This window comes from Streptomyces phaeoluteigriseus (assembly GCF_001896135.2).
In the GTDB taxonomy this organism is placed as follows: Bacteria; Actinomycetota; Actinomycetes; order Streptomycetales; family Streptomycetaceae; genus Streptomyces; species Streptomyces phaeoluteigriseus.
Map to the genome: position 1 here is coordinate 1,085,491 of NZ_MPOH02000015.1, position 57,324 is coordinate 1,142,814.

The window sequence follows — 57,324 nt, forward strand, 5'->3', positions numbered from 1 at the left end:
CCCGTCCGGTCGTCCCCCGTCCGGTCGTTCCCCCGAGGTGCCCCCGTGCCTCGCTTCCGCCGACCGGGCCGGCGGAAGGAGCGGTCCAGGACCGGCACCGATCCGCCGCCCCGTGTCGGCGGTGCGGTGCCGGGCCCCTTTCCGTGAGCCCCACTCTTCCGTTCACGCGGGCCCGCCCCCATCCGCGCGCGTACTCATCTCGGCGGCTAGGTACGTCTACTCAGACCTGGGTGTCCGACTCCAGGCAGCGGCGCGGCCCTCTGGCCACGATCGCCCCCGTGTCCGTACTCCCTCCGGTCCCACGAGCGGCTGGGCCGGCGGTGTCCACGCCCGCGCGGGGAAGCTGCTCCTCGGTGTGTTCGGCACGACCGGGGTGAGCGACGGGATCCCCGAGACCCTTCGGCGCCCCGGGTCCCGGCCGTCGCAGGCGCGCTGTTCCGGAGCGCCGACAGAGGCCTCGACCGCGTGGGTCGTCGGCGTCCGTGGAACCGCCCGTACTTCCCGGTCCCGCCGACCCGGCGGTTCCACGGACGCCGGGCCCAGCGGCGCGGGAAGCGGCGGCCGGCCCACCGGACGGCGGCCCGCCGGGCTGACGGGGTCGCTGTCGGTGGGGGCCGATAAAGTCGCGGGCATGGCACGGATTGCGGTGATCGGCGCCGGGATGGGCGCGCTGGCGGCGGCCGCCCGGCTGGCCGTCGCGGGCCACCGGGTGACGGTGTACGAGCGTACGGAGACGTACGGCGGTGCGGTGCGCCGCTTCGAGCGGGACGGGTTCTCCTTCGACACGGGGCCCGGTCTGCTGACCCTGCCCGCGGTCTGGCGCGATCTGTTCGTCAAGACCGGCAAGGAGCCGCTGGAGGCCTGTGTCGAGCTGGTCCAGGTGGACCCGTCGGCACGGCATGTGTTCGCGGACGGCACCGAGGCCGTACTGCCGAACGCCTCGCGCGCGGGTGTCGTCTCCGCCCTGGACGCCGCGCTGGGTCCGGGCGCCGGCGGGCGCTGGGGAGACTTCCTGGTCCGGGCCCGCGAGGCCTGGGACCGCACCCGCCGCCCGCTCCTGGAGGAACCGCTGTGGCCCAACTGGTCGGTGCTGGCCGACCGCGAGCCCTATCCGTCGGTGCCGCACAAGCGTCTGCTGCGCACCCGCCGGGCGGGCACGCTCTCCGAGGTGGGCGCCTGGGAGCTGCGCGACCCCCGGCTCGCCGCCCTGCTGGAGAGCCACGCGCTGGCGTACGGCCTCGATCCGCGGGTCACTCCGGCGAGCGCGGCCGTCCTGCCGTACATGGAGCACGCCTTCGGCATGTGGTCCGTGCGCGGTGGGGTGCGCGAGCTGGCCGCGCGGTGTACGAGAGATGCCTGGCCCGCCGGGTCTCGTTCGTGTTCGGCGCCGAGGTCACCCGGATCGTGGAGAAGGACGGCCGGGCGGCCGGCGTGGAGCTGGACGGTGGCACCTCCCGGGCTCTCGGCCCGGGGGGAGGCAGGATGGCGGAGGCGGACTTCGTGGTCGCGCCGGGCGCGGGCGGGTTCGTGGGTGTTCCGCCGCGCGGTCAGGGCGAGGTCGTGCCGCAGCGGGGCCTGCCGAGCCGGCTGACCGTGCTGCTCGCACTGCGCGGCGGACGGCCGGAGGGCACCGCGCACCGGACGATCGTGCACACGCGGGACCGGGAGGGCGAGTTGGATGCCCTGTTCGGTACGGCGCCCGCGCCGGCCGCCGGTCCGACGGTCACGGTGCTGCGGCCCGAGGACCCCGGCCTGGTGCCGGACTCCGCCCATGAGGCGGTCACCCTGAGTGTCGTGGTCCCGGCCGGGGCCGAACCGGGTGCCGACCTGGTGGAGGCGGCGCTCACCGTCGCCGAGCGTGCCCTTCCGGGTCTGCGGGACCGGGTCCTGTGGCGCGAGGTGCGCACCCCGGCGGACATCGCCGAGGAGACCGGGGTGGAGGGCGGTTCCGTCCCGGCGCCGGCGCTGGCCGCGGCCGGGGGCCGACTGCTGCACCCGGGTAACTCCACCGCCCTGCCGGGCCTGTTCACGGTGGGCGGCTGGGCGCACCCCGGCGGTGGGCTGCCCCATGCGGGGATGTCGGGCGCGCTGGTGTCCGGACTGGTGGTGGAGGGGCCGGAGTTCCGGGGCTCGCAGTGAGCCCCGCCCACCGCCCGCGCCGCCTCTCGGGGCGGCAGCGGCGGTCGTGAGCGTCCGTCAGAAGCGGTACTGCTCGTCGTAGCCGTTCCCCTGCTGCTGTTGCCCGTCGCCCTGGTAGGGGTACGGCTGCTCGGGCGGGAGTTCGCCGCCGAGCGGGTCGTCGGTGTTGCGCTGCTGCGGGACCCAGACACCGCCGGCCGGGGTTCCGTCGTAGCCACCGGTGCCGTACTGCTCCTGGTGGTAGCCCTGCTGGGCGTACTGCTGCTGGTCGTACCCGGCGTCGTAGGCGCGCCGCCGTAGGTCTGGGTGCCGATGTAGGGGTCGGAGTAGGCCGCGTACTGCTGCTCGCCCGAGCCGTCGTAGCCGTACTGCTGCTGGCCGTAGCCGTCGTAGCCGTAGCCCTGGTCGGCGCCCTGGGCGGCGGTCGCGTACTGGTCCTGCGGCTGGGTGGCGGACGCGTAGGCGGTGTCGCTGTACACGCCGTAGGAGCCGGTGTCGTCGGGCAGCGGCTGCGGCTCGTAGACGGAGGCGGTCCCGGCCGCCGTGGGCTCGGCGGGGCGGGCGGGCGTGAAGACGTCGTCGCGGTCGTGGTCCTCGTCGCCGTAGGCGCTCTTGTCCTGGCCGTACGCGACTGCGTCACCGCCGAAGGGTGTGCCCGCGTCCTGCCCGTACCCGTCGGGGCCGCCGTCGGCCGCCTCCAGAGCGGTGACCTCGAGTGAGGGGTCCTGGTGCCCGCCCTTGCCGCGGCGGCGCCCGGTCGTGCCGTCGGCGGTGGGGCGGCTGACGGCCCAGCCCTCGGCGAAGCCGCGGCGGAACGACAGCGTGACGTACGTCTGGCCGACGGCGAAGGCGGCCGCGCCCACGCCGATGACGATGACGGACGGGATCAGCACACCGATCACGACACCGAGGAAGCCGCCGAAGGCGAGCAGCCGCCAGCGCAGCCGTGCCTTGTACTGCAGCAGCACCTCACCGAGCAGCCACAGCGCGACGACGCCGAACGCGATGTAGAGGACCGTCCAGCCCATGTACGCCCCTCTCCCAGTGGCCGCTACGCAGTGTGTCGTAAGTCGGTGCGACCGGTCTAGGCCTGCTGTGGGTGGTGCAGACCCAGGTTCTCGTAGATTTCCAGCGTCGCCGTGGAGTTGTTGAGCGTGATGAAGTGCAGTCCGGGCACTCCCTCGGCGAGCAGCCGAGCGCAGAACTCCGTGGCGAAGTCGATGCCAATGGAGCGTACAGCGGCCGGATCGTCTTTGGCTGTGAGGATCCGCTCTTTCAGCGCCGCCGGGAAGTGGGCGTTGCTGAGCTTGGGCAGCCTCTCCAGCATCTTCACGCTCGTCACCGGCAGGACCTCGGGGATCACCGGGGTCGCGCAGCCGGCGGCCGACACCCGGTCGCGCAGGCGCAGGTAGGACTCCGGGTCGAAGAACATCTGCGTGATCGCGTAGTCGGCGCCGGCCCGGCACTTGTCGACGAAGCGCGCGACGTCCGTGTCCCAGTCGCTGGAACGCGGGTGCATCTCGGGGAAGGCGGCGACGCCCACGCAGAAGTCGCCCGACTCCTTGATCAACTGGACGAGTTCGGCGGCGTAGGTGAGGCCCTGCGGATGCGGCACCCACTCGCCCATGGGGTCGCCGGGCGGGTCTCCGCGCACGGCGAGCATGTTGCGGATCCCGGCGTCGGCGTACTGGCCGATGATGTTGCGCAGTTCGGCGATGGAGTGGTCCACGGCCGTGAGGTGCGCGACCGGGGTGAGGGTGGTGTCGACGACGATCTGCTGCGTCTCCTTGACCGTGGTCGCCCGGGTCGTGCCGCCGGCGCCGTAGGTGACGGAGACGAAGTCGGGGGCCACCGCCTCGACCCGCCGGAGCGCGTTCCACAGACTCCGCTCGCCCTGGGAGGTCTTCGGCGCGTAGAACTCGAACGAGTACGTCGTCTTGCCGGTGGCCAGGATGTCACGCACGGTACGCGCGCGGTCGGTCCTGGTGGATGCGGTTCCGAGGGCCATACCCGCAGGTTAGCCAGGAGAGGGGCCGCTCCCCACCAGATCTCGGAAATTTGCCCGAATTGTGCACTTGTTGTCCATCCCTTGGACAGACGGGCGAAGGGACGGAGCGGTGGAAGGGGGAAGAGCGGACGGGCGGCCGGGCGGACCCGGCGGCGGCCGGTTCAGATCCCGCGCAGCCGCTTGGCGAACTCCGCCGCCGCGGCGCCCGGATCGTCGGCCTCCGTGATCGCCCGGACGACCACGACCCGGCGGGCGCCCGCCTCCAGCACCTCGTCGAGGTTGCCGAGGTCGATGCCGCCGATCGCGAACCAGGGGCGCTCGGTGCCCAGCGCCGCCGTGTGACGGACCAGGCCGAGGCCGGGGGCGTGGCGGCCGGGCTTGGTGGGAGTGGGCCAGCACGGGCCGGTGCAGAAGTAGTCGACGCCCTCCTGGACGGCCGCGGTCTCCGCCTCCGCCTCGCTGTGCGTGGAACGGCCGATCAGGACCCCGTCGCCGAGGACGGCGCGGGCCGCGGGGACCGGCAGGTCACCCTGGCCGAGATGGAGGACGTCGGCGCCCGCGGCATGGGCGACGTCCGCCCGGTCGTTGACCGCGAGCAGCCTGCCGTGGCGGGCGCAGGCGTCGGCGAACACCGCCAGGTGCTCCAGTTCCTCGGCCGCCTCCATGCCCTTGTCCCGCAGTTGGACGATGTCGACGCCGCTCGCGAGGACCGCGTCCAGGAAGTCCGGGAGGTCGCCCTGGCGCCTTCGGGCGTCCGTGCAGAGGTAGACGCGGGCGTCGGCGAGCTGGGAGCGGGCGGTGTCGGGCATGCGTTCGTCCCCCCGGGGGCGGTCGGTGGCGCCTCGGGCCTCTCCCGGGGCGGCGGTGTGCGGCCGCGGCGCGCGGCCACGGCCGCACACCTGGCGGCTCTGTGAAGCTACGAGGCCCCGGCGGAGCCCCACGAGGCCCCAAAGGGGCGTGTGGGGCTCCGTGGGGTGCTGTGGGGCTCTACGGAGCGGAACCCGGGGTCAGACGGCGAGCGCCTGGGCGCGGCGCTTCACCTCCGTGCCGCGATTCTCCGCCAGGGCCTGCGCCGGCGTCCCGGGCAGGGACGGGTCGGGGGTGAACAGCCATTCCAGCATCTCTTCGTCCGAAAAGCCGTCGTCCCGCAGCAGGGTCAGGGTCCCGGACAGGCCCTTGACCACCTTGTCCTCGTCGATGAAGGCGGCGGGGACGTGCAGCGCCCTGTTCTCACCACGGCGTACGGCGATGAGCTGGCCGTCCTTGACCAGCTGCCGCGCACGCACCACGTCGACATCGAGCATCTCTGCGATGTCGGGCAGGGTGAGCCAGGCGGGGACGAGAGCATCGATCTTTGCGTCAATCTCGGTCACCCCTCAAGACTGCCATCCCGGACCGACAGTCGGTAGCCGAGCCTCCTCCTGGCGGCGGGAGACGCGGCGAACCCGCAGGCCTACGCCGTCGCCGCCTTGAGCGGCGTCGCCGGGTCCGCGATCAGCTCGGGGTTCATCGGCGTGCCCGACTCGATCAGCCGGCGGCCCTGCGCGAGGTCGCGGGGGCGGCCCACGGCCAGCAGCGCGACCATGCGGTCCTCGCGCAGCCAGCAGACCGTCCAGGCCGGTCCCGCGGGGTCGCCGCGCCACAGGGTGGTGTCGGCGCCGGTGTGGTGGCCGGCGTACTGGACGAAGCGGCCGAACTGCTCCGACCAGAAGTACGGCACCGGGTCGTAGACCGCGGGGGCCTCGCCGGTGGCCGAGCCGAGGATGTTCGCGGCGACCGTGCGCGGGCCCTGGAGGGCGTTGTCCCAGTGGTGGACGAGGAGCCGCTCGCCGTACCGCCCGGAGGGGAAGGAGGCGCAGTCGCCGACCGCGTACACGTCGGGCACGGAGGTGCGCAGGCTCGCGTCGGCCAGGACCTCGCCGTGCGGGCCCAGTTCCACGCCCGAGCCGCTCAGCCAGGCCGTCGCGGGGCGGGCGCCGATGCCGACCACGACGGCGTCGGCGGGCAGCCGGGACCCGTCGTCGAGGAGGACGGCGCCGGGCTCGACGCGCTCCACGCGCGCGTGGGTGCGCAGTTCGGTGCCGCTTTCGGCGTACCAGGCGGTCATCGGGGCGGCGACCTCGGCGGGCAGGGCGCCGGCCAGCGGCCGGTCCGCGGCCTCCACGACGGTGACCGCGCAGCCGGCCTCGCGCGCGGCGGTGGCGAACTCGGCGCCGATCCAGCCGGCGCCGACGACCACGATGTCGTGCCGGCGGGCGAGCACCGGCCGCAGCCGCTCGGCGTCGTCCAGGGTGCGCAGCAGATGGACGCCAGGGACACCCTCGGCGTCGGGCAGCCGGATCGGTTCGGCGCCGGTGGCGAGCACGAGGACGTCGTACGGGACGGGCCCGGACCCGGTGTCCAGCTCATGGTCGGCGGGGCGCACGCCGAGGGCCTCGGTGCCGAGCCGGAGTTCGACGCCGAGGCTCTCGAAGTCGACGTCGAAGGCGGAGTGCTCGGCCGTGCCGAGCAGGACGGCCTTGGACAGCGGGGGCCGGTCGTAGGGCTGGTGGGGTTCGGCGCCGATGAGGGTCACCCTGCCGTCGAAGCCTTGTTCCCGCAGGGCTACCGCGGTCTGCACCCCGGCCATCCCCGCGCCGACGACGACCACCCGTCGCTCCGCCGACCCGTCCGCTTCCCGCGTCTCTTCGCTCACCCGATCACCTTAGACAACTGACGGAACGTCAGTCATCCCCCCTCCGTCACCCTGACTCCATGACCCTGCTCCCTGACCCCGGTACGTCACCCTGCTCCATGACCCTGCTCCCTGACCCCGGTACGTCACCCTGCTCCGTGACCTGTTCCACCACGCTGGTCCCGCTGCCCGGCCGTGACTCCCACTCCCAGTTCTCGTCCAGGCGCAGCCGCCCGTCGGGCAGTTCGACGACCGCCGACACACAGTGCCCGGACGACGTCGTCCCGTCGTGGCCCAGCTGGACGTACCGGAAGTCCAGCCGGTCCCCCTCCCTGGTGCCCACCAGGTGCCCGCGCACGACCTCACCGCCCGCGTAGTCGGCCCAGATCACGCCGTCGCGTTCGCGGTACGTGAAGCGGGTTCGGGTACCGACCTGACCGGGGGCCTGGTCGGCCACCGGGGCCAGGACCAGGCGTCGAGCGAACGGGCCACGACAGGAGGCTCCCTTACTGTGACGGACGACGGGGGGCTAGGGTGGCCAACGTAGAGCACTCGCGGGAGCCCGGACGCACCGGGCTGAGAGGGAGGCTGGCGGCCTCCGACCGTACGAACCTGATCCGGGTCATGCCGGCGAAGGGAGGGGCTGGACTCCCATGTCCTCGCACACGTCAGACGTCCTCGTCGTCGGGGGCGGCATCATCGGGCTCGTCACCGCGTGGCGGGCCGCGCAGCGCGGGTTCGCCACGGCGCTGGTGGACCCCGAGCCGGGCGGCGGGGCCGCGCAGGTGGCGGCCGGAATGCTGGCCGCCGTCACGGAACTGCACTACGGCGAGCAGACACTGCTCGGCCTGAACCTGGAATCGGCCCGCCGCTACCCCGACTTCGTGGCCGAACTCACCGAACTGACCGGCCAGGACCTCGGCTACCGCCGCTCCGGCACGCTCGCCGTCGCGCTGGACGCCGACGACCGCGCCCATCTGCGGGAACTCCACGCCCTGCAGCGGCAGTCGGGGCTCACGTCGGAGTGGCTGACCGGGCGGGAGTGCCGGCGGCTGGAACCGATGCTGGCGCCCGGGGTGCGCGGCGGGCTGCGGGTGGACGGCGACCACCAGATCGATCCCCGGCGGCTCGCGGCGGCGCTGGTGGCCGCGTGCGAGCGGGCGGGCGTGTCCTTCCACCGCGACTGGGCGGAGCGGCTGATCCTGTCGGCCGGGCGCGCCACGGGAGCCCTCACGCGCGCGGGGACGACGCTCGCGGCGGAGCAGGTGGTACTCGCGGCGGCAGCCTCAGCGGACGGCTCGCGGGCGTCCCGGCGGAGGTGCTGCCGCCGGTACGGCCGGTGAAGGGGCAGGTGCTGCGGCTGACCGTGCCGCGGCGGTACGCGCCGTTCCTGACCCGGACCGTACGGGCCGTGGTGCGCGGCAGCCATGTCTACCTGGTGCCGCGCGAGAACGGCGAGCTGGTCGTCGGGGCCACGAGCGAGGAACTGGGCTGGGACACGACGGTGACGGCCGGGGGAGTCTACGAGCTGCTGCGCGACGCCCACGAACTGGTCCCCGGGATCACCGAACTGCCGCTCACCGAGACGCGCGCGGGGCTGCGACCCGGTTCGCCGGACAACGCGCCCCTGCTCGGGCCCACCGCGACGGACGGGCTGCTGCTGGCGACCGGCCACTACCGCAACGGCGTGCTGCTGACACCGGTCACCGGGGACGCGATGGCGCACGCGCTGGCCACCGGTGAACTGCCCGACGAGGCACGCCCCTTCACGCCCAGGCGCTTCCACGCCGCCGCACTCTCGGAGCAGCCCGCATGAACATCTCCGTCAACGGCGAGCGGCGCGAGGTCGCTCCCGGCACGGCCCTCGACAGCGTCGTACGGTCCCTGACGCCGGCGCCCTCCGGAGTGGCCGCCGCCCTCAACGAAACCGTCGTCCCGCGCGCGCGGTGGTCCGCCACCGCCCTCTCCGAGGGAGACCGCGTGGAAGTCCTCACCGCCGTCCAGGGAGGCTGAGCCATGGCCGACGACCCCTTCGTCCTCGGCGGTACGACGTACTCGTCCCGCCTGATCATGGGTACCGGCGGCGCGCCCAGCCTGGAGACGCTGGAGCGGGCACTGGTCGCGTCCGGGACGGAGCTGACCACCGTGGCGATGCGGCGGGTCGACCCCTCGGTGCACGGGTCCGTGCTGTCGGTGCTCGAACGGCTGGGCATCCGGGTGCTGCCCAACACGGCGGGGTGCTTCACCGCCGGGGAGGCGGTGCTGACGGCACGGCTGGCCCGGGAGGCGCTGGGGACCGATCTGGTGAAGCTGGAGGTCATCGCCGACGAGCGGACGCTGCTGCCGGATCCCATCGAGCTGCTGGACGCGGCGGAGACGCTGGTCGACGACGGGTTCACGGTGCTGCCCTACACGAACGACGATCCGGTGCTGGCGAGGAAGCTGGAGGACGTCGGGTGCGCGGCGGTGATGCCGCTCGGCTCCCCCATCGGGTCCGGGCTGGGCATCCGCAACCCCCACAACTTCCAGCTGATCGTCGAGCAGGCGCGCGTGCCGGTGGTTCTCGACGCGGGGGCCGGCACGGCGTCGGACGTCGCGCTGGCGATGGAGCTGGGGTGTGCGGGGGTGATGCTGGCGTCGGCGGTGACGCGGGCGCAGGAGCCGGTGCTGATGGCCCGGGCGATGCGGGGGGCGGTGGAGGCGGGACGGTTGGCCCGGCTCGCGGGCCGGATCCCCCGCCGCCACTTCGCGGAGGCGTCGTCCCCCACACAGGGCCGCGCCGCCCTGGACCCGGAACGCCCGGCGTTCTGACGCCACCTCGAGCGGCGGCCGTCGCCCGCCGGGGCCGAGCACCCCGGCGGCCACCCGGCGAACGGTCGATACGGCGCTTCCCCGGCCAACTTTCGGTCGCTCCCCCGGCCAACGGTCGATACGGCGCTCTACCGGCGAACGGTCGATACTCCGTTTCCCAGGCGCCCCCTGCCGCCTCACCCGCCGCCGCACTCCCGCACCGCTTCCCGCCCACGCACCGCCCGGAACCGTAGACCCAGCGGCCACCGCCGGTGGCTGTAGCCGGGGCCGGCGGCTGCCGCGCGCGGGCCGGTGGCCGCCGACGGCGCTTCGCCACCCGCGCGGGGGTCAGCTCAAGGTCGACTGTCACGGGTGGCGCGTGCGGGGGAGAGGTCGGTGGGCGGCGGGCGCGCTCGGCCGCTCGGTCGCGTGCCTCGTCGTCTGTCTCGTCGTGTGCCTCGTCACAGGTGCGCTTCAGTCCCGCTGCGATACCGGTGTGAGCGGTGAGGGGTGTCGGTGCGGGCTCGTAGACTCGCCCCCGTGGACACGACCCTTCAGGACCCTCTGGTCGGGCAGGTGCTCGACGGGCGTTATCGCGTGGACGCGCGGATCGCGGTCGGCGGGATGGCCACGGTCTACCGGGCCGTGGACACCCGCCTCGACCGCGTCCTCGCACTCAAGGTGATGCACCCGGCCCTCGCCGCCGACGCCTCCTTCGTCGAGCGTTTCATCCGCGAGGCCAAGTCCGTCGCCCGGCTGGCGCACCCGAACGTCGTTCAGGTGTTCGATCAGGGTGCCGACGGGTCGTACGTCTACCTGGCCATGGAGTACGTCGCGGGCTGCACCCTGCGGGACGTGCTGCGTGAGCGCGGCGCGCTCCAGCCGCGGGCCGCGCTGGACATCCTGGAGCCGGTCCTCGCCGCCCTCGGCGCCGCGCACCGCGCCGGTTTCGTCCACCGGGACATGAAGCCGGAGAACGTACTGATAGGCGACGACGGCCGCGTCAAGGTCGCCGACTTCGGCCTCGTCCGGTCCGTGGACACCGTCACCAGCACCACCGGAGCCGTCCTCGGCACCGTCGCCTATCTCGCGCCCGAGCAGATGGAGCAGGGCACCTCCGACGCGCGCGTGGACGTGTACGCGTGCGGGGTCGTGCTCTACGAGATGCTGACCGGCGACAAGCCGCACGACGGCGACACCCCGGCCGTGGTGCTGTACAAGCACCTCCACGAGGACGTGCCCCCGCCCTCCTCCGCCGTGCCCGGCATGGCGTTCGAGCTGGACGAACTGGTCGCCTCCGCCACCGCCCGCACCCCGGAGGTCCGCCCGGCGGACGCCGTGGCCCTGCTCGCGCAGGTCCGCGAGGCGCGCGGCGCGCTCGACGAGGCACAGCTGGACGCGCTGCCCCCGCAGGCCCTGTCCGCGGACCGTGACATCGCGGACGACCGCACCAGCGTGATCCCGCGCTCGCTCACGGTCCCGCGCCTCATGCCCGTCAACGAGGACGAGGACGACGACGGCAGATCCGGGGACCCGATGCACCGGACCTCCCGGTTCGCGGCGGAGCCTCCGCTGCCGCCCCGGCCCCGCTCCGTGCGCCCCGGCCGCAAAGTGGTCGCGATCGTCACCGCCGTCCTGCTGGTGCTCGGCGTCGGCGCGGGCGTCTGGTACATCAACTCGGGCCAGTTCACCAAGGTCCCGGCGGTCCTCACCCAGACCGAGGCGCAGGCCAGGGAGCGGCTGGACGCCGCCGGGCTGGACGTGGGCAAGGTGGAGCACGCCTACAGCGACACGGTGAAGCGCGGCACCGTGATCAGCACGGACCCGGAGCCGGGCGCCCGTATCCGTGACAACGACTCGGTGACCCTGACCGTCTCCGACGGACCGGAGACCGTGAAGGTGCCCGAGGTGAAGGGCTCGCGGCTGGACAAGGCCAAGGAGCTGCTGAAGACGGACGGTCTGGAGCCGGGCCTGGTCACCGAGGCGTTCAGCGAGGACGTCCTCAAGGGCTTCGTGATCAGCAGCAGCCCGGAGCCCGGCACGGAGCGGCGTGCGGGCTCGGCGGTGTCCCTCGTCGTCAGCAAGGGCGCCCCGATCGACGTCCCGGACGTCACCGGTCAGGACCTGGACGACGCGCGGGCCGAGCTGGAGGAGGCCGGCCTGGTGGTGGAGGTCTCCACTTCGGAGATCAACTCCCAGTTCGACAAGGGCCAGGTCGCCGCCCAGTCGCCGGGCGCGGACAAGCAGGCCGCCGACGGTGACAAGGTGACGCTGACCCTGTCCAAGGGGCCGGAGATGGTCGAGGTCCCGGATGTGGTCGGCGCGAGCGTCGACGACGCCACGACCGCGCTGGAAGAGGCCGGCTTCGAGGTCGAGGAGGACCGCGGACTGCTGGGCCTGTTCGGCGACACCGTCAAGAGCCAGTCCGTGGACGGTGGCGAGACCGCTCCCAAGGGATCGACGGTCACGATCACCATCCGGTGAAGGTGACGCCCGTCATCCGGTGACCGGACGGTGCCGGGAGCATGACACCCTGAACGGGTGAGTTCTCAGCACCCCTTCCCCTCCCGCAACCCCGTCGGCGGCCACGTTCCCGTGGCCGGCGGTCTGCACTCCGTGGGACTGTCCTACGCCCACGACCTCAAGGCCGAGACGGTCCAGGTCTTCGTCGCCAACCCGCGCGGCTGGGCCACGCCCGCGGGTAACCCGGCCCAGGACGCGGCGTTCCGTGAGGCCTGCGCGGCGGAGTCGATCCCGGCGTACGTGCACGCCCCCTATCTGATCAACTTCGGTTCGCACACCGAGGCCACGGCGGAGAGGTCCGTGGAGTCGCTGCGGCACTCACTGGGCCGGGGACGGGAGATCGGCGCGCTGGGCGTGGTCGTGCACACCGGGAGCGCGACGGGCGGGCGGGAGCGGTCCGTGGCGCTGAAGCAGGTCCGGGAGTATCTGCTGCCGCTGCTGGACGAGCTGACCCATGACGACGACCCGTTCCTGCTGCTGGAGTCCACGGCCGGGCAGGGCGCCTCGCTCTGCTCGCGGACCTGGGACTTCGGGCCGTACTTCGAGGCGCTGGACGCCCATCCGAGGCTCGGTGTCTGTCTGGACACCTGCCACATCTTCGCGGCCGGGCACGATCTGACCGGCCCGGCGGGCATGCACCAGACCCTCGATCTGCTGGTGGACACGGTCGGCGAGGGCCGGCTGAAGCTGATCCACGCCAATGACTCCAAGGACGTGGTGGGCGCGCACAAGGACCGGCACGAGAACATCGGCGCGGGTCACATCGGCGAGGATCCGTTCCGCGCGCTGATGACGCATCCGGCGACCGCGGGGGTACCGCTGATCATCGAAACGCCCGGCGGGAAGGAGGGACACGCGGCGGACGTGGAGCGGCTGAAGAAGCTGCGGGACGGCTGATCCACCGGACGAGCCGGCACCGGGCCGGGCGGCGAACACCGGGAGCCGGCGTGTCCGGGCTCAGAGTTCGGGGCCGTCCCCGGGCTCCTCCTGGTAGGAGTAGCGCTGCTCTTTCCACGGGTCGCCGATGTTGTGGTAGCCGCGCTCCTCCCAGAAGCCGCGTCGGTCGGCGGTCATGTACTCGACGCCGCGGACCCACTTGGGGCCCTTCCAGGCGTAGAGATGGGGCACGACCAGGCGTACCGGGAAGCCGTGCTCGGCGGTGAGCAGTTCGCCGTCCTTGTGGGTGGCGAAGAGGGTGTGCTCGGCGGCGAAGTCCGACAGCCGCAGGTTGGAGCTGAAGCCGTACTCCGCCCATACCATCACATGGGTGACATCGGACGCGGGCGGCACGGCGTCCAGGATGGTCCGGGCCGGGATACCGCCCCACTCGGCGCCGAGCATGCTGAACTTCGTCACGCAGTGCAGGTCGGCCAGCACGGTGGTGTACGGAAGGGCCGTGAACTCCTCGTGGCTCCAGCACCGCTTGTCACCGTCGGCGGTGGCCCCGAAGACCCTGAACTCCCAGCGTTCCGGCCGGAACTTGGGCACCGGGCCGTAGTGTGTGACAGGCCAGCCCCGCTGCAGTCGCTGCCCCGGCGGAAGCTCGGACGCTGCTGCTTCTCCTGGTTCTCGCTCCACCGGATGACCCATGTCTCCATCCTGACAGACCCCGGCCGTGCGAATGACCAGGCATGTCAGAAATCGGGCAAGTGGCACTAAGCATGGGCTTACTTACTAAGTACGCACTTACTGGACGATCTTCGGCACCGGTGAAATCATGCGGCGACACTCCCCCGAATCCCCGTGTGGAAGGAGCCGCTGCGATGCAGGGCGACCCCGAGGTCCTTGAGTTCCTCAACGAGCAGCTGACCGGTGAGCTGACCGCGATCAACCAGTACTTCCTGCACGCGAAGATGCAGGAGAACTTCGGCTGGACGAAGCTCGCGAAGTACACGCGGCACGAGTCGTTCGACGAGATGAAGCACGCGGAGGTCCTGACCGACCGCATCCTGTTCCTGGACGGTCTGCCGAACTACCAGCGACTGTTCCACGTGCGCGTGGGCCAGACGGTCAAGGAGATGTTCGAGGCCGACCGGCAGGTCGAGGTCGAGGCGATCGACCGCCTCAAGCGCGGGATCAAGGTGATGCGCGAGAAGGGCGACATCACGTCCGCGAACATCTTCGAGTCGATCCTCGAGGACGAAGAGCACCACATCGACTACCTGGACACCCAGCTGGACCTGGTGGAGAAGCTCGGCGAGGCGCTGTACCTCGCGCAGCTGATCGAGCAGCCGGAGGGCTGAGACCCGGCAGGCTCAGGCCGCTTCGTCGAGTGCGGCGAGGACCGGCTGCCCCTGGTCGGCGAGGTCGCGGCGGGGGCAGGCCCCCCGGCCGAGAATGGCCTGGATGCGGCGGACGCACGAACCGCAGTCCGTGCCGGCCTTGCAGGCGGAGGCTATCTGGCGAGGCGTGCAGGCGCCGTCGTCCGCGTGCCGCTGGACCTGCGCTTCAGTCACTCCGAAGCAGCTGCAGACGTACACGCGGTTCACCCCCCTGCCGAGATCGATAAGGCTAACCTAACCTTACCCGGCGCTCAGAGACCGCAAAAGTGGAGTGGGGCGCGGATCGTATGTGATCCGCGCCCCATTTCCCGTCCGGTAACAGGCGCACCCGTCCCCGGTCTGCTACACCGGTCCGCTACTGGTCCCGGTACATCTCCGCGACGAGGAACGCCAGGTCGAGCGACTGGCTGCGGTTGAGCCGCGGGTCGCAGGCGGTCTCGTAGCGCTGGTGGAGGTCGTCGACGAAGATCTCGTCGCCGCCGCCCACGCACTCGGTGACGTCGTCGCCGGTCAGCTCGACGTGGATGCCGCCCGGGTGGGTGCCGAGGCCCTTGTGGACCTCGAAGAAGCCCTTGACCTCGTCGAGCACGTCGTCGAAGCGGCGGGTCTTGTGGCCGGAGGCCGCCTCGAAGGTGTTGCCGTGCATCGGGTCGGTGATCCAGGCGACGGTCGCGCCCGATGCGGTGACCTTCTCGACCAGCTCCGGCAGCTTGTCGCGGACCTTGTCGGCGCCCATGCGGACGATGAAGGTCAGCCGGCCGGGCTCCCGGTCGGGGTCGAGGCGCTCGATGTACTGGAGCGCGTCCTCGGCCGTGGTCGTCGGGCCGAGCTTGATGCCGATCGGGTTGCGGATCTTCGAGGCGAACTCGATGTGCGCGTGGTCCAGCTGCCGGGTGCGCTCGCCGATCCACACCATGTGCGCGGAGACGTCGTACAGGCGCCCGGTGCGGGAGTCGACGCGGGTGAGGGCGGACTCGTAGTCGAGGAGGAGCGCCTCGTGGGAGGCGTAGAACTCGACGGTCTTGAACTCCTCCGGGTCGGCCCCGCAGGCGTGCATGAAGTTGAGCGCCTGGTCGATCTCGCGGGCCAGCTGCTCGTAGCGCTGGCCGGACGGGGACGACTTCACGAAGTCCTGGTTCCAGGCGTGGACCTGGCGCAGGTCGGCGTAACCGCCGGTGGTGAAGGCGCGCACCAGGTTCAGCGTGGAGGCGGACGCGTGGTACATCCGCTTCAGGCGCTCGGGGTCCGGGATGCGGGCGGCCTCGTCGAACTCGAAACCGTTGACCGAGTCACCGCGGTACGTCGGCAGGGTCACGCCGTCGCGGGTCTCGGTGTTCTTGGAGCGCGGCTTGGAGTACTGGCCCGCGATCCGGCCCACCTTCACGACGGGCACGGAGCCCGCGTAGGTGAGGACGGCGCCCATCTGGAGGAGTGTCTTGAGCTTGTTGCGGATCTGGTCGGCCGACACCGCGTCGAAGGCCTCGGCGCAGTCGCCGCCCTGGAGGAGGAACGCCTCTCCCTTGGCGACGGCCGCCAACCGGGCGCGCAGCTGATCGCACTCGCCCGCGAAGACGAGCGGCGGATACGACTCGAGGTCCGCGATCACTGCGCGCAGAGCCTCGGTGTCGGGGTACTCGGGCTGCTGCGCCGCGGGCAGGTCTCGCCAGGTGTTGCCAGCGCTCGCGCTGGTCTTAGCGTTCACGGTCACGCATCCAACATTACGGGGTCGTGTCGAGTGATTTTCGTGCGGCTCGACAGGTGAGACGCCCCCGCGCTCAGGTGGGCGTGGGGTAGGGTGCCTCGCATGTTCGCGCCTTCGATCCAGAACTGGTGGTGGACCGCTCATCCGGCGGCCCACTGACTGCGCGTACGCAAGACTTCGCGAAGGCCGCCCGAGGGGCGGCCTTCCGTGTTTCCGGGCCCGGCCGTCCCTGTCGACTCTCTCCACCGAGAAGGACACGGACCCATGCATCTGCTCGACCTCCTGGCCGACCCCCGCCCGTTCGCCCTGCTGCGCCGCCGCACGCCGGGCAGCGCCACCGAGGACGGCGCCACCGTGGAACTGCTCCTCGGCCCGGTCTCCGTCCGCGAGCGGCTCACCGACCTGCCCGACGAGGGCCTCGCGCTCGTGCCGTTCCGTCAGATCCGGGAGCGCGGTTTCGACGTCCGCGACGACGGCACGCCGCTGTCCGTCCTGATCCCCGAGGAGCGGTACGAGATCCCGCTCGCCGAGGCGCTGGAGCAGCTCCCCGCGCACGGGGTGCGAGTCGAGGGCGGCGGCTTCGACGTCGGTGACGAGGAGTACGCGGAGATCGTCGGGCGGGTGCTGCGGGAGGAGATCGGGCGGGGAGAGGGGGCGAACTTCGTCATCCGGCGGACGTACGAGGGCGCGATCGAGGGGTTCGGCAGGGCCGACGCCCTCGCGCTGTTCCGGCGGCTGCTGGAGGGTGAGCGGGGCGCGTACTGGACGTTCGTCGTGCACACCGGGGAGCGCACGCTGGTGGGCGCCAGTCCCGAGGTGCATGTGCGGATGTCGGGCGGCACGGTCGTGATGAACCCGATCAGCGGGACGTACCGCTATCCCGCCGAGGGGCCGACGCCGGAGCATCTGCTGGACTTCCTCGCCGACGGCAAGGAGATCGAGGAGCTGTCGATGGTCGTCGACGAGGAACTGAAGATGATGTGCACCGTCGGCGACATGGGCGGGGTGGTGGTCGGGCCGCGGCTGAAGGAGATGGCCCATCTCGCGCACACCGAGTACGAGCTGCGCGGGAAGTCCTCGATGGACGTGCGCGACGTGCTCAAGGAGACGATGTTCGCGGCGACCGTCACGGGTTCGCCGGTGCAGAACGCCTGCCGGGTCATCGAGCGGCACGAGGTCGGCGGGCGCGGCTACTACGGGGCCGCGCTGGCGCTGATCGGGCGCGATTCCGGCGGGGCCCAGACCCTGGACTCCCCCATCCTCATCCGCACCGCCGACATCGACGCGGCCGGCCGGCTGCGGGTGCCGGTCGGTGCCACGCTGGTGCGCGGTTCGGATCCGGCGGGCGAGGTCGCGGAGACGCACGCGAAGGCGGCGGGCGTGCTGGCGGCCCTGGGGGTGGGGCCGGGCAGGCCGCGGTCGGAGGAGGCGCGGGCCCGGCTGGCCGACGATCCCCGGGTGCGGGCGGCGCTGGACGGGCGCCGGGCGTCGCTGGCGCCGTTCTGGCTGCGGATGCAGGAGCGGTCCCGGGAACTGACCGGGCACGCCCTGGTGGTCGACGGCGAGGACACCTTCACGGCGATGCTCGCGCACGTCCTGCGCTCGTCCGGGCTGGACGTCACCGTCCGGCGCTACGACGAGCCGGGGCTGCGGGCGGCCGTGCTCGCCCACGAGGGTCCGGTGGTGCTGGGCCCCGGTCCGGGCGACCCGTCCGATCTCGCCGATCCCAAGATGCGCTTCCTGAGGGAGCTGACCGCGCGGGTGGTCCGCGAGCACCGGCACGGGGTGCTGGGCGTGTGCCTCGGGCACGAGCTGATCGCGGCGGAGCTGGGGCTGGACATCGTACGGAAGGAGGTGCCGTACCAGGGGGCGCAGACGCGGGTGGAGCTGTTCGGGCGGGAGGAGACCGTCGGGTTCTACAACAGCTTCGTGGCGCGGTGCGACGACGACGCCCGGCGGGAGCTGGCGGCGCACGGGGTGGAGGTGAGCCGGGCGGAGAACGGGGAGGTGCACGCGCTGCGCGGGCCCGGGTTCGCCGGTGTGCAGTTCCATCCGGAGTCGGTGCTCACGCTGGACGGGGCGGCGATCGTCCGGGAGTTGACGGGTCAGCTGCGGGGCACCAGCACGTTCTCGGAACGGCGCCCGGCGCTGTAGTCCAGGACGTTGCGCACCGTGGCCTCGACGATCTGGCCGACGGCGTCCTCGGTGTAGTACGCCTGGTGCGAGGTGACCAGGACGTTGGGGAAGGTGACCAGGCGGGCCAGGGTGTCGTCCGAGATGGCCTCCAGGGACTTGTCGAGGAAGAACAGGCCCGCCTCCGCCTCGTAGACGTCCAGTCCGACGCCCGTGAAGCGGCCCTCGCGCAGTTCGGCGACGAGGGCCGCGCTGTCGATGAGGCCGCCGCGGCTGGAGTTGACCAGGATCGCGTCGTCCTTCATGGCCTTGAGGGCTGCCGCGTCGATGAGGTGGCGGGTCTCCGGCATCAGCGGCAGGTGCAGGGAGACGAGGTCGGATTCGGCGAGGAGCTGGTCCTTGGGGACGTACGCCATGCCGAGTTCCCTGCAGACGGGGTTCTCCGCGATGTCCCAGCCGAGCAGCTTCGTGCCGAAGCCGTGCGCGATGCGGGTGAAGGCCTCACCGATCTTGCCGGTGCCGAGGACGCCGACGGTACGGCCGTGCAGGTCGCGGCCCATCAGTCCGTCGAGGCGGAAGTCGAAGTCGCGGGTGCGGATGGAGGCCCGGACCACCCGGCGGTTGACGGCCATGGCGAGGGTCCAGGCGAACTCGGCGACCGAGTACGGCGAGTAGTACGAGACCCGGGTGACGGTCATGCCGAGGCGTTCGGCGACGTCCAGGTCGATGTTGTTGAAGCCGGTGGAGCGCTGGGCGATCATCCGGGTGCCGCCGGCCGCGAGGGCTCCGAGAACGGGCGCGCCGAGGTCGGCGTTGACGCTGGTGGAGATCACCTCGTGGCCGGCCGCGATGGGAGCGGTGTCCTCGTTGAGGAAGACGTCCAGGCAGCGGACCTGGTGGGGCGCGGGGAAGGCCCGCTCGATCAGGGGCTTCTCATCGGCCTGGACGCCGAAGGCGAGGATCTCCATGACAGCTCCCGATTCGTACGACCATGGGCGGAACCGACTCCGCCGAATATAGGCCCGTGCCCCGGCCGTTCAGCCGAAGAACACCCCGGCCTCCTCGTACAGCCCGGGGTCCACCGTCTTGAGCCGGGCCGTCGCCTCGGCGATGGGCACGCGGACGATGTCCGTGCCGCGCAGGGCGACCATCGTGCCGAAGTCGCGTTCGTGGACGGCGTCGACGGCGTGCAGGCCGAACCGGGTGGCGAGCCAGCGGTCGAAGGCGCTGGGAGTGCCGCCGCGCTGCACATGGCCGAGGACGGTGGTGCGGGCCTCCTCGCCGGTCCGCTTCTCGATCTCCTTGGCCAGCCACTCGCCGACGCCGGAGAGCCGGACGTGCCCGAAGGGGTCGAGGGTGCCGTCCTTGAGGACCAGGTCGCCGTCCTTGGGCATGGCCCCCTCGGCGGTCACCACGATCGGCGCGTACGACGCCCGGAAGCGGGAGGTCACCCAGGCGCACACCTGGTCGACGTCGAAGCGCTGCTCGGGGATGAGGATGACGTTGGCGCCGCCGGCCAGGCCCGAGTGGAGGGCTATCCAGCCGGCGTGACGGCCCATCACCTCGACCACGAGGACGCGCATATGGGACTCGGCGGTGGTGTGCAGGCGGTCGATGGCCTCCGTGGCGATGCCGACGGCGGTGTCGAAGCCGAAGGTGTAGTCGGTGGCGGACAGGTCGTTGTCGATCGTCTTCGGCACGCCGACACAGGGCACGCCGTGCTCGTCGGACAGGCGGGCGGCCACCCCGAGGGTGTCCTCGCCGCCGATCACGATCAGCGCCTCGACCTCCTGCCGGGCCAGGGTGTCCTTGATCCGGCGGATGCCGTTCTCCGCCTTCAGCGGGTTGGTCCGGGAGGAACCGAGGACGGTGCCTCCGCGGGGCAGGATGCCGCGCACGGCCGGGATGTCCAGGGGGACCGACCGCCCTTCGAGGGGGCCGCGCCAGCCGTCGCGGTAGCCGACGAACTCATGGCCGTACTCCTGTACGCCCTTGCGGACGACGGCCCGGATGACGGCGTTGAGGCCGGGGCAGTCGCCGCCCCCGGTCAGTACTCCGACGCGCATGGAAGTGTCCCTTCGCCGCGGTTGCCTGACGAGGGTCACGGTAATGGTGATCCAGGTCACACAGATACGCCCCGGCGGGTGCAATTCCCGTGGATCGGTGGGGTGTTACTCGTCGTCGAGGCCACGCTCTATCGCGTACCTCACCAACTCCACCCTGTTGTGCAGCTGAAGCTTGCCGAGGGTGTTCTGCACGTGGTTCTGGACCGTGCGGTGCGAGATGACGAGACGCTCGGCGATCTGCTTGTAGCTCAGCCCCTTGGCGACCAGGCGCAGCACCTCGGTCTCGCGGTCCGTCAGCCGGGGCGCCTTCGGCTCGCCGGCGTCGGTGGCCGGGCCGGGGTCGGAGGCCAGCCGCCGGTACTCGCCGAGCACCAGCCCGGCCAGCCCCGGCGTGAACACCGGGTCGCCGACGGCCGTACGGCGCACCGCGTCCAGCAGTTCCTCCGTGGACGCCGACTTCAGCAGGTAGCCGGTCGCACCGGACTTCACCGCTTCCAGTACGTCGGCGTGCTCGCCGCTCGCGGACAGCACCAGGACACGCAGTGCCGGGTCGGCGGCGACGACCTCCTTGCAGACCTGGACGCCCGGCTTGGCCGGCAGGTTGAGATCGAGGACGATCACGTCGGGCGAGGTGGCCCTGGCGCGGCGCACGGCCTGCTCGCCGTCGCCAGCGGTGGCGACCACGTCGAAGCCGGCCTCGGCGAGGTCACGGGCGACGGCGTCGCGCCACATGGGATGGTCGTCGACCACCATCACCCTGATCGGGCCCTGTCCGCTGTTCGTCATGTCCCTGCCTTCCCCCGCTCGACCCGCTGTTTCGGTACCGTCAGTTCGACCTCGGTGCCCTGCCCCGGCGTGGACACCAGCTCGGCCCCGCCGCCGAGATCACGCAGCCGGCCCCGGATCGACTGGGCGACGCCGAGCCGCCCCTCGCCCTCGGCCTGCGCCAGCCGGCCCGCCGCGATGCCCGGACCGTCGTCCCGGACCGTCACGATCACCGCGTCGGGCTCGTCCTCCACCAGGATCCACGCCCGCGCCTGTTCCCCCGCGTGCTCACGTACGTTGTCCAGCGCGGCCCCGACGGCCGCGGCCAGCTCCCGGGCGGCGGCCGGGGCGAGCAGCACCGGGGCGCCGGGCTCGGCGAGGTTGACCCGGGCGGCGGCGAAGGGGGCGAGCAGCGCGCGCAGATCGACCGGGCCGTCCGCGACCTGAGTGTCGTCGTTCTCGTCCACCGCGACGACGACGGCTCCCTCGGCGGCGTCCCGCGACACCCGGGAGACCGGGACGAGGCCGCGGGAGACCAGGGTGCGCAGCGCCACCTCCTGCTCGCCGGCCATCCGGCCCAGCTCGGCCGCCTCCCCGCCGATGACCGCGCCCCGCCGCTGCACCATCGCCAGCACCTGGAGCACGCTGTCGTGGATGTCCCGGGCCAGCCGCTCCCGCTCACGGGTCGCGGCCTCGATCTCCAGGGCGCGGGCGAGGGTGCGCTCGGAGGCGCGGGCGACCTCGACGACGTAACCGATGGCGATGGAGGCGACCCAGACGAGGATCACGTTGTGGACGGTGTCGCGGGCCGGGTGACCGCGCTCGATCAGGTTGGCGGCGGCGACCGGCGTCGAGGCGAACGCGGCCCAGCGCCAGCCGCCCTTGATGGCGAACGCCAGGACCGATCCGGCCGTCCATATCGTCGGCAGCGTGGGACCGCTGTCCTGGATGTGCTGTTCGCTGACGACCAGCGGGGTCAGGAGGATGCCGGTGAGCGCGATGACGAGGTCGGCGGTGAGGAAGCGCTTGGTGCACGCCGTCGCGTTCTGCACGCGGGGCAGGGTGGCGACCGTCCAGACGCACAGGACGGCGAAGTAGGCGACGGCGATGCCGGGCCGGTCGTAGGAGTCGTGGGAGGAGACGAACAGGCCGACCGCGTACAGCATGGTCAGCACCCGGTAGGCGGTCAGCGCACGCCACAGCGGCAGCTCGACCGACATCCTCATGACTCTCTCGCGCTTCGGCACTTCCCCCGCCCCCTGAGCCCCGGACCGCCGCCCCTAGGACTCGGTCCGCTCGGACTTCTCCTTCTTCGCCTGGTCCCTCTCGGCCTGCGCGAGGGCCGCCCTCGCGGCCTTCTCCGCTTCCTTGTCGGCCTTCGCCGCCTCCGCGATCTGCCGCTTGGCGGCCGTCGCGTAGATGTCGACGTACTCCTGGCCGGAGAGCTTCATGATCTCGTACATGACCTCGTCGGTCACCGCGCGGAGGACGAAACGGTCGTGTTCCATGCCGTGGTAGCGGCTGAAGTCCAGCGGCCTGCCGATGCGGATGCCGGGGCGCATGATCTTCGGCATCACCTGGCCGGGCGGCTGGATCTTCTCCGTGTCGATCATCGCGACCGGGATCACCGGAGCGCCGGTGGCGAGCGCCACGCGCGCGAGGCCGCCCGGTTTGCCGCGGTAGAGCCGGCCGTCCGGCGAGCGGGTGCCCTCCGGGTAGATCCCGAACAGCTCACCGCGCTCCAGCACGTCCATGCCGCTCCTGATCGCCGCCTCACCCGCGCCGCGGGCACCGGAACGATCCACCGGTAGCTGACCGACGCCCTTGAAGAAGGCCGCCGTCAGCCGGCCCTTCACACCGGGCGTGGTGAAGTACTCGGCCTTCGCGATGAACGTGACCTTGCGGTCGAGGACCGCGGGAAGGAAGAACGAGTCCGAGAAGGAGAGGTGGTTGCTCGCCAGGATCGCGGGGCCCTCGGCGGGAACGTTCTCCAGGCCCTCCACCCAGGGCCTGAAGATCATCTTCAGTGGCCCCCCGACGGAAACCTTCATCGCGCCGTACAACAACCGAGTGCCTCCTGATGAGTGTCGTTCAGACCTTAACCCGGAGTCGTGGCCAAAGGCTCCGACGACCCTGGTCGGTGTCAGTGCGGTCGCGTACGGTGAACCTCACGCCCCTCCCACCGAGCAATCCCCCCGAAAAAGCCTTCCATCGAGAAATGACGAAGACAGGAGACCGAAGGTGCCGGTCCTTCCTGGAGCCGAGCCGTACCGCCACGACGGCGGGGAGGTCGGGATCCTCCTCTGTCACGGCTTCACCGGTTCCCCGCAGTCGCTGCGCCCCTGGGCGCGGTACCTGGCCGGGCACGGCCTGACCGTCTCGCTACCCCTTCTGCCGGGACACGGCACGCGCTGGGAGGACATGGCGCTCACCGGCTGGCCCGACTGGTACGCGGAGGTGGACCGTGAGCTGCGCGTCCTGCGGGAGCGGTGCGCGCGGGTCTTCGTGGCCGGGCTCTCGATGGGTGGCGCCCTGGCCCTGCGGCTCGCCGCACGGCACGGCGACGCGGTCGAGGGCGTCGTGGTCGTCAACCCGGCGAACAAGGTGCACGGCCTGTCCGCCCCCACGCTCGCGGTGTCGCGTCATCTCGTACGCACGGCGAAGGGGGTCGTCGGTGACATCGCCAGGGAAGGTGTCCGGGAGACGGGGTACGACCGGGTGCCGCTGCACTCGGCACACTCCCTGCGGACCTTCCTGCGCCTCGTGGACGGGGAGCTGCCGCAGGTCACCCAGCCGCTGCTGCTCCTGCGCAGTGTGCGGGATCATGTGGTGCCGGCCGCCGACGCGGCCAGGATCCTGAGCCGGGTGTCGTCGACGGACGTGACCGAGATCCTGCTGGAACAGAGCTACCACGTGGCGACGTTGGACCACGACGCGGACCGGATCTTCGAGGAGACCCTCGCGTTCATCGGCCGGCTCGCACCCAGTGTCGGCAAGGAAGGGACGACCGCAGGTGGCTGAGCACGACTCCGACCGCGAGGACCGTGAGGACCGCGAGGACGGCCGCGACCACGAGCCGGAGCAGGGCGTGCCCTTCGACGAGGAGGCCGCGTGGGCGGCGATCGTCGAGGGGTACGGCGACGAGCCGGTGGATCCGCCGGGCGCCAAGCCGTTCAAATCGGTCGAGGACCTGGCGCTCCTCGAAGTGGAGACCAACGACGACGGCCCGGCGTCCGGCGCACCCTCGGGTGCGGGCGCCGCGGACGAGCCCGGCGAGGAGAAGAAGCCGGCCAAACCGCTGGGCAGCTCGGTCTCCTTCGCCCCCGGTGTCGGTCCGCGCGACTACTCGCCGGCCGAGCCCGCCGAGCCCGCCGAGGCCGCCGAGACCGACCTCGACGCGGAGGACGAGGGCCACTTCGTGCCGCCCGAGCCCCCGCCGCTGCCGGACGCCGACACCACGGCCAGGTTCGCCTGGCTGGGGGTGATCGGCGGCCCGATCCTGCTGCTGCTGGCGATCCTGCTCGGCTGGGACATGACCTGGTGGCTGACGACGATCTGCGTCGGCGGCTTCCTCGGCGGCTTCGCCACGCTGGTGATGCGCATGGAACCGGACGACGAGGACGACCAGGATCCGGGGCGGGGCGCGGTGGTCTGAGGCGGTCGGACTGAGGCGGTCGGAACCGGCCACGGACCGCGTCGTGCGCACGGCACCGTCACGGACCGCGTCGTGCGCACGGCACGGGCCGCGAACCACGTCATGCGCACGGCACCGAGAGGGCGGCCAGGACGGGCAGGTGTCCGTGGCCGTCCTCAAGGCGGAACGCCCTGATGCCTTCCTCGCGCCCCTCGGCCCCGGAGGGCCCCCACCGGCTCCACGCGGCTGCGCCGAACCCCGTCCGGCGGTCGGGGCTCAGACCGCGGGCACCCGCAGGGCGGCCAGCACGGGCAGGTGGTCCGGCTGCTCTCAGGTCCGTTTCGGTGACGCCCGGGAGGCCGAGCGGGACGCCGCAGCCCAGGACCTCCACGCCCTTGGTCGCGAGAACGGCGTCGATACGGCGGTCCGGGCGGGCGGGAAGGTGTTCTCCCCGCCCCAGGGTGCCGTCGTCCGGCAGTCCTGGAGCGAGGCGGTCAGCCGGGTGAAGGCGCGTCCGCCGGGCCGCTCGTTGAGGTCGCCGCCCGCGACCGCGTGCTCCACGCCCAGTCCGGCGAGCGGTCGAGGAGCATCCCCGCCTGGCCGTACCGCTCGGCCTCGTCCAGGCTCAGATGGCAGCTCAGGACACCGAGGCGGGCGCCCGCGAACCGGACGACGGCGGTGGCGAAGCCCCGTCGGTGCTGTCCGGGGGTGAGAGGCAGGAGCACGTCCTCGGTGCGCTCGACGGTCGCCCGCAGCGAGCAGAGGACGGCGGGGCCCGCGGCCGTACCGCCGCCGGTGAGGAGGACCTGCCCGGAGGCGGCCGCGAGCCGGGCGAGCTTCTTGCGCCAGCGGAAGAACCGGGGGGCTTCCTGGACGAGCACCAGGTCGGGGGCGCATGCGGTGATCACCCGGGCGAGCGCGTCGGTGTCGTCGCGCATCGACCGGATGTTGTAGCTGAGGACGCGGATCACGGCGGAGCCGTCGGATTCCGTACGGGGCTCCGGGAGCGGCGGGGACGTCACCATACCGTCACGATACGGGCTGATCGTCCGGCGGGTGCGAGGTCCCGGGCGGCCGGACGCGGCGGTTCCCCGCGCCCCTGGAGGGGTGCGGGGAACGCCCCTGCGTCACAGAACGACCGTCACATGATCGGGTCGGGCTCGCGGGCCAGGTCGGCCGCGCCCACCAGGCCCGCCTTGTTGCCCAGCTGGGCGGCGATCACGTCGGCCACCGGCCGCCAGTTGCCGCCGACCAGCCACCGCTTGTACGACTTGCGGATCGGGTCGAGGACCAGCTCGCCCTCGTCGGAGAGGCCGCCGCCGACGATGAAGGCGGACGGGTCGAAGAGGGAGGCCAGGTCGGCGAGGCCGGCGCCGGCCCAGCGGGCCAGCTCACGGTAGGAGTCGACGGCGACCGGGTCGCCCTGGCGGGCGGCCATGGAGATGTGCTTGCCCTCGATGCCGTCGGGGCTGCCGTCGCCCAGACCGAGCAGGATCTCGGCGTTCTCCGGGGTGGCGTTGGCGCGCTGCTTGGCGTACCGCACGAGCGCGCGGCCGGAGGCGTACTGCTCCCAGCAGCCCTGGGAGCCGCAGCCGCACAGCAGTCCGTCCGGGACCATGCGGATGTGGCCGAACTCGGCGGCCACGCCGAAGTGCCCGCGGCGCAGCTTGTTGCCGATGATGATGCCGCCGCCGAGCCCGGTGCCGAGCGTGATACAGATGACGTTGCGGTGGCCCTTGCCGCCACCGAACTTGTACTCGCCCCAGGCAGCCGCGTTCGCGTCGTTCTCCACGACGACCGGCAGCCCGACGCGGGCCTCGACCTTCTCCTTGAGCGGCTCGTTGCGCCAGTCGATGTTGGGCGCGAAGTAGACCGTGGAGCGCTGGCGGTTGACGTAACCGGCGGCACCGATGCCCACGCCGACGATCTCGTGCCCGGCGCGCGCTCCCTCCACCGCGGAGGCGATGGCGTCCACGATGCCCTCGGGCGTACCCGGGGTCGGCACCTTGAAGGTCGAGAGGATGTTGCCTTCCTCGTCGACCACGCCGGCCGCGATCTTCGTGCCGCCGATGTCGACGCCGATGGTGAGTCCCATGAATCCCTCAGTTTCGGTCGAGCCCCGCTACGGCCAACCGTACCCGAGGGCGCGGCGCCCCTACCGCGCGAGCGTCGGCCGCGGGTGCCGGGCAGGGACCGTCAGTCCAGGTCGATCCGCTGGCCGGGGCCGGTTCCCCCGTCGTCGTCACGGGGGTCGGCCGGGTCCTTGCGCGGATCGGCGGTGCGGGCCGTCCAGCGCTGCTCCTGCTGCTGGACGGCGGAGCGGTAGGCGGCGAGCAGCTCGCCGCCCGCGGCGGCCAGGTGGTCGAAGACGTCCGGGTTGCGCTCGATGACCGGTTCGACGGCGGCCCTGGCCTGCTGGACGACCTGGCGCACCACCTGCTGGGCGGCGGGTCCGGCGACCGCGCCGAGCAACGGGGACTGGAGGCCGGAGAGCTTGTCGGCGACCGTGTCCATCAGCTTGCGCAGTTCCTCGGCGGCCGATCCCTGGGGCGCGCCGTGCTCCGCGCGCCGACGGGCCTTCTCCTCCGCCAGGTCCTCGGCGCAGGCGGTGGACCAGGCGTCGGCGTCGGCGTCGGTGGCGCGAGGTACCTCGTCGACGGGCTGGTGCTCACCGGTGTCCGACGGGGGAAGCTCTTCGCTCATGACGGGCTCCTGACTACGTTTCGTCCCTCCGACGTTACCCGAACGGCGGAACGTCCTTCAGCGGGTGCGCGGCCACAGCTCGGGATCCGGCGCGAACCGCACGCGCAGCTCGCCGTCGCGCAGGGCGGCCCCTGCCACGGAGCAGCGGCGCAGGACGGAGGGCAGCGGGACGATCCGGCGGAACGGCCCGGCGGTGACGACGAGTTCGTCGCCGCGGCGGACCAGGTCCAGCTCGTCCCGTACGGCGCCGGGCAGCGGGAGGCGCCACGCCAGGACGCCGTCCGCCGCGATCCGGTCCTCGACGGGCCACTCGACCGGGGAGGCCGCCGGGTTGACGCCCGGCACGGCGAGCGCGGTGAGGTCGTCGGCGCCGCGGGGGTCACGGCCGAGGTGCGCGACGGTCCGCGCGTCGGCCCACTCCCCGAGGGTCTTCTGCTGCTGGGTGTGGAGCCCGGCCACCCAGTCGCCGCCGCTCTCCTCGGGCAGGACGCGGTTCGCGAGGAGCGACTCGACGGACAGGCCGCGCAGGGCCAGACCGAGGCGGGCGTCACGGACGGCGTCGGCACCGGCCGGCCCCGGCTCGGCGACCAGCCGTACGGCGGTCCGGCGGTCGGCGAGGACGGCCTCGACGGCGGCCAGTTCCATGTCCCAGCGGGCGGTCGTCTCGTACAGCCACTCGGCGGGCATGGGGACACCGGCCAGGCGGCCGAGTACGGGGCGCAGGGCGCGGGCGGCCCGGCGTTCCGGGGGCAGCAGCCGGCGCAGGTAGCGCCGCAGTTCCTCCGGGAGCGCGAGCAGGGCGAGGGCCTGCGGGGCGGACGGCAGGTCGACGACGAGGAGGTCGTGGGTCTCGGCGAGGGCTGCGTCGCGCAGGGCGCGCAGCAGGGTCAGTTCCTCCGCGCCGGGCAGCGGGGTGACCTCCTCCGGGTCGAGCCGGGAGGCGCCGAGCAGGTCCAGGACGGTGGAGGCGCGGTCCTGGAAGGCGGTGAGGTCGTCCCGGAAGCCGGCGGTGGCGTCGGGGCGCCAGGCGGTGAGGTGCGGCCCCGCCTCGACCGGCACCGCACCCGTCGCCACGCCGAGCGCCGCGCCGAGGGTGTCGGTGCGGTCGGCACTGAGCACGAGGGTCTTCACGCCCTCGCGGGCCGCCCCCAGTGCGGTGGCCGCGGCGACGGTCGTACGGCCGCTGCCGCCGGGGCCGGTGATCAGGAGGGTGCGCATGAGGGTGAACGGTAACGGAAGTCGGGGTTGTGCCCGGTTGACCGGTGGGCGTCGGCTGCGGGTGAGCCGGGGGTCGGGGTTACTTCCCGGACTCGACCCGCTTCTTCAGGCCCGCCAGTGCCCGGTCGATGATGACCTTCTCCGCCTTGCGCTTGATCATGCCCAGCATGGGGATCTTGACGTCCACCGTCAGCTGGTAGGTGACCTCGGTCGCGCCCGCCCCGGCCGGCTTCAGGAGGTACGAGCCGTCCAGTGAGCGCAGCATCTGGGACTTGACCAGCGTCCAGGAGACCTCGTCGGCGCCGGCCCAGGTGTAGGCCAGTGTCTGGTCGTCCTTGATCGCACCCGCGTCCATGACCAGCCGCACCTGCTCGGCCCGCCCGGTCGCGTCGGTCGCGAGGACCTCCGCCTCCTTGACCTCGCCGGTCCAGTCCGGGTAGCGGGCGAAGTCGGCGATGACCGCCATGACGTCGGCCGGTGCCGCCTCGATCGTGATGCTCGAGCTGGTGTATTCCGCCATCGCGGTGGCTCCTCCAGATGCGGGCCGGTAGGGAGGGATCCCCCGTGCGCCAGTGTGCGCACGTGTGTGCAGCGTGAAGGCTACCGCGCGCCCGACCAGCCGCCTTCACCCCCGGTGTTCACCACTCCAGCGCCCAGGGCTTTCCGGTGCTCGCGAAGTGCCCGACGTTGACGCATTCGGTGGCGCCGATCCGCATCCGCCGCGCCAGTGGCTGGTGGACGTGGCCGAAGAGGGAGTAGCGGGGGCGGGTGCGGCGGATGGCGTCCAGCAGGGCCCGGCTGCCGCGTTCGAAGCGGCGAGCGACGGTGTCGTAGACGAGTTCCGGCACCTCGGGCGGGATGTGCGTGCACAGGACGTCGACCTCGCCGACGGCCTCGATCTTCGCGGCGTACTCCTCGTCGCTGATCTCGTACGGGGTGCGCATCGGGGTGCGCAGGCCGCCGCCCACGAAGCCGAAGACCCACCCGCCGATCTCGACCCGCTCCCCGTCCAGCACGGTGGTGCCCGGTCCGGCGAACTCCGGCCACAGGGTCGGCATATCGACATTGCCGTAGGTGGCGTACGTCGGTGCGGGGAACGCGGCGAACATCTCGGCGTACTGCTTGCGCACCGCCTGCTCGATCACCGTGGACCGGTCCTCACCGACGCCGCCCCACAGCCGGGCGCCCAGCTCGCGGGCCTCGGCGAAGCGGCGGGCCGTGCGCAGTTCGACGATGTGGTGCGCGTTCTCCACGCCGAACAGGTCGGGGAAGATGCCGCGGGAGTGGTCGGCGTAGTCGAGGAAGAGGACGAGGTCACCCAGGCAGATCAGCGCGTCCGCGCCTTCGCCGGCCAGGGCCAGATCGCGCGCGTTGCCGTGCACGTCGCTGACCACGTGAACACGTGTTCTGGAGTTTCCGGAGGGTGTGGAGGCCATGACGATCAAGGGTAGGCGTGTGCGGCATACGTGAACAGTGGCGGTGAAGGTAGCGGTTACTGGCCAGTCAGTTAAGGGGTCGACTACCGTACGGACTGCAACACCCATCTGTGTGACGCAGCGAACATCTCGCCGGGAACCCCTGTCGAAGAAGCCATACCGGCGGGTAACGTCCGGGCAGTCCAGTCGTGCTCAGCATTTCAACAACCGGATGCGCGAGCACTTGCCCGAGCCTTGGACCGCACCGTCGCATCACACAACGTCGTGGCGCCGGCGCCCTATGAGGAGCAGCAGTCTTGCGCGAGTTCAGCCTTCCGGCTTTGTACGAGGTCCCCGCGGACGGCAATCTGACCGACATCGTCCGGAGAAACGCCGCGCAGCATCCCGACGTCGCCGTCATCGCCCGCAAGGTCGACGGTGTCTGGCAGGACGTGACGGCCACGGCCTTCCTGGCCGAGGTGCACGCGGCCGCCAAGGGCCTCATCGCCTCCGGCGTCCAGCCGGGCGACCGGGTCGGCCTGATGTCACGCACCCGCTACGAGTGGACCCTGCTCGACTTCGCGATCTGGTGCGCGGGCGCGGTGACCGTGCCGGTGTACGAGACCAGCTCGGCCGAGCAGGTGCAGTGGATCCTCTCCGACTCGGGTGCGACCGCCTGCGTCGTCGAGCTGGACAACCACACCGCCGCGGTCGAGTCGGTGCGCGACACCCTGCCGGCGCTGAAGCACGTGTGGCAGATCGAGGGCGGCGGCGTCGAGGAACTGCGGCGGCTCGGCACGGACGTCTCCGACGCGGCCGTGGAGGAACGCAGCTCGCTCGCCAAGGCCGACGACCCGGCCACCATCGTCTACACCTCCGGTACGACCGGCCGGCCCAAGGGCTGCGTGCTCACCCACCGCAGCTTCTTCGCCGAGTGCGGCAACGTGGTGGAGCGGCTGCGCCCGCTGTTCCGCACGGGCGAGTGCAGCGTGCTGCTGTTCCTCCCCCTCGCGCACGTCTTCGGGCGCCTGGTGCAGATCGCCCCGATGATGGCGCCGATCAAGCTGGGCATGGTCCCCGACATCAAGAACCTCACCGACGAACTGGCGTCCTTCCGGCCGACGCTGATCCTCGGCGTGCCGCGCGTGTTCGAGAAGGTCTACAACGCGGCGCGGGCCAAGGCGCAGGCGGACGGCAAGGGCGCGATCTTCGACAAGGCGGCGGACGCGGCGATCGCGTACAGCAAGGCGCTGGACTCCCCGTCGGGCCCGTCGATCGGCGTGCGGATCAAGCACAAGGTCTTCGACAAGCTCGTCTACAGCAAGCTGCGCGCGGTGCTCGGCGGCAAGGGCGAGTTCGCCATCTCCGGCGGCGCCCCGCTGGGCGAGCGCCTCGGCCACTTCTTCCGCGGCATCGGCTTCACCGTCCTGGAGGGCTACGGCCTGACGGAGTCCTGTGCGGCGACCGCGTTCAACCCGTGGGACCGGCAGAAGATCGGCACGGTCGGCCAGCCGCTGCCGGGCTCGGTCGTGCGCATAGCGGACGACGGTGAGGTGCTGCTGCACGGCGAGCACCTGTTCAAGGAGTACTGGAACAACCCAGGCGCGACCGCGGAGGCACTGGCCGACGGCTGGTTCCACACCGGCGACATCGGCACCCTCGACGAGGACGGCTACCTCCGGATCACCGGCCGCAAGAAGGAGATCATCGTCACCGCGGGCGGCAAGAACGTCGCCCCGGCCGTGATCGAGGACCGTATCCGGGCGCACGCGCTGGTCGCGGAGTGCATGGTGGTGGGCGACGGGCGGCCCTTCGTGGGCGCGCTGGTCACCATCGACGAGGAGTTCCTGGGCCGTTGGGCCGCCGACCACGGCAAGCCGGCCGGCTCGACCGCGGCGTCGCTGCGCGAGGACGCCGACCTGCTGTCCGAGATCCAGTCGGCGATCGACGACGGCAACGCCGCGGTCTCGAAGGCGGAATCGGTGCGGAAGTTCCGCATTCTCTCCTCCCAGTTCACGGAGGACTCGGGCCACCTCACCCCGTCGCTGAAGCTCAAGCGCAACGTCGTGGCGAGGGACTACACGGCCGAGATCGAAGCGATCTACGCGAAGTAGCCGTCCCTTCAGTTGTCCTGACGGAGCGTCATGGCGCGGTGTCCTCGGCGAGGACCCGCGCCATCGTGCGTTCGGCGAGCGCGGTGATGGTGACGAACGGGTTCACCCCGATCGAGCCGGGCACGAGCGAGCCGTCGGTCACGTACAGCCGCGAATACCCCTTCACCCGGCCGTAGTCGTCGGTCGCCCTGCCCAGCACGCAGCCGCCCAGCGGGTGGTAGGTGAAGTCGTCGGCGAAGACCTTGCCGGCGCCGCCGAACAGGTCGTAGCGGTAGATCGTCGCGTTCGCGGCGTTGATCCGGTCGAACAGCTTCTTCGCCATGCCCACGGACACGGCGCTCTGCGCGGCGCTCCAGCCGAGCTTCACCGTCCCCGACGCCGCGTCGTACGTGAACGTCGCCCGCTGCGGGTTCTTGGTGATCGCCAGATACAGGCTGACCCAGTGCTCCAGGCCCATCGGCAGCGGGGCGATCTCCGCGAAGACGGGGTTGGCGGTGTTCGCCCAGTCGTCGATGCCCATGACCGGCATGGTCGACTGGTTCGCCCCGACGGTGTCCCACAGGTGGTTCGCCCGCCCGAGCATCACGTTCCCGTTGGTTCCCCAGCCGGCCCCCACGCTGGCGTTCAGCGCGGGCAGGGTGCCCGTCTCCCGGGCGCGGACGAGCAGTTCGCTGGTGCCGAGGCTGCCGCCGCCGAGGAACAGGTACGTGCAGCCGTACTGCTTGGTCTCGACCACGTTCCCGGTGGTGTCGATGCGGTCCGCGGTCAGGACGTACGTTCCGTCGGCGGCCCGGCTGATCGCGCGGACCTTCTCCAGGGTGTGGATGGTGACGTTGCCGGTGCCCAGCGCGGAGGCGAGGTACGTCCTGTCGAGGCTGCGCTTGCCCTGGTTGTTGCCGTAGATGACCTCGCCGGCGAGCGCCGACTTCGGCGCGGTGCCGGCCGCCTCGCGCTGCATGTACCCGAAGTCGTAGACGTTGGGCACGAAGGTGGTTCTGAGGCCGGCGTTCTGCGCGTGCTTGCGGGAGACGCGGGTGAACCGGTACCAGTCCGTCGCCTCGAACCAGGCCGGGTCCACGGTGTTGACGCCGAGCATCGCACGGGCGCGCGGGAAGTACGTGCCGTACATCTCGGCGGCGTCGACGGTCGGGAACTGCTCGGCGAAGTAGGACCGGAGCGGGGTGACCGCCATCCCGCCGTTGACGAGGGAGCCGCCGCCGACCCCGCGGCCGACGAAGACCGACATGTCGGCGAAGTGCACGCGGTCCAGGACGCCGGGGTAGCGGCTGATGTCCCGGTTGACGACGTCCAGCCAGAGGAAGCTGGCCAGCGGGGCCTCGGTGCGGGTGCGGAACCACATGGAGCGCTGGTCGGGGGCGTTGGTGGAGCAGAACACCTTGCCGTCGGAGCCGGGGGTGTTCCAGAGGCGGCCCATCTCCAGCACGAGGGTGCGGATGCCGGCCTGGCCGAGGCGGAGGGCGGCCACGGCGGCGCCGTAGCCGGAGCCGACGACGATCGCCGGGGCGTTGTCGACCGCGTCCGGCTCGGCGGCGGGCTCCGCGTTCGGCTCCGCGGCCTGGGCGGAGTCGAGGGTGATGCGGGTGAAGCCCGCGGTGGCCGCCGCCTGCAGGGCCGCCATACCCAGGATTTGACGTCTCGTCAGGTGACGATGTATCAGGTTTGGTGTCATGTGGGCAGCATGGGCGGATTATTCGGTTCCGCCTAGTGGCTGCGGCGGCATTGGGGCGTCGCCAGGGGTGCCGCGTGCGCATAGCGGGCGGGCGCGCGACGGCGGGTGGCCGGGCGCGCGCCCGCGGCGGAAGCCCCAGACGTGGCCGCCGACGGCGGGTGGCTGGTCGCCCTCTCGGCGGAAGCCGCAGACATAGCCGCCGCCAGCAACGGGTGACCGGCCGCGTCCCCCCGGCGGAAGCCGCAGCGTAGCCGCTGCCTGCGGCGGATGGCCGGCCACCGTCGTCCGAGGTGCCGGGAACGCCGAGTGGGCAGGCGCGCGACGCGGGTGGCCCGCCACGCGCACGCGGCGGAAGCCGCACACGTGGCCGCCCCGCCCCCCTCGCGGGGCCGCCCCGCAGCGCGTCTCCCCTAGGGCTGGAGCAGGTCCTTCAAGTTCTCCGCCAGCAGGTCCCAGCGCCACCGTTCCTCCACCCACCGGCGACCCCGTTCGCCCATGCGTCGGCGCAGTGCGGGGTCGGCGAGGAGGGCGGTGACGCGGTCGGCCGTGTCGTGCGGGGAGGTGCCTCGCACCACCCAGCCGGTCTCGCCGTCGAGTACCGCGTCGGGGGCGCCGCCGGAGTCGCCGGCGACGACGGGGAGGCCGGTCGCGGAGGCCTCCAGGTAGACGATGCCGAGCCCCTCGACGTCGAGTCCGCCCCGGCGGGTGCGGCACGGCATCGCGAAGACGTCTCCGGCGCCGTAGTGGGCGGGCAGCTCCGACCAGGGGACGGAGCCGGTGAAGCGTACGGAGGACGCGACCCCGGTCTCGCGGGCCAGCCGGCGCAGAGCCTTCTCGTAGGGACCGCCGCCGACGACGAGCAGCACGGCCTCGGGCTCGGCGGCGAGGATCCGGGGCATGGCCCGGATCAGCGTGTCCTGGCCCTTGCGCGGGACGAGCCGCGAGACGCACACCACCACCGGCCGGTCGGTGAGCCCGAGGCGGGCGCGGACCTCGTCGCCGCCGGAGCCGGGGTGGAAGGTCTTCTCATCGACGCCCGGCGGCAGTTGCACCATGCGTGCGGCGGCCTCGGGGCTCAGCGCGGTCGCGATCCGCGAGCGCGTGTACTCGCCGAGGTAGGTGATCGTGTCGGTGGCCTCGCCGATCCGCCCCAGCAGCTGCCGGGCGGCGGGCAGTTGGGCCCAGCCGGCCTCGTGGCCGTGCGTGGTGGCCACCAGCCGGCGGGCACCGGCCCTCCTGAGCGCGGGCGCCATCAGCCCGAGCGGCGCGGCGGCCCCGAACCACACGGACGTACACCCGTGCTCACGCAGGAGCCCGACGGCCCGCCGGGTCGCGCCGGGTGTCGGCAGCAGCATCGTCGTGGAGTCCCGTACGACGGTGAAGGGCTGCTCGGCGTCGAAGGCGGCCGTCGCCTCCGCACCCTCCCGGCCGCGCTTCCAGGTGGACGCGTAAACGACGACGCGCTCGGGGTCCAGGCGCAGCGCCATGTTGTGCAGGAACGCCTGGATGCCGCCGGGGCGGGGCGGGAAGTCGTTGGTCACGATCAGGGTCTTGTGCATCGCCGCCGACCCTATCCAAACCCTTCTCACAGCCGCGCCCGGCCGTGCCGCACGGCCCGCACACAGCCCGGCGAGGGATCATATGATCCGCATACCCTCACCAACGCGGACGAACAGGTGTGAACAGGGGCACAAGTGGAGTTCATGGACGACAGGCGCTCCCCGGCCGGCCTGACGGGCCTGCTGGGCACCTGGGGCGTGACCCGGCTCGCCCTGCTGCTGTGCGTGTTCAAGGTGTACGTCTTCCCGGGTCCGGACGTCACGACGGACGTGTCGGTGATCTACCGGGGCTGGTACGACGTGCTGAGCACCGGCACCTTCCCGGTGGACGACGTCACCTGGCAGTACCCGCCCGCCGCCGCCCTCGCGATCCTCTCCCCCGGCCTGCTGCCCTTCCTGGACTACGCGTCGGCCTTCTTCGTCCTGGCCCTCCTCGCCGACCTCGCGGTCCTCGTCCTGCTGCTGCACGCGGGGCGCTCCCCGCGCGGCGCCCCGGTGTGGGTGGCGGGCGTCCCCCTGCTGGGCCCGACGGTGTACGCCCGCTACGACCTGATGGTCACCGCGGTGGCGGTGGCCGCACTGCTCGCGGGTGTCCGGCACCCCCGGGTGATGGGCGCGCTGGTGGGTCTGGGCGCGCTGCTGAAGGTGTGGCCGGTACTGCTGCTGGCCGGTGCCGTGCGGCGGCGGGCCTGGGGCGCGGCGGCCGTCACCGTCGGCGGGCTGTCGGCCCTGTTCGCGGTGGCCTCGCCCGGCGCCTTCGCCTTCCTGTCCTCCCAGCGGGACCGCGGCACCGAGGTGGAGTCGCTGGGCGCCCTGGTCTTCCACGTGGCCCGGCACTTCGGCTGGAGCGGCGAGGTGCTGCTCCACTACGGCTCGGTGGAGTTCCTCGGCCCCCACGTGGGCGTGGTGAGCGACGCGGCGCTCGGTCTGACGGTGACCGCGTTCGGCTGGCTGCTCCTGTGGCGGCTGCGGGCCGGACGGCTCGCCCCGCACACGCTCGCGGACGCCGCCTTCACCGCCGTCCTGCTCTTCACCGTCACCAGCCGGGTGATCAGCCCGCAGTACCTGGTGTGGCTGGTCGGTCTGGCCGCCGTCTGCCGCTGCTCCCGGGAGAGCCGGATGGGGCCGCCGACCGCGCTGGTGCTGGCCGCGTCACTGGTGACGGTGCTGGAGTTCCCGGTCTGGTTCGGCCACGTCGTCGCGAGCGATCCCCTCGGGCTCACCCTGCTGTTCCTGCGCAACGGCCTGCTGGCGGCGGCCGCGGTCACCGCGGCCGTACGGCTGTGGCGCTCGACGGCGCCACGCGCCGACGCCCCGCCCGCCGGACCCGCTCGGGCCGCCGCCCGCGCCAAGGGCACGCCGGTCTCCTCCTGACGCCGCACCCGCCGTACCCGCCGCAGCAGCCGCAGCAGCAGCCGCACCCGCCGCAGCAACCACGCCCGCCGGCGCGCACCGCACAGCCACCGAGAGCACCGGCGCAGGAGACACCCCGGCAGCCCCTCCCCCGGACAGGGCGTACGCGAGCGACCGCCGCACGACCACGCCGAGCACGGTCACCCACAACGGCACGGACGCTCCCCCACCGCCCTCCAAGACCCGGCAGAGCGCGGTGAAGGCGGCCGTCGGCAGGCCGCCACGAGCCCGACGGCCTCGCGGACGAGCACACCCTGCCTCCGATCGCCACCCTGCCTCCGATCGCCCCCGCTCTCCCGGTCGTCCCGGTCGCTGCTCAGCCCAGTTCCTCCCGGAGGTACCGGTGCCATTCGGCGGTGAAGTCCTCCAGGGTCGTCCCCAGAACGCTCCCCAGTGCCTCCTCGACCGTCCCAGGCCGCTTCCCGTGCTCCCCCACGGCCCGGTAGAAGGCGTCGAGCTTCTCCTCGCCCCAGCGGTCGGCGATCATCCGGCAGGCCGTCCAGCCGCCCTCGTACGCCCGCGCCAGCCGTGCCGCGTCCCCGGCGAACCCGAAGTCCCCGTCGGACGGCAGCTCCCCCGGCAGCCGGGCCTCGCGGACGGCCTTCTGCAGCTCGGGCGCTGCCTCGTCCGGGGTGCGGCCGGTGCCGCGGTAGCCGACCCAGTCGGCGTACCCCTCCGACAGCCACAGCGGGGTGGCCGCGTTGGTGTCGGACCTGGTGGCGACGTGCGTCGTCTCGTGGGTGAGGACCACCTGCCGGCCGACCGGGCCGAGCATCGCGTAGGCCTCCGGGTTGACGATGACCCGGTCCGCGGGCGCGTCGGGCCCGCCGCCCGTCTCCCCCGTGGTGACCGCGGCGATCCCCCGGTAGGACGAGGCGGGCGAGCCGAGCAGCGCCGCCATGCCGTCCAGAGACTTCGGTACGAGGACGACGACCTGCCGGGCCCAGTCGGTGCCCCACGCCTGTGAGACCGCGGGGACGGCCCGGTCGGCCAGCCCGGCGAAGGTCCGCAGGAGCGCGCCGGACTGGCCGACGCCGAGGACCAGACTGTGCGTGCCGCGGACGACGCTGACCGTGCCCTGGTCCCAGAGCTGCTGGCCGGCCTTCCCCGCGGGCCTCTCGGAGGCCACGGCCCACCGCCCGGCCTCGTCCCGGGTCAGCCGCAGGGTGCGCGTCACGGTCACCGGGGCCCTGTCGTGGCCCTCGATGCGGTAGCTCAGCTCCGCGTCGGCAGCGGCCTCGTCCCCGCCGGGCCGTACGGCGGTGACCCGGTAGGACCAGGCGGCCAGCGGCACGGCCCGCAGCCGGGTGTACGCGGCGGGGTCCCCGGTGGCGGCGTGGGCGGCGGGGTCATGGGCCAGGACGGCGGCGGCCCGCCGGTCCAGCACCCGCTGCACCTCGGCCCTGGCGGTGTCCGTGGCGGGCCGCCCGCCGCAGCCCACCAGCAGAACGAGCAGCAGCACCGCGAGCCCCACGGCTCCGGAATCGCGCGCCCGCCCTCGACCAGCCATTCCCCCGATCGTACGGCGAGCCGCCCCGGACGGAACCCGGCCGGTGCGGGCCGCACCTCCCGGTCAGGGTCTCGTCACCGACGACACCGGCATCATCCCGACCGGGTCGTAGCGCACCGGCGCGCCCGGGTAGGGGGCGTGGATGACCTGGCCGTTGCCCGCGTACATGCCCACGTGGCTGGCGTCGGAGCGGTAGGTGACGATGTCGCCGGGCCGCGCCTGGGAGAGCGGGACCCGCCGCCCGGCGTGCGCCTGGGCCTGCGAGGTCCGCGGCAGGCCGACCCCGGCCCGCGCGTACGACCACTGCACCAGGCCCGAACAGTCGAAACCGGTGGGTCCGTTGGCGCCCCACACGTACGGCCTGCCGAGCGCCGAGCGGGCGGCGGCCAGGGCCGCCGCCGCACGGCCCGAGGCGGCGCCGGCGCCCTCGGGACCGGGCAGGTCGGAACGGCCGGACCGGGAGGCCCGGTCGTAGGCGGCGCGCTCGGCGGACGGCAGGGAGTTCAGCAGCTGCCGGGCCTTGGCGAGCTTCTGCTCGACGGTCCGCTTGTGCTTCTCGACGGCCTCCCGGCTCTTCTCCAGGTCGCCGAGCCTGCGGGTGGCCTCGGCGCGCTCCTGGGCCAGTTCGCGCAGGGCGTCCTGGAGGTCCTTCAGCTCACCGGCCTGATGGGTGGTGATGCGGTCGAGGACGGAGGCCTTGTCGAGGTAGTCGGCCGGGTCGTCGGAGAACAGCAGCGCCAGGGACGGGTCGAGGCCGCCGGAGCGGTACTGGGCGCCGGCCAGCGAGCCGAGCTGTTCTCGCAGGCCGTTGATGCGCTCCTGCTTGCGGGCGATCCGGTCCTGCGCGTCGCCGACCTGCCGGCGCAGGACACCGGCCCGCTCCCCGGCCTCGTTGAAGGCCTCGGTGGCCTTCTCGGCGGCCTCGTAGAGCCGGTCCACCTCGGTCCGGGTGTCCTCGTGCGGGGCGGCCGTGGCCGGTACGGCGGTGGCGACGGCGCCGAGGGCGGCTGCCGCGGCGGTCAGGACGCACAGGGCGCCCCGGTCGAACCCGGACGGTGCAAGGCGGCGATGGGACCCCACGGGAAGCCGCGCTCCTTCCACTGGCGGACAGAGACCGTCCCCCCGGCACAAGTGGCGGGGGAAACGCGGCAGACAGTAGCCCCGTGACGGGGCGCCCACCAAAGACCTCTGCGGCCACGCAACGTGACACCCCGCCTCTGACGCAGGTCATGGGCGGGGTGTGGGGTCAGTTCACGTCGCGGTGATTCGCCCGTTCGGGCGTCATGGTGTCGCGATCGCGCGGATGCTCAGATCCGGACGCCGAACTGGTACGGCATGTTGTTGATCGACTCGTAGCGCACGACCGTGCCGGAGCGCGGGGCGTGCAGCACCTGGCCGTTGCCCGCGTAGAACCCGACGTGGTGCAGGTCACCGTAGAAGATCACCAGGTCGCCGACCTTGAGGTCGGACTGGGAGTAGATCCTCGTGCCGGCGTTGGCCTGGTCCTGCGAGATGCGCGGGATGCCGACGCCGGCCTGGGCGAACGCCCAGGAGGTCAGGCCGGAGCAGTCGAAGGAGTTCGGACCCGTGGCGCCGTAGACGTAGGGCGAGCCGATCTTGCTCTGGGCGGCCTGGAAGGCGGCCATCGCACGGCCCGAGGCGGGGGCCGTGTTGCCGAGGTCGACGCGCTCACCGGCGTCGCGGCTGGCGCGGGCGTCGGCGGCGGCCAGGTCGGCCTTCTCCTCGGCCGTCAGCGTGTTGAGGAGCTTCTGCGCCTCGGCCAGCTTGGCCTGGACTTCCTTCTTCTTGTTGCCCAGTTCCGTGCGGGTGGAGGCGAGGTCCTTGAGCTTGCCGGAGGCCTCCGCGCGGTCCTGGGCCAGCTCGCGCTGCTTCTCCTGGATCTTCCTCAGCGACTCGACCTGCTGGGCGCTCAACTGGTCCGCGGCGGACGCCTTGTCCAGGTAGTCGTCCGGGTTCGACGACAGGAACAGCTGGAGGGAGGAGTCGATGCTGCCGGAGCGGTACTGGGCCGCGGCCGCCAGGCCTATCGACTCACGCAGCTCGTTCAGCTCGTCCTGGCCGCGGGCGACGTCGTCCTGGATCGTGGAGACCTCCTTCTGGAGCTTCTCCTGCTTCTCCTTGGCCCCGTTGTACTTCTCGGTGGCCTGCTCCGCTTCTTCGTAGAGCTTGTCGACCTTGGACTTGACCTCGTCCTTGCTGGGCTTCTCGCTCGGAGCGGCGTTGGCGGCCTGCGAGCTCAGGGCGACAGCGGCAGCGGCCGCGGTGGTCAGCACGGTCACGCGTGTGCGACTCGGCTGCTTGGGTCGACGGTGGGACGCCACGGAGAGCGAGCTCCTTCTTGTGAGTGATCACTCGTGCGGAGGTTCGAAGGCAGACCCTAGTGACGTTCTTGTGATCACTTCAAATCCTGGCACAGAAAAAGTCGGTGACGGACCGCATTCTTTACACACAACCCACATGCAGTGACGCAGGATTGACGCTACGTTGCGTGACGATCGCGTCAATTCGGGCATTGGCCCTTTACGTTGACCTTCAGGTCAGTCGCTTCAGGAGCACCGCAGAAGCGACAGGACGCGCCCCCGCCCTGGCCACGCCGTCGGCCACCTCGCGGTCGGTCGAGGCGACGATGACCGGCCGGCCGGGCGGCTCGGCCCGCACCAGCTGGCGGATCAGCTCGTCGGCGGTGATCCCCGGCTTGGAGAACAGCACCCGCACCCCGCGCGGCGGCGCCAGCAGCACCGGCGCGACCAGCTCGGCCCCGTCGAAGACACAGGTGACCTCGGCGCCGGTCTGCGCGGCGAGCGCCGAGAGCTGACCGAGCAGCCGCAGCCGCTGCTTCTCCAACGGCATCTGCGGATAACCGGTCTTGGTGACGTTGTAGCCGTCGACGACGAGATGCGCCTGCGGCAGGGCGAGCAACTGGTCCAAAATCGCGGGGTCGTTCTCCGAGAGCGCGCGGGCGGCGATGTCCTTCGGGGTCATCCGGCCGGGCTCCACCGCGTCGACCGTCTCCGCCGGACGGACCGACACCGGCGGCAACGCCAGTTCCCTGCGCAGCCCTTGGGCCGACTCCAGCAGGGTGTCCAGCAGCAGCCGTACCCGCATGTCCTCGACGCTGCGATTCTCGCGGGCCGCCCGGCGGGTGGCCTCCAGCGCGGCCTCCGCCTCGCCGAGCCGGGTCTTCAGCCGCCGCGACTCGCTGTCGGCCGCGGACACCTGGGCCTGCCCCTCGCTCCGCACGGCGTCCATCTCACCCTGGAGCTTGCGCAGCGCGGCCTCACCGCGCTTGACGTCACTGAGGGCCGACCGCAGCTTGCGATGGAGCGACTCGGCCTCCCGCTTCGCCGCGTCCAGTTCGGTGCGCAGCCGCTCGGTCTCGGTCCGGGTCAGCTCGCGGGCCTCGGCGAGCTGCTCGCGCAGCCGCTCCAGCTCCGCCCGGCTCTCCTCGTCGGCCCGCTCGGCGTCGGCCCGCTGGGCCTCCTCGCCGGCCGCGGTGACCAGCTTCACCCAGCCGGTGGGGCGCAGCACATAGGCCGCGGCCGCCACATCGAGCGGGTCCGCGGCCGGGGGAGGCGAGCCGGAGTCGAGAACACCGGCCAGTTCGGGCTGTGCCTCTCTGAACTTCTCCCCGATGCGCTGTCGGAACAGCGGATCGGTCTCCAGCGCGGCCGCCATCGCGTTGCCCGCGAACTTGGCCCGGCGGTTGGGGGCGAACCGGGCGTACTGCCGGAGCTGGGGTGGCAGTTCGGCGACGGTCAGGCCGCCGAAGCCGTCCGAGACGATCTGCACGACCCGGCGGCGCACGCCGTCGGGCAGCGGACGGTCGAGCACCTCGGCGGCGCCGTCGCCCGGCCCCCCGCCCGTGGTCTCCGCCATCCGTCACACCCCAATTCCTCGCGGGGCCCTCCCCCACTCTCGACTTCGCTCGAGCGGGGAACCCCCATCCTCAGGAGCCGGCACCCGGCCTGTCCACCAGTTCCACCTGATCCACGGCGTTGCACCAACGGCACCGCACCGACTCGATGGTCTCACTGACCACCTCGCGCTCCTCCACCTTCGCCTCACCGGCGAGATCGAGGTGGACGTACTCGACGACCTTCGACGAGCGCGTCACGTCGAACCGCGTGAGGTTGCCGCAGAGAGTGCAGCGCCACCGCGTCGTGGCGGTCGGCAGGGGAACCGTCATCGTGACCGTCCGCTTCCTTCTAGTGTCGGTCTTCCGGAACCGGGGCGCGCACAGGGCTCCCCGGAGCATGTGGCTCGTAACCCTACGGCCTGGCGGGTACTCGCCGCCCGTCCGTCCACGGCGGCGAGGCGGTCCGGACCAGTACGTCCCGTTACGCCATGCTCTGTGTCCATGATCAGCTACTGGAGACGGCCCCTCGGCCGAACCGTCCGCCACCCCGTGGCACCGGTGACGTACCTCCTGATGGCCCTGTGCTGCCTGGTCTTCGTGATCGGCCCGGCCTCGGGCCTCGATCCGGCGTACGGCACCGGCGAGGAGCAGATGCTCGCGCAGCGCGCCTACTTCCGCCGGTGGGGCGTGATCCCCGCAGACCTGTTCGAAGGTGGGCCCAGGGCCGCCCTCACCCCCCTCACCGCCCTGTTCATCCACGGCAGCTGGGTGCATCTGCTGGGCAACATGCTCTTCCTCCACGTCTTCGGGGCGATGACCGAGCACCGGATGGGCCGCGTCGGGTTCACGCTCTTCTACCTCGGCTGCGGCTGCCTGGCACTGCTGGGCTACGCCGCCGTCAACGCCGACTCCGAGCAGTCCCTGGTCGGCGCCTCCGGAGCGATCTCGGCGGTCCTCGGCGCGTTCCTGTACCTGTTCCCCCGGGCCCGCGTCACGAGTCTGCTGCCGTTCCTCTTCTTCCTCCCACTGCGCTTCCCCGCCTGGGTCGTGCTGCCCTTCTGGGCGGCTCTGCAATGGCTGGCGGCGGGGCGGGCCGGACAGGGGCCGGGCGTGGCGTACCTCGCGCACCTGGTGGGCTTCGGGCTGGGCTTCGTCTACGCGTGGGCCGGGTTCACCCGGCCCACTAGAGTGAGGAGCAGCCCAGCTCCGGCCCCCGAGGGAGAGAACCAGCCGTGATCACCGCGATCGTCCTCATCAAGACCAGCGTGGACCGGATCCCCGAGATCGCGGAGTCGATCGCTTCGCTGGAATCCGTGAGCGAGGTGTTCTCCGTGACCGGCACCTACGACCTGATCGCCATGGTGCGGGTGCGGCAGCACGAGGACCTCGCCGAGATGATCCCGGGGCGGATCAGCAAGATCCCGGGCGTGGAGGCCACGGACACACACGTGGCGTTCCGTACGTACTCGCAGCACGACCTGGAGGCGGCGTTCGCGATCGGCCTGGACTCCTGACCGCCTGAACACCGCCTCCGGCGGACACGATCCCCCTACACCGCCGGGACGCAGCGGCCGTCCTCGGTCCTGTACGTCCACTTCGCCCCCTCGGTCACCAGTTCCCGTACGGCCGCCAGGAAGCGGTCGACGTGTTCGTCGGGGGGTGCCCGCGCCGAAGCTGACACGGATCGCGTTGAGGGACTTCTCGCCGGGGGCCGCGTCGGGGGCGCCGCACTCGCCCTGGCTGCGGGGGTCGCTGCCCAGGAGGGTGCGGACCAGGGGGTGGGCGCAGAAGAGGCCGTCGCGGACGCCGATGCCGTACTCGGCGGAGAGCGCGGCGGCGAAGTGGGAGCTGTTCCAGCCGTCCACGACGAAGGAGATCACGCCGACCCGCGGGGCGTCGTCGCCGAAGAGGGACAGGACCCGCACCTCGGGGACCCGCGCGAGGCCCGTGCGGACCTTCTCGACGAGGTACTGCTCGCGGGCCACCAGCGTGTCGAAGCCCGCCTCGGTGAGCGCCTTGCAGGCGGAGGCGATGGAGTAGGCGCCGATGACGTTCGGGGAGCCCGCCTCGTGCCGGGCGGCGCTCTCGTGCCACTCCACGTCCACTCCCCCGTCCTGGCGCCGGGTGACCTTGCGGCTGGCGCCGCCGCCCGCGAGGTACGGCTCGGCCGCCCGCAGCCAGTCGGCGCGGCCGGCCAGGACGCCGGAACCGAAGGGGGCGTACAGCTTGTGGCCGGAGAAGGCGACCCAGTCGACGTCGAGGTCACGGACGGACACCGGGTGGTGCGGGGCGAGCTGGGCGGCGTCCAGGACGATCCGGGCACCGTGGGCGTGCGCCGCGGCGGCCAGTTCACGTACGGGCCACAGCTCGCCGGTGACGTTGGAGGCGCCGGTGACGCAGACCAGGGCCGGGCCGTGCGGGTCGCGGCCGGCGAGGGCGCTCTCCAGGGCGGCGACGGCCTGCCCCGGGGTGCGCGGGGCGTCGAGGCAGGTGACCCGGGCGTCCTTCCAGGGCAGCAGCGAGGCGTGGTGCTCGGTCTCGAAGACGAAGACCTGGCAGCCGGCGGGGAGGGCGGCGGCGAGGAGGTTCAGGGAGTCGGTGGTGGAGCGGGTGAAGACCAGCTGGTCGTCGGGCCGGCAGTCGAGGAACTCGGCAACCGTCCGGCGGGCGTTCTCGAAGAGGTCCGTGGAGAGCTGGGAGAGGTAGCCGGCGCCGCGGTGGACGCTGCCGTAGTAGGGGGCGTAGGCCGCCACGTCGTCCCAGACGCGCTGGAGGGCGGGGGCGCTGGCGGCGTAGTCGAGGGCCGCGTAACCGACCTCGCCGCCGGTGACGAGCGGGACGGTGACATCGCGCCCCAGAACGGGCAGCGGGGCACAAACGGTCTGGGCGACGGCAGCGGTGGAGACGGACATGGCTGAACTCCCGTGAGAGACAAGGGCCGTGGGCTCGGGGGAACCCCGGAGAGCACGGCACCACGCGATCGGCAACGGGCGCGATCGCGGGAAGAACGACAGAGGGACGCTGAAGCGGGGCTCTGCGGCCCTATCGCATTCGCTTGCTCATGGAAGGCTCCTCGACGACCAGGACCCCTGGCCGCGCTCACTCGGAGAGAGTGCGAGGGGTCCGCGCTTGCCGTAGACCTTGCTGTCTGCGGCCTGGTCCTCACCCGGGGCACCCCGCCACGGACGGAGGGTTGCCGGACAGTCGGCCGGGGCCTCATGACTGTCGCTCATGACCTGGTACAGCATCCTGCCATACGATCATCGACGCGCAAGGCGCGGTCCATTTTTTGAGACAGAGGGAGTCCGGACCGCGCCCCGCGTCACACCGTGCCGGCGGTCAGGCGTGGGTGGCCGCCGCCCAGCGCTCCAGCGTCCGCTTCGCCGCCCCCGAGTCCAGGGACTCCGCGGCCCTGGCCATGCCCGCCCGCAACTGCTCGGCGAGCGGCGCCCCGGTCGGCTCCAGGGCGACCAGGGCGGCCGCCGAGTTCAGCAGTACGGCGTCGCGGACCGGGCCCGTCCCACCGTCCAGCAGCCTGCGCGCCACCTCGGCGTTGTAGGCGGCGTCGGCGCCCCGCAGGGCCTCGACGGGGACCAGTTCGAGGCCGACGTCCCGCGGGTCGAAGGACTCCTCGGTCACCTTGCCGTCGCGGACGACCCAGACCCGGGAGGTGGAGGTCGTCGTCAGCTCGTCGAGGCCGTCGTCGCCGCGGAACACCAGCGAGGAGTTGCCGCGTTCGGCGAAGACGCCCGCGACGATCGGCGCCATGCGCGGGTCCGCCACACCGACGGCCTGGGCGCGTACGCGGGCCGGGTTGGTCAGCGGGCCGAGCACGTTGAAGACCGTGCGGATGCCCAACTGGCCGCGGGCGGCGCCCGCGTGACGCAGCGCCGGATGGAACTTGATCGCGAAGCAGAAGGTGATCCCGGCCTCCTCGGCGACCTCGGCCACCCGCTGCGGGGTCAGGTCGAGGCGGACGCCCAGCTTCTCCAGGACGTCCGAGGCGCCGGACGCGGAGGACGCGGCCCGGTTGCCGTGCTTGACGACCTTCACGCCGGTGCCGGCGACGACGATCGAGGCCATCGTGGAGATGTTGACGGTCTTCGCGCCGTCGCCGCCCGTGCCGACGATGTCGACCGTCGCACCGGGCACCTCGATCACGTTCGCGTGCTCGTACATCGCGCGGACGAGGCCGTTGATCTCCTCGACGGTCTCGCCCTTGGCGCGCAGCGCCACCACGAACCCGGCGATCTGGGCGTCGGTCGCCTCGCCCCGCATGATCCGGTCCATCGCCCACGCCGTGGCGTCGGCGCTCTGGTCACGGCCGTACAGCAGGGCGTTCAACACCTCGGGCCAGGAACGGTCCGCCGCGGTGTCGCCTCCAGCGGGGGTCACAGCGCTCATAAGCCGCTCCTGGGTCAGTGTGGTCCCGCTGCACGGGACGCGCGTCTCGACAGGTCCACCCTATCCAGCCGCGGACAGGGCGAAGGGCCCCGTCCGTACCCCGGACGGGGCCCTTCTGCGTTGCGTGGCGACGCAGCGATCAGTGGTGGCCGTGGCCGCTCGTGATCTCCTTGTACTCCTCGACGGTCGGCTTGGGGATCTGACTCTCCTCGCCGTAGTACGCCTTGCTCAGCTTGACGCGGACCTTCTCGCCGCGCTTCACCTTGCGCTCGACGCCGTTCTCGTCGACCGTCGGGCCGATCTCGGCCGGCGCGTACTGCTCGTGCGAGGTGAGCGTGTAGAGCGCCTCCTGGCTGAGCGGCTCGTGCACCTCGATGAACTCACCGTGCGGCAGGCGCTTGATGGTGCCGGTCTCGCGACCGTGCAGCACCTTCTCCTTGTCGCGGCGCTGGAGGCCGAGGCAGATCCGCTTGGTGACCACGAAGGCGATGACCGGTCCGGCGAAGAAGCCGATCCGGACGAACCAGGTGACCGCGTTGATCGACAGGTGGAAGTGGGTGGCGAAGATGTCGTTGCCACCACCGATCAGCATGATCATGTAGCCGGTGACCCAGGCGACACCGAAGGCCGTACGGGTCGGGGCGTTGCGCGGACGGTCCAGGATGTGGTGCTCGCGCTTGTCCCCGGTGACCCAGGACTCGATGAACGGGTACACGGCGATCATGCCGAGGAACACACCGAACAGCACCAGCGGGACGAACACGCCCATGACCAGCGTGTGGCCCCAGATGTTGATCTCCCAGCCGGGCATGGCCCGGATGAGACCCTCGGCGAAGCCCATGTACCAGTCGGGCTGGGCGCCGGTGGACACCTGGTCCGGACGGTAGGGACCCAGCACCCAGATCGGGTTGATGGACGCGATGCCCGAGATGGCCGCGATGGCACCGAAGACCAGGAAGAAGAAGCCTCCGGCCTTGGCCATGTAGACCGGCAGCAGCGGCATGCCGACGACGTTCTTGTTGGTGCGTCCGGGACCCGCGAACTGGGTGTGCTTGTGGTAGAAGACCAGGATCAGGTGGCCGACCACGAGCCCGAGCATGATGCCCGGCAGCAGCAGGATGTGGATCGAGTAGAACCGCGCGACGAAGTCGCCACCCGGGAACTCCCCGCCGAACAGGAACATCGAGATGTACGTGCCCACGATCGGCACGGACAGGATCGCGCCCTGCGTGAAGCGGACACCGGTGCCGGAGAGCAGGTCGTCAGGGAGCGAGTAGCCGGTGAAACCGGTGAACATGCCCAGGACGAACAGCAGGAAGCCGAACAGCCAGTTGATCTCGCGCGGCTTGCGGAAGGCGCCCGTGAAGAAGACGCGCATCATGTGCACGAACATGCCGGCCAGGAAGATGACCGCGGCCCAGTGGTGGATCTGCCGGATGAGCAGACCACCACGCACATCGAAGGAGATGTGCATGGTCGAGTTGAAGGCCTCGGACATCAGCTGACCCTGGAGCGGGACGTAGCTGCCGTGGTACTCCACCTCGTTCATCGACGGGTGGAAGAACAGCGTCAGATACACACCCGTGAGGATGATGATGATGAAGCTGTAGAGGCAGATCTCACCGAGCATGAAGGACCAGTGGTCCGGGAAGATCTTGCGCATGTTGGCCTTGGCCAGGGAGTAGATCCCCAGGCGGCCGTCGGCCCAGTCGGCGACCCGCTCGCCCGCGGGTGCCTTGCGGCGGTCGTCCTTGTTGCTCATCCGCGCTCCCAGAAGGCAGGACCGACGGGCTCTTCGAAGTCGCCGAGCGCCTCGAGGTAGCCCTCGTCGTTCACGCCGATGCGCAGCTGCGGCAGGGCGTGACCGGCGGGGCCGAAGATGACTCGGGCACCGTCGGACAGGTCGAAGGTGGACTGGTGGCAGGGGCACAGCACGTGGTGCGTCTGCTGCTCGTACAGGGAGATCGGGCAACCGACGTGGGTGCAGATCTTCGAGTACGCCACGATGCCCTCGTGCGACCACTCGAGCTCGCGCTTGTCCTTGATGTTGTCCGGCTGGATGCGGACGATCATCAGGGCGGCCTTGGCGATCTCGGTCTGGAATTCGTGGTCGTGCTCCTCCAGGCCCTCGGGCTTGGCGAAGGTGAGGGAACCGACGGCGACGTCCGAGGGACGCAGCGGCTCGTTGGTGTTCATGTTCACGAGCAGCTTGCCCTTGGCCCACAGCGTGTGCCGCAGCTTGTCCTCGGGCAGCGGACCGAGGTCGCGCAGCAGGACCACACCGGAGAGCGGGAACAGGGCCAGCGCGCCGAACATGGTGTTGCGGATCAGCTTGCGGCGGCCCAGCGCGGACTCCCTGGCGCCGTCCCGGAAGTCGGCCATGACCTTGGCCTTGACCTCGGGCTCCGCCGAGATCGGGTGACGCTCGTCGGCGATCTCCACGTCGGACATCAGGGTGCGGGCCCAGTGGACCGCGCCCGCGCCGATGCAGAACAGGGCCGCGCCCAGGGTCATACCGAGCGCGAAGTTCAGCGCGCTGATGTGGCCGAGCGGGAAGATGAAGACCGACTTGTCGTGCGGGATCGCCACGTACGAGGCGATGAAGCCGACGGTGGCCAGCATCGACAGCGTGAACAGGAAGGCGACCGCGCGCTCGGACCGCTTGGCGGCCCGCTCGTCGATGTCCTGGATCCGGTGCTCGTGCGGCGGGAGCCCGGGGTCGGCGAACGGGTTCTTCTCGTCCGCGACGCCTACGGCTCCGTGGGCGTGATCCCGCTCAGCGGGCAGGTTCTCTTCTGGGATGTCTTGGCTACTCATGACTTCCTGGCCTTTGCGGTCCGGGCGGCGACCCACACGGCCACGGCGATCAGCCCGCCGAGACCGAAGATCCAGCCGAAGAGGCCCTCGCTGACCGGCCCGAGGCCGCCCAGCTCAAGGCCGCCGGGGCTCTCGGAGTCGGAGCTGTTGACCGCGTCCAGGTACGCGATGATGTCCTTCTTGTTCTGCTCCGACAGTGTGGTGTCGGGGAAGGAGGGCATGTTCTGCGGGCCGGTCTGCATGGCCTCGTAGATGTGCTTCGGGTCCACGCCCTCGAGCGAGGGCGCGTACTTGCCCCGGGTCAGGGCGCCGCCCTTGCCGGTGAAGTTGTGGCACTGGGCGCAGTTCGTGCGGAACAGGTCACCGCCCTTGGCGATGTCCGCGCCCTCGGGGCCGTACTGGGCCTCGGTGGGGACGGACGGGCCGGCGCCGAGCGAGGCGATGTACGCGGCCAGCTGGTCGATCTGTGCCTGCGAGTAGATCGTCGGCTTTTCCGGTACCTGGACGGTCTGGGAGGTCGCGGCCGGCATACGGCCGGTGGAGACCTGGAAGTCGACGGCCGCGGCGCCCACGCCGACCAGGCTGGGACCGTCGGAGCTGCCCTGACCGCCGGTGCCGTGGCAGCTGGCGCAACCGACGGCGTAGAGCTTCTTGCCCTCGTCGATGGCGAGGGACTGGGCGGTTTCGTCTGCCTGCGCCTTGCTCGCGGGTGCGAACGCGGCGTACAGCCCCCCGGTGCATGCCAGCGCGAGGAGTAGGACGACGAGCGCCGCCATCGGATGGCGTCGTCGTGCGGAGAGCTTTTTCACGGATTACCCCGGTGTCAGGATCTTCTGCGTCGATGCTTGCGGGATGGGTGCGGGATCGGGCCCGGCTACTTGATCAGGTAGATCGTGGCGAAGAGGCCGATCCAGACGACATCGACGAAGTGCCAGTAGTAGGACACGACGATGGCCGCCGTCGCCTGCTCGTGTGTGAACCTCTTCGCCGCGTAGGTGCGGCCGAGGACGAACAGGAAGGCGATGAGGCCGCCCGTCACGTGCAGACCGTGGAACCCGGTGGTCAGGTAGAACGCCGAGCCGTACGGGTCCGAGGAGAGCGAGAGCCCGTCCTTCTTGACCAGCTCGGTGTACTCGTACACCTGTCCGCCGATGAAGATCGCACCCATCACGAAGGTGACGATGAACCACATCCTGAGCTTCTTCACGTCACCGCGCTCGGCGGCGAAGACGCCTAGCTGGCAGGTGAGGGAGGAGAGCACCAGGATCGTGGTGTTGGTCGCGGAGAACGGGAGGTTCAGCGCGTGGGCCTTCTCGGACCAGAAGTCCGGACCCGTCACCGATCGCAGGGTGAAGTACATCGCGAAGAGGGCCGCGAAGAACATCAGCTCGGAACTCAGCCAGATGATGGTTCCGACGCTGGTGAGGTTCGGCCGGTTGACCGACGGGTGCGCGTGCCCGGTATCTACTGTCGTTGCTGTCGCCACGACCGACATTATGTCGGTCGCTTATCCCGCCCTCACTCCGGGGGGTGCCGTTCGGAGTGTTCATACGTCGTGTACTGCCCGTATGGCCCATCGCAGGCATGTTCCAACAGGTGTTGACGAGGGTTGTGGGGGAGTAGCATCCGCCCCATCGGTACCCGGAAGTTCCACTCCAATGACGCGGAGGAACCATGCAGGCGACCGCCACGGTGCTGGTCTACAGCGACGACGCCAACACCAGGGAGCAGGTGCGGCTGGCCACCGGCCGGCGGCCGGCCCAGGACGCGCCCCTGGTCGAGTTCGTGGAGTGCGCGACGCCCGCCGCCGTGCTGACGGAGCTGGACAAGGGCGGGATCGACGTGTGCGTGCTGGACGGCGAGGCCGCGCCCATGGGCGGCATGGGGCTGTGCCGGCAGATCAAGGACGAGGTGTTCCGCTGCCCGCCGGTGCTGCTGCTCATCGGACGGCCGCAGGACGCCTGGCTGGCCACGTGGAGCCGGGCGGAGGCGGCGGTCACCCTTCCGGTGGACCCCGTGGAGTTCGCGGCGGCCCTGGCGGCGATTCTGCGCCGCGGGAACCTGGTCGGCGCCTGAGGGTCGGGGGCGGGGCTGTTCCGGCGGCTGCGGGCCGTCTGCGGCTTCTCGCGCCGCTCCGGCGCGGCCCTTCAGGGTGGCGCGCTACGCGGCGGCCGGCTGAAGCCGTGACGTGTCCTCCCGGGTCTTCTGCTCGCCGCCGGTCAGGGCGCTGCCCTCGCGCCACTTCTTCCAGTCCAGGTTCCAGTCGCCGAAGCCGTTGCCGAAGGTCTCCATCGTGTCGCCCTGGCTGTTGACGACCTGGACGATGTCACCCTCGCGGACGTTGTCGAAGAACCACTCGGCGTTCGAGGTGCTCATGCCGACGCAGCCGTGGCTGACGTTGGCGGAGCCCTGGGAACCGACGGACCAGGGGGCGGCGTGCACGTACTCGCCGCTCCAGGTGACGCGGGTGGCGTAGTAGACGGGCAGGTCGTACGACTCCGAGGAACCCTCGGCGATGCCGACGGTGGTGCCGCGCATCCGTACGAAGTACTCCTTGCCGAGGACCACCTTGACGCCGTTGCGGGTCTCGAAGCCGGGCTTTCCCGTGGTGACGGGGATCTTTTTCACCTCTTCACCGTTGCGGTACAGCGTGAGGGAGTGCGAGGAGGCGTCGGTGACGGCGATGACGCGGTCCCCGATGGTGAGTCGGACGTCCTTCGCCTTGCCGCCCCAGAGCCGGCCGCCGACCTTGATGCCGTCCAGGTTGCTGTGGACGTGGACCGTGGCGTGGGCGGGCCAGTAGTCCTTCGGTCGGTAGTGCAGCGTCCTGTCGTCCACCCAGTGCCAGCCGCCCTGCACGGCGGGCTTGGCGTCCACCTTCAGGGCGCGTTCGACGACGGCGCGCTGGGCGGGGTCCTTGATCGGCTGGCTGAGTTCGGCGGTGACGGGCCGGCCGACGCCGTAGGTGCCCGCGCCGGGGCCGAAGGTGACGGTCAGTCGTTTCTTGGCGGTGGGCCTGCCGGTGTCGAAGGTGAGGACCCGGCGGCCGGAGGCGCCGTCCTCGTTCTCGGTGCTCACCCGGACCGTGTAGCGGGCGTCGGCGGCCAGCGGCTCGGTGCTGTGCCAGCGTCTGCCGTCGGCGGAGAGTTCGCCCGCCACATAGCGGCCTGTGGCGTCCAGGGCGGTGACGTCGGTGATCCGTTCGTCGGAGTCCTCCGCCCTGACCTCCAGGGGCTTGTCCGGGTCGGCCTTCTCTGCGTCGCCGCCGGAGACGTTGAAGGAGATCCGGTCCGTCGCGTCGTACGGACGTGAGGAGAGCGGGTTGCCGTCCGAGCCGCAGGCGGTTGCGCCCGCGACCAGGGCGGTCACCAGCAGCGTGCAGCTGACGACGGTGCCGGGGCGGGGTTCGTGGCTCATGACCTCACGCTAGGCAGCCGCGTCAACCGCGGCGCGCTGGGTGACACGGACGGGCGACACCGATTACGGCAAATGCAGGAGCCCGGACGCTCCTGACGGAGTGTCCGGGCTCTGCCGCGCGCGATGCGTGCTACTGGGTGCGGCTCTCACCGCGGTAGTACTCGAAGACCCAGCCCCACAGGCCGATGAGGATCAGCGGGGCGGAGAAGTAGAGCAGCCACCAGCCGACCGCGACCCCCAGGAAGGCGAGGGCGCCGCCGACGGCCAGGGAGAGCGGCTGCCAGCTGTGCGGGCTGAAGAAGCCCAGCTCGCCGGCGTCGTCCGCGACGTCCGCCTCCTTGTTGTCCTGCGCACCGGTGTCGACCCGCTTGGCGGTGAAGCCCAGGTAGAAGCCGATCATGATGCACAGGCCGAAGGCCAGGAAGAGGGCCGTCGTACCGGCCGGCTCCTTCGACCACACGCCGTAGACGACCGCCATGGCGAGGACGAAGACGCTCAGCCAGACGAACATCGTGCCCTGGATCTTCACTTGCCGGCCTCCTTGCTGCCCGCGATGGCGCCGGCGCCGTGACCGGCGTGCTCCAGCTGCTCGAGCGCTGCGATCTCCGGGTGGTGCAGGTCGAACGCCGGGGATTCACTGCGGATCCGCGGCAGGGTGAGGAAGTTGTGCCGCGGCGGCGGGCAGGAGGTCGCCCACTCCAGGGAGCGGCCGTAGCCCCACGGGTCGTCGACGGCGACCGGCTTGCCGTACTTGGCGGTCTTCCACACGTTGTAGAAGAACGGCAGGACGGACAGGCCGAGAACGAACGAGCTGATCGTCGAGATCGTGTTCAGGGCGGTGAAGCCGTCGGCGGCCAGGTAGTCCGCGTAGCGGCGCGGCATGCCCTCGGCGCCCAGCCAGTGCTGGACGAGGAACGTGCCGTGGAAGCCGATGAACAGCGTCCAGAAGGTGATCTTGCCGAGGCGCTCGTCGAGCATCTTGCCGGTCATCTTCGGCCACCAGAAGTGGAACCCGGCGAACATCGCGAAGACGACGGTGCCGAAGACGACGTAGTGGAAGTGCGCCACCACGAAGTACGAGTCCGACACGTGGAAGTCCATCGGCGGCGAGGCCAGGATGACGCCGGTCAGACCACCGAAGGTGAAGGTGATCAGGAAGCCGGTCGCCCAGAGCATCGGGGTCTCGAAACTCAGTGACCCCTTCCACATCGTTCCGATCCAGTTGAAGAACTTCACGCCCGTCGGCACGGCGATGAGGAACGTCATGAAGGAGAAGAACGGCAGCAGCACACCGCCGGTGACGTACATGTGGTGCGCCCACACCGTCACGGACAGGCCGGCGATCGAGATCGTCGCGGCGATCAGGCCCATGTAGCCGAACATCGGCTTGCGGGAGAAGACCGGGATGATCTCGCTGATGATGCCGAAGAACGGCAGGGCGATGATGTACACCTCTGGATGGCCGAAGAACCAGAAGAGGTGCTGCCACAGCAACGCGCCGCCGTTGGAGGCGTCGAAGATGTGGGCGCCGAACTTGCGGTCCGCCTCCAGGGCGAACAGCGCGGCCGCGAGGACCGGGAAGGCCAGCAGGACCAGGACCGCGGTCAGCAGCACGTTCCACACGAAGATCGGCATGCGGAACATCGTCATGCCCGGTGCGCGCATGCAGATGATCGTGGTGATGAAGTTGACCGAGCCGAGGATGGTGCCGAAGCCGGAGAAGGCCAGACCCATGATCCACATGTCGGCGCCGATACCCGGGCTGCGGACCGCGTCCGACAGCGGCGAGTAGGCGAACCAGCCGAAGTCGGCCGCGCCGTCCGGGGTCAGGAACCCGCCGACGGCGATGAGCGAGCCGAACAGGTACAGCCAGTAGGCGAACATGTTCAGCCGCGGGAACGCGACGTCCGGCGCGCCGATCTGGAGCGGCATGATCCAGTTCGCGAAGCCGGCGAACAGCGGCGTCGCGAACATCAGCAGCATGATCGTGCCGTGCATCGTGAACGCCTGGTTGAACTGCTCGTTCGACATGATCTGCAGGCCCGGACGGGCCAGCTCGGCGCGCATGAAGAGCGCCATCACGCCACCGATGCAGAAGAACGCGAACGACGTCACGAGGTACAGCGTGCCGATCGTCTTGTGGTCCGTCGTGGTGAGCCACTTGACGACGACTTCGCCGCGGCGCTGGCGCCGGACCGGCAGCTCGTCCTCATAGTGGGACCCTGCTGCGGCGGCACCCTGGGGTTCGTTGAGGATGCTCACAGGATGTTCGACTCCCGGTTCTTCTCGGGGCTCGTCTGCTCGATGCCGGCCGGAACGTAACCGGTCTGCCCCTTCTTGGCGAGGTCCTTCAGGTGCTGCTCGTAACGCTCGGGGGAGACCACCTTCACGTTGAACAGCATCCGGGAGTGGTCGACGCCACACAGCTCGGCGCACTTGCCCAGGAAGGTGCCCTGCTTGTTGGGGGTCACCTGGAAGGCATTGGTGTGGCCCGGGATGACGTCCTGCTTCATGAGGAACGGCACCACCCAGAAGGAGTGGATGACGTCCCGCGAGGTGAGGATGAAGCGGACCGTCTTGCCCTCGGGGAGCCAGAGGGTCGGGCCGGGGTTGTCGGTCTGCGGGTTCCGCTCACCGGGGGTGCCGCAGGTGTAGACACCGCCCGAGTCGGCCGGGAAGTCCTTCTTGTACCGGTCCGGAATCGCGGCCAGGTTCTCGTCGGACTTCGCGTCACCGGTGGAACCGTCGACGCTCTGGATGTAGTTGAAGCACCAGCTCCACTGGAAGCCGACCACGTTGACCGTGACGTCGGGCTTCTTCTCGAGGCTGAGCAGCTTCGATTCGTCGCGGGCCGTGAAGTAGAAGAGGACCGAGACGATGATGATCGGTACTACCGTGTACAAGGCCTCGATGGGCATGTTGTACCGGGTCTGCGGAGGTACCTCGACCTTGGTGCGGCTGCGCCGGTGGAAGAAAGCACTCCACAGGATCAGGCCCCACACCAGCACGCCGGTGGCCAGCGCGGCAGCCCATGAGCCCTGCCACAGGGAGAGGATCCGCGGAGCCTCTTCGGTGGTGGGGGTGGGCATACCAAGGCGGGGGAAGTCCTCGTATGTGCAACCGGTTGCGGTCGCAAGGACCAGGCCCGCGGTCAGTGCCTGCAGCAGCTTCCGCCGCATCGGGCGCCGCGGCGAGCGGTCGGAGCCGTTGGGACTCACGTAGCGCCTTCCCGAGAGTCTCGCCCGCGCGGTCGGCTGCGGCCTTCTCGCTGGTAGGTCGCCGCCCTGCGTCGGGCAGGGGTTTGGATGTTTATGCGGACCAAACCCTACTGGACGCGTTTTGGGGTCGCGCGGGGAGGGGTCGGCAACGCGCCGGGGGTCATGCCCAGGGGTGGGAGGAGGCACCTAATCGCTCGGGGTTGCGGCTTGTTGGGCGCGTGCGGGCGGGTTTGTGGCTGGTCGCGCAGTTCCCCGGGCCGCCGTCCGGCTCCCCCGCGTTCTACCGTTGCCACGTGTCCTACTTCGATGCCGCCTCCGCCGCCCCGCTCCACCCCATGGCCCGTCAGGCCCTGTTGGCCTCGCTCGACGAGGGCTGGGCCGATCCGGCGCGGCTCTACCGGGAGGGCCGTCGGGCCCGGATGCTGCTCGACGCGTCCCGGGAGGCCGCGGCGGAGGCGGTGGGGTGCCGGCCCGACGAGCTGGTGTTCACTCCGTCCGGAACCCGGGCCGTGCACAGCGGTGTCGCGGGCGCGTTGGCGGGTCGGCGGCGCGCCGGACGCCACCTGATCGTGTCAGCGGTCGAACACTCCTCCGTGCTCCATTCGGCCGAGGTGTTCGAGGCGGAGGGCGGGACGGTGACACAGGTGCCGGTGCTGCGGTCCGGCGCCGTGACCGTGGAGTCGTACGCCGGGGCCCTGCGGCCCGACACGGCGCTCGCCTGTCTCCAGTCGGCCAACCACGAGGTGGGCACCGAGCAGCCGGTGGCGGAGGTGGCCGAGGCCTGCCGGGAGGCGGGGGTTCCGCTGTTCGTCGACGCGGCGCAGTCGCTCGGGTGGGGGCCGGTGGAGGGGAACTGGTCGCTGCTCGCGGCCAGTGCGCACAAGTGTCGGGGGTGGGGCTGCTCGTGGTGCGCAAGGGCGTCCGGTTCGCTCCCCGGGGGCCCTCGGACGAACGGGAGTCGGGGCGGGCGGCCGGGTTCGAGAACATCCCGGCGATCGTGGCCGCCGTGGCGTCGCTGCGGGCGGTGCGGGCGGAGGCGGCGGCCGAGGCGGAGCGGCTGCGGGAGCTGACCGGGCGGATCCGGGCCGGGGTGGCGCGCTCCGTGCCGGACGTGGAGGTGGTGGGTGACGCCGAGCGGCGGCTGCCCGGCATCGTCACCTTCTCCTGTCTCTATGTCGACGGGGAGACTCTGCTGCACGAGCTGGACCGGGAGGGCTTCTCCGTCTCGTCCGGTTCGTCCTGCACGAGCAGCA

General features: G+C 71.5%; 47 protein-coding genes, 7 pseudogenes and 2 riboswitches (1 of these 56 only partly in view). Of the genes and pseudogenes, 17 read left to right on the forward strand and 37 right to left on the reverse strand.

All coding sequences use genetic code 11. The features are described from left to right. Positions 1–631 precede the first annotated feature (631 nt). Positions 632–2,139, forward strand: a pseudogene (locus BM536_RS22855) (phytoene desaturase family protein). Between the two features lie 57 nt (positions 2,140–2,196). Here BM536_RS22855 and BM536_RS22860 read toward each other — a convergent pair. The 6 genes and pseudogenes from BM536_RS22860 to BM536_RS22885 form a co-directional block, all read right to left on the reverse strand. Further along, a pseudogene (locus tag BM536_RS22860) lies at positions 2,197–3,167 on the reverse strand (SCO2102 family sporulation regulator). Between the two features lie 56 nt (positions 3,168–3,223). After that, a complete protein-coding gene (gene metF / locus BM536_RS22865; RefSeq protein WP_073491857.1) occupies positions 3,224–4,147 on the reverse strand; it encodes a methylenetetrahydrofolate reductase [NAD(P)H] in 924 nt (307 codons plus the stop codon). 161 nt (positions 4,148–4,308) lie between these two features. Continuing rightward, entirely contained in the window at positions 4,309–4,956 is a 648-nt protein-coding gene (thiE, locus tag BM536_RS22870) for a thiamine phosphate synthase (protein WP_094103401.1), read from the reverse strand. 198 nt (positions 4,957–5,154) lie between these two features. Beyond that, the gene (locus tag BM536_RS22875; protein ID WP_073491858.1) at positions 5,155–5,520 is read right to left on the reverse strand and encodes an Rv2175c family DNA-binding protein; all 366 of its coding nucleotides are present in this window, start codon (positions 5,518–5,520) and stop codon (positions 5,155–5,157) included. Positions 5,521–5,600: 80 nt separating this feature from the next. After that, positions 5,601–6,842: an NAD(P)/FAD-dependent oxidoreductase gene (locus tag BM536_RS22880; RefSeq protein ID WP_094103402.1), complete on the reverse strand. Its 1,242-nt coding sequence runs from the start codon at positions 6,840–6,842 to the stop codon at positions 5,601–5,603. 124 nt (positions 6,843–6,966) lie between these two features. After that, positions 6,967–7,313: pseudogene (locus BM536_RS22885) on the reverse strand (avidin-fold protein); the annotation flags it as partial. A gap of 52 nt (positions 7,314–7,365) precedes the next feature. Next, positions 7,366–7,477: riboswitch (TPP riboswitch) on the forward strand. On the opposite strand from BM536_RS22885, the pseudogene thiO reads away from it, so the two are divergent. The 5 genes and pseudogenes from thiO (at position 7,475) to BM536_RS22910 (ending at position 13,031) form a co-directional block, all read left to right on the forward strand. Further along, positions 7,475–8,637, forward strand: a pseudogene (gene thiO, locus BM536_RS22890) (glycine oxidase ThiO). (Overlaps the previous riboswitch by 3 nt.) After that, complete coding sequence (gene thiS, locus BM536_RS22895; protein ID WP_073491859.1) at positions 8,634–8,834, forward strand: sulfur carrier protein ThiS; 201 nt, start codon at positions 8,634–8,636, stop codon at positions 8,832–8,834. Before thiO ends, thiS begins: the two are co-directional and overlap by 4 nt. A gap of 3 nt (positions 8,835–8,837) precedes the next feature. Next, positions 8,838–9,632 (forward strand): thiazole synthase, encoded by a 795-nt coding sequence (locus BM536_RS22900; protein WP_094103403.1) that lies wholly within the window; start codon positions 8,838–8,840, stop codon positions 9,630–9,632. 519 nt (positions 9,633–10,151) lie between these two features. Next, positions 10,152–12,095 (forward strand): Stk1 family PASTA domain-containing Ser/Thr kinase, encoded by a 1,944-nt coding sequence (gene pknB, locus BM536_RS22905; protein WP_073491860.1) that lies wholly within the window; start codon positions 10,152–10,154, stop codon positions 12,093–12,095. 57 nt (positions 12,096–12,152) lie between these two features. Then, complete coding sequence (locus BM536_RS22910; protein ID WP_094103405.1) at positions 12,153–13,031, forward strand: deoxyribonuclease IV; 879 nt, start codon at positions 12,153–12,155, stop codon at positions 13,029–13,031. 60 nt (positions 13,032–13,091) lie between these two features. Here BM536_RS22910 and BM536_RS22915 read toward each other — a convergent pair whose 3' ends face one another. Then, the gene (locus BM536_RS22915; protein ID WP_073491861.1) at positions 13,092–13,724 is read right to left on the reverse strand and encodes a sulfite oxidase-like oxidoreductase; all 633 of its coding nucleotides are present in this window, start codon (positions 13,722–13,724) and stop codon (positions 13,092–13,094) included. A gap of 173 nt (positions 13,725–13,897) precedes the next feature. Here BM536_RS22915 and bfr point away from each other — a divergent pair, with 173 nt between their 5' ends. Next, a complete protein-coding gene (bfr, locus tag BM536_RS22920) occupies positions 13,898–14,377 on the forward strand; it encodes a bacterioferritin (protein WP_073491862.1) in 480 nt (159 codons plus the stop codon). 12 nt (positions 14,378–14,389) lie between these two features. Here the strand turns inward: bfr and BM536_RS22925 are convergent, their stop codons facing one another. Together BM536_RS22925 and BM536_RS22930 are read right to left on the reverse strand one after the other, a co-directional pair. Further along, positions 14,390–14,623, reverse strand: a complete 234-nt coding sequence (locus tag BM536_RS22925; protein ID WP_073491863.1) for a (2Fe-2S)-binding protein — start codon at positions 14,621–14,623, stop codon at positions 14,390–14,392. Positions 14,624–14,771: 148 nt separating this feature from the next. After that, on the reverse strand, positions 14,772–16,124 hold the full coding sequence (locus BM536_RS22930) for a class II 3-deoxy-7-phosphoheptulonate synthase (protein WP_073491864.1): 1,353 nt from the start codon (positions 16,122–16,124) through the stop codon (positions 14,772–14,774). 96 nt (positions 16,125–16,220) lie between these two features. On the opposite strand from BM536_RS22930, the gene BM536_RS44925 reads away from it, so the two are divergent. Both BM536_RS44925 and BM536_RS22940 read left to right on the forward strand, forming a co-directional pair. Then, on the forward strand, positions 16,221–16,277 hold the full coding sequence (locus BM536_RS44925) for a trp operon leader peptide (protein ID WP_073491895.1): 57 nt from the start codon (positions 16,221–16,223) through the stop codon (positions 16,275–16,277). 105 nt (positions 16,278–16,382) lie between these two features. Further along, positions 16,383–18,272, forward strand: a complete 1,890-nt coding sequence (locus tag BM536_RS22940; RefSeq protein ID WP_073491865.1) for an anthranilate synthase family protein — start codon at positions 16,383–16,385, stop codon at positions 18,270–18,272. Here the strand turns inward: BM536_RS22940 and BM536_RS22945 are convergent. The 5 genes from BM536_RS22945 to BM536_RS22965 all read right to left on the reverse strand — a co-directional run bounded on the left by BM536_RS22945 (position 18,224) and on the right by BM536_RS22965 (position 23,133). Continuing rightward, positions 18,224–19,219, reverse strand: coding sequence for a 2-hydroxyacid dehydrogenase (locus tag BM536_RS22945; RefSeq protein WP_073491866.1), 996 nt, complete (start codon positions 19,217–19,219; stop codon positions 18,224–18,226). The two genes, BM536_RS22940 and BM536_RS22945, sit on opposite strands and share 49 nt — an antisense overlap. A gap of 69 nt (positions 19,220–19,288) precedes the next feature. Further along, positions 19,289–20,317: a 6-phosphofructokinase gene (locus BM536_RS22950; protein ID WP_073491867.1), complete on the reverse strand. Its 1,029-nt coding sequence runs from the start codon at positions 20,315–20,317 to the stop codon at positions 19,289–19,291. A gap of 105 nt (positions 20,318–20,422) precedes the next feature. Next, entirely contained in the window at positions 20,423–21,103 is a 681-nt protein-coding gene (locus BM536_RS22955; protein WP_073491868.1) for a response regulator, read from the reverse strand. Continuing rightward, positions 21,100–22,329: a MacS family sensor histidine kinase gene (gene macS, locus BM536_RS22960; protein ID WP_073491869.1), complete on the reverse strand. Its 1,230-nt coding sequence runs from the start codon at positions 22,327–22,329 to the stop codon at positions 21,100–21,102. Before macS ends, BM536_RS22955 begins: the two co-directional genes overlap by 4 nt. A 33-nt stretch (positions 22,330–22,362) precedes the next feature. Then, positions 22,363–23,133, reverse strand: coding sequence for a lysophospholipid acyltransferase family protein (locus tag BM536_RS22965; RefSeq protein ID WP_073491896.1), 771 nt, complete (start codon positions 23,131–23,133; stop codon positions 22,363–22,365). A 190-nt stretch (positions 23,134–23,323) separates the two neighbouring features. On the opposite strand from BM536_RS22965, the gene BM536_RS22970 reads away from it, so the two are divergent. Together BM536_RS22970 and BM536_RS22975 are read left to right on the forward strand one after the other, a co-directional pair. Then, positions 23,324–24,103, forward strand: a complete 780-nt coding sequence (locus BM536_RS22970; protein WP_073491870.1) for an alpha/beta hydrolase — start codon at positions 23,324–23,326, stop codon at positions 24,101–24,103. Continuing rightward, a complete protein-coding gene (locus tag BM536_RS22975) occupies positions 24,096–24,737 on the forward strand; it encodes a hypothetical protein (protein ID WP_073491871.1) in 642 nt (213 codons plus the stop codon). Before BM536_RS22970 ends, BM536_RS22975 begins: the two co-directional genes overlap by 8 nt. A gap of 255 nt (positions 24,738–24,992) precedes the next feature. Here BM536_RS22975 and BM536_RS22980 read toward each other — a convergent pair. The 6 genes and pseudogenes from BM536_RS22980 to BM536_RS23005 all read right to left on the reverse strand — a co-directional run bounded on the left by BM536_RS22980 (position 24,993) and on the right by BM536_RS23005 (position 30,031). Further along, positions 24,993–25,741 (reverse strand): annotated as a pseudogene (locus BM536_RS22980) (endonuclease/exonuclease/phosphatase family protein). A 116-nt stretch (positions 25,742–25,857) separates the two neighbouring features. Next, positions 25,858–26,811: an ROK family glucokinase gene (locus tag BM536_RS22985; RefSeq protein ID WP_094103406.1), complete on the reverse strand. Its 954-nt coding sequence runs from the start codon at positions 26,809–26,811 to the stop codon at positions 25,858–25,860. A 101-nt stretch (positions 26,812–26,912) separates the two neighbouring features. Next, positions 26,913–27,419, reverse strand: coding sequence for a DUF5304 domain-containing protein (locus BM536_RS22990; protein WP_073491873.1), 507 nt, complete (start codon positions 27,417–27,419; stop codon positions 26,913–26,915). A gap of 57 nt (positions 27,420–27,476) precedes the next feature. Further along, entirely contained in the window at positions 27,477–28,637 is a 1,161-nt protein-coding gene (locus tag BM536_RS22995) for an ArsA family ATPase (protein ID WP_094103407.1), read from the reverse strand. A 79-nt stretch (positions 28,638–28,716) separates the two neighbouring features. Further along, a complete protein-coding gene (locus BM536_RS23000; RefSeq protein ID WP_073491874.1) occupies positions 28,717–29,157 on the reverse strand; it encodes an SRPBCC family protein in 441 nt (146 codons plus the stop codon). 118 nt (positions 29,158–29,275) lie between these two features. Further along, on the reverse strand, positions 29,276–30,031 hold the full coding sequence (locus BM536_RS23005) for a metallophosphoesterase family protein (protein ID WP_073491875.1): 756 nt from the start codon (positions 30,029–30,031) through the stop codon (positions 29,276–29,278). A gap of 338 nt (positions 30,032–30,369) precedes the next feature. Here BM536_RS23005 and BM536_RS23010 point away from each other — a divergent pair, with 338 nt between their 5' ends. Then, entirely contained in the window at positions 30,370–32,166 is a 1,797-nt protein-coding gene (locus BM536_RS23010) for an AMP-dependent synthetase/ligase (RefSeq protein ID WP_073491876.1), read from the forward strand. A 28-nt stretch (positions 32,167–32,194) separates the two neighbouring features. On the opposite strand, the gene BM536_RS23015 is transcribed toward BM536_RS23010, so the two are convergent. Beyond that, positions 32,195–33,856 carry a GMC oxidoreductase gene (locus BM536_RS23015; protein WP_483883508.1) on the reverse strand — a complete coding sequence of 554 codons (1,662 nt, stop codon included), beginning with the start codon at positions 33,854–33,856 and terminating at the stop codon, positions 32,195–32,197. A 410-nt stretch (positions 33,857–34,266) separates the two neighbouring features. Further along, positions 34,267–35,415 (reverse strand): glycosyltransferase family 4 protein, encoded by a 1,149-nt coding sequence (locus tag BM536_RS23020; RefSeq protein WP_094103408.1) that lies wholly within the window; start codon positions 35,413–35,415, stop codon positions 34,267–34,269. 144 nt (positions 35,416–35,559) lie between these two features. On the opposite strand from BM536_RS23020, the gene BM536_RS23025 reads away from it, so the two are divergent. After that, positions 35,560–36,789 (forward strand): glycosyltransferase family 87 protein, encoded by a 1,230-nt coding sequence (locus BM536_RS23025; protein WP_094103522.1) that lies wholly within the window; start codon positions 35,560–35,562, stop codon positions 36,787–36,789. A 355-nt stretch (positions 36,790–37,144) separates the two neighbouring features. Here the strand turns inward: BM536_RS23025 and BM536_RS23030 are convergent, their stop codons facing one another. From BM536_RS23030 to BM536_RS23050, 5 genes are all read right to left on the reverse strand, one after another. Then, positions 37,145–38,338, reverse strand: coding sequence for a hypothetical protein (locus tag BM536_RS23030; protein WP_094103409.1), 1,194 nt, complete (start codon positions 38,336–38,338; stop codon positions 37,145–37,147). 63 nt (positions 38,339–38,401) lie between these two features. Then, complete coding sequence (locus BM536_RS23035) at positions 38,402–39,418, reverse strand: C40 family peptidase (RefSeq protein ID WP_073491879.1); 1,017 nt, start codon at positions 39,416–39,418, stop codon at positions 38,402–38,404. A 227-nt stretch (positions 39,419–39,645) separates the two neighbouring features. Beyond that, on the reverse strand, positions 39,646–40,680 hold the full coding sequence (locus tag BM536_RS23040) for a C40 family peptidase (RefSeq protein WP_073491880.1): 1,035 nt from the start codon (positions 40,678–40,680) through the stop codon (positions 39,646–39,648). Between the two features lie 211 nt (positions 40,681–40,891). Continuing rightward, on the reverse strand, positions 40,892–42,235 hold the full coding sequence (locus BM536_RS23045) for an NYN domain-containing protein (protein ID WP_073491881.1): 1,344 nt from the start codon (positions 42,233–42,235) through the stop codon (positions 40,892–40,894). Positions 42,236–42,305: 70 nt separating this feature from the next. Then, positions 42,306–42,545 carry a hypothetical protein gene (locus tag BM536_RS23050; protein WP_073491882.1) on the reverse strand — a complete coding sequence of 80 codons (240 nt, stop codon included), beginning with the start codon at positions 42,543–42,545 and terminating at the stop codon, positions 42,306–42,308. A gap of 171 nt (positions 42,546–42,716) precedes the next feature. On the opposite strand from BM536_RS23050, the gene BM536_RS23055 reads away from it, so the two are divergent. Beyond that, a complete protein-coding gene (locus BM536_RS23055) occupies positions 42,717–43,451 on the forward strand; it encodes a rhomboid family intramembrane serine protease (RefSeq protein WP_073491883.1) in 735 nt (244 codons plus the stop codon). Beyond that, the gene (locus tag BM536_RS23060) at positions 43,448–43,729 is read left to right on the forward strand and encodes an Lrp/AsnC family transcriptional regulator (RefSeq protein ID WP_073491884.1); all 282 of its coding nucleotides are present in this window, start codon (positions 43,448–43,450) and stop codon (positions 43,727–43,729) included. The genes BM536_RS23055 and BM536_RS23060 overlap by 4 nt, the downstream gene beginning before the upstream one ends. Before the next feature lie 35 nt (positions 43,730–43,764). Here BM536_RS23060 and BM536_RS23065 read toward each other — a convergent pair. The 6 genes and pseudogenes from BM536_RS23065 to ctaE form a co-directional block, all read right to left on the reverse strand. Then, a pseudogene (locus BM536_RS23065) lies at positions 43,765–45,127 on the reverse strand (aminotransferase class V-fold PLP-dependent enzyme). Positions 45,128–45,335: 208 nt separating this feature from the next. After that, positions 45,336–45,452: riboswitch (SAM riboswitch) on the reverse strand. Positions 45,453–45,554: 102 nt separating this feature from the next. Beyond that, a complete protein-coding gene (trpD, locus tag BM536_RS23070) occupies positions 45,555–46,619 on the reverse strand; it encodes an anthranilate phosphoribosyltransferase (RefSeq protein ID WP_073491885.1) in 1,065 nt (354 codons plus the stop codon). Positions 46,620–46,758: 139 nt separating this feature from the next. Beyond that, entirely contained in the window at positions 46,759–48,381 is a 1,623-nt protein-coding gene (gene qcrB, locus BM536_RS23075; protein WP_073491886.1) for a cytochrome bc1 complex cytochrome b subunit, read from the reverse strand. Beyond that, positions 48,378–49,436 carry a cytochrome bc1 complex Rieske iron-sulfur subunit gene (qcrA, locus tag BM536_RS23080; protein WP_073491887.1) on the reverse strand — a complete coding sequence of 353 codons (1,059 nt, stop codon included), beginning with the start codon at positions 49,434–49,436 and terminating at the stop codon, positions 48,378–48,380. The genes qcrB and qcrA overlap by 4 nt, the downstream gene beginning before the upstream one ends. Then, positions 49,433–50,245, reverse strand: coding sequence for a cytochrome bc1 complex diheme cytochrome c subunit (gene qcrC, locus BM536_RS23085; RefSeq protein WP_073491888.1), 813 nt, complete (start codon positions 50,243–50,245; stop codon positions 49,433–49,435). Before qcrC ends, qcrA begins: the two co-directional genes overlap by 4 nt. Positions 50,246–50,310: 65 nt before the next feature. Beyond that, positions 50,311–50,931, reverse strand: a complete 621-nt coding sequence (gene ctaE, locus BM536_RS23090) for an aa3-type cytochrome oxidase subunit III (protein ID WP_073491889.1) — start codon at positions 50,929–50,931, stop codon at positions 50,311–50,313. Between the two features lie 179 nt (positions 50,932–51,110). On the opposite strand from ctaE, the gene BM536_RS23095 reads away from it, so the two are divergent. Beyond that, entirely contained in the window at positions 51,111–51,512 is a 402-nt protein-coding gene (locus BM536_RS23095) for a DNA-binding transcriptional response regulator (protein WP_073491890.1), read from the forward strand. An 84-nt stretch (positions 51,513–51,596) separates the two neighbouring features. Here BM536_RS23095 and BM536_RS23100 read toward each other — a convergent pair whose 3' ends face one another. From BM536_RS23100 to ctaC, 4 genes are all read right to left on the reverse strand, one after another. After that, positions 51,597–52,853 carry a L,D-transpeptidase gene (locus BM536_RS23100; protein WP_073491891.1) on the reverse strand — a complete coding sequence of 419 codons (1,257 nt, stop codon included), beginning with the start codon at positions 52,851–52,853 and terminating at the stop codon, positions 51,597–51,599. Between the two features lie 130 nt (positions 52,854–52,983). Beyond that, entirely contained in the window at positions 52,984–53,382 is a 399-nt protein-coding gene (locus tag BM536_RS23105; RefSeq protein WP_073491892.1) for a cytochrome c oxidase subunit 4, read from the reverse strand. After that, positions 53,379–55,115 carry an aa3-type cytochrome oxidase subunit I gene (gene ctaD / locus BM536_RS23110; protein ID WP_073491893.1) on the reverse strand — a complete coding sequence of 579 codons (1,737 nt, stop codon included), beginning with the start codon at positions 55,113–55,115 and terminating at the stop codon, positions 53,379–53,381. Before ctaD ends, BM536_RS23105 begins: the two co-directional genes overlap by 4 nt. Next, positions 55,112–56,071 (reverse strand): aa3-type cytochrome oxidase subunit II, encoded by a 960-nt coding sequence (gene ctaC, locus BM536_RS23115; RefSeq protein WP_073491894.1) that lies wholly within the window; start codon positions 56,069–56,071, stop codon positions 55,112–55,114. Before ctaC ends, ctaD begins: the two co-directional genes overlap by 4 nt. A gap of 293 nt (positions 56,072–56,364) precedes the next feature. Here ctaC and BM536_RS23120 point away from each other — a divergent pair. Continuing rightward, positions 56,365–57,324 (forward strand): annotated as a pseudogene (locus BM536_RS23120) (aminotransferase class V-fold PLP-dependent enzyme) (it continues 407 nt past the right edge of the window).

Excerpts from the sequence above, each read along its gene's own strand:
- metF (WP_073491857.1), bottom strand. The coding sequence starts at position 4,147 with ATGGCCCTCGGAACCGCATCCACCAGGACCGACCGCGCGCGTACCGTG.
- thiE (WP_094103401.1), bottom strand. The coding sequence starts at position 4,956 with ATGCCCGACACCGCCCGCTCCCAGCTCGCCGACGCCCGCGTCTACCTC.
- thiS (WP_073491859.1), top strand. The coding sequence starts at position 8,634 with ATGAACATCTCCGTCAACGGCGAGCGGCGCGAGGTCGCTCCCGGCACG.
- BM536_RS22900 (WP_094103403.1), top strand. The coding sequence starts at position 8,838 with ATGGCCGACGACCCCTTCGTCCTCGGCGGTACGACGTACTCGTCCCGC.
- BM536_RS22915 (WP_073491861.1), bottom strand. The coding sequence starts at position 13,724 with ATGGGTCATCCGGTGGAGCGAGAACCAGGAGAAGCAGCAGCGTCCGAG.
- bfr (WP_073491862.1), top strand. The coding sequence starts at position 13,898 with ATGCAGGGCGACCCCGAGGTCCTTGAGTTCCTCAACGAGCAGCTGACC.
- BM536_RS22940 (WP_073491865.1), top strand. The coding sequence starts at position 16,383 with ATGCATCTGCTCGACCTCCTGGCCGACCCCCGCCCGTTCGCCCTGCTG.
- BM536_RS22945 (WP_073491866.1), bottom strand. The coding sequence starts at position 19,219 with ATGGAGATCCTCGCCTTCGGCGTCCAGGCCGATGAGAAGCCCCTGATC.
- BM536_RS22950 (WP_073491867.1), bottom strand. The coding sequence starts at position 20,317 with ATGCGCGTCGGAGTACTGACCGGGGGCGGCGACTGCCCCGGCCTCAAC.
- BM536_RS22955 (WP_073491868.1), bottom strand. The coding sequence starts at position 21,103 with ATGACGAACAGCGGACAGGGCCCGATCAGGGTGATGGTGGTCGACGAC.
- BM536_RS22965 (WP_073491896.1), bottom strand. The coding sequence starts at position 23,133 with ATGAAGGTTTCCGTCGGGGGGCCACTGAAGATGATCTTCAGGCCCTGG.
- BM536_RS22985 (WP_094103406.1), bottom strand. The coding sequence starts at position 26,811 with ATGGGACTCACCATCGGCGTCGACATCGGCGGCACGAAGATCGCGGCC.
- BM536_RS22990 (WP_073491873.1), bottom strand. The coding sequence starts at position 27,419 with ATGAGCGAAGAGCTTCCCCCGTCGGACACCGGTGAGCACCAGCCCGTC.
- BM536_RS22995 (WP_094103407.1), bottom strand. The coding sequence starts at position 28,637 with ATGCGCACCCTCCTGATCACCGGCCCCGGCGGCAGCGGCCGTACGACC.
- BM536_RS23000 (WP_073491874.1), bottom strand. The coding sequence starts at position 29,157 with ATGGCGGAATACACCAGCTCGAGCATCACGATCGAGGCGGCACCGGCC.
- BM536_RS23015 (WP_483883508.1), bottom strand. The coding sequence starts at position 33,856 with ATGACACCAAACCTGATACATCGTCACCTGACGAGACGTCAAATCCTG.
- BM536_RS23020 (WP_094103408.1), bottom strand. The coding sequence starts at position 35,415 with ATGCACAAGACCCTGATCGTGACCAACGACTTCCCGCCCCGCCCCGGC.
- BM536_RS23025 (WP_094103522.1), top strand. The coding sequence starts at position 35,560 with ATGGACGACAGGCGCTCCCCGGCCGGCCTGACGGGCCTGCTGGGCACC.
- BM536_RS23030 (WP_094103409.1), bottom strand. The coding sequence starts at position 38,338 with ATGGCTGGTCGAGGGCGGGCGCGCGATTCCGGAGCCGTGGGGCTCGCG.
- BM536_RS23045 (WP_073491881.1), bottom strand. The coding sequence starts at position 42,235 with ATGGCGGAGACCACGGGCGGGGGGCCGGGCGACGGCGCCGCCGAGGTG.
- BM536_RS23050 (WP_073491882.1), bottom strand. The coding sequence starts at position 42,545 with ATGACGGTTCCCCTGCCGACCGCCACGACGCGGTGGCGCTGCACTCTC.
- BM536_RS23055 (WP_073491883.1), top strand. The coding sequence starts at position 42,717 with ATGATCAGCTACTGGAGACGGCCCCTCGGCCGAACCGTCCGCCACCCC.
- trpD (WP_073491885.1), bottom strand. The coding sequence starts at position 46,619 with ATGAGCGCTGTGACCCCCGCTGGAGGCGACACCGCGGCGGACCGTTCC.
- qcrB (WP_073491886.1), bottom strand. The coding sequence starts at position 48,381 with ATGAGCAACAAGGACGACCGCCGCAAGGCACCCGCGGGCGAGCGGGTC.
- qcrA (WP_073491887.1), bottom strand. The coding sequence starts at position 49,436 with ATGAGTAGCCAAGACATCCCAGAAGAGAACCTGCCCGCTGAGCGGGAT.
- ctaE (WP_073491889.1), bottom strand. The coding sequence starts at position 50,931 with ATGTCGGTCGTGGCGACAGCAACGACAGTAGATACCGGGCACGCGCAC.
- BM536_RS23095 (WP_073491890.1), top strand. The coding sequence starts at position 51,111 with ATGCAGGCGACCGCCACGGTGCTGGTCTACAGCGACGACGCCAACACC.
- BM536_RS23100 (WP_073491891.1), bottom strand. The coding sequence starts at position 52,853 with ATGAGCCACGAACCCCGCCCCGGCACCGTCGTCAGCTGCACGCTGCTG.